Genomic DNA, 56844 nt, shown 5'->3' on the forward strand with positions numbered 1-56844 from the left:
CAAGGCCCCAAGGACGGGGCCGGAGCCCGGCAGCGATGCCGGGCTTTTTGTTGTGCCCGCGCCGCGGCAATGTCTGACGCGAAGATCAGAACGCACCGATACGAACGTGCGAACACAGGTGCAACCCTGAGCAGCCGTCCCCGCACCGGAGCGCTGCGTGCCGCGCCTCGCCACATCCCGGCGGCAAGCCGCGGGATGCGCGCCACTGCCGTCCGCCCACACCGGTTCGCGGTACGCGCGCCACGCGCCCGAGCGCACGCTGCTGTACGCGTTGGTAGAGGCGCACTACCCGGACTTCATTGCACGGATCGAAGCGGAGGGCCGCTCGCTGCCCGGGTATGTCCGCGAGGCGTTCGATGCCTACCTGCGTTGCGGCGTGCTCGAGCACGGCTTCCTGCGGGTGGTGTGCGAGCACTGCCGTGCAGAGAGGCTGGTGGCCTTCTCCTGCAAGAAGCGCGGGTTCTGCCCGAGTTGCGGCGCGCGACGCATGGCCGAGAGTGCGCGGCACCTGGTCGAGGAGGTGTTCGGCCCGCGGCCTGTGCGGCAATGGGTGCTGAGCTTTCCGTACCCCTTGCGTTTCCTGTTCGCCAGCAAGCCAGAAGCCATTGGCCCGGTGCTGGGCATCGTGCAGCGCGTGATCGCCGGCTGGTTGGCCGATCAAGCCGGCATCGACCGCGCCAGCGCCCAGTGCGGCGCGGTGACGCTGATCCAGCGTTTCGGCAGCGCGCTGAACCTGAACATCCACTTCCACATGCTGTGGCTCGACGGCGTGTACGTGGAAGCCACCGAGCTGCCGCGGCGCGAACTGCGCCTGCACCGCGCCCGTGCGCCCACCACCGCGCAGTTGACCCAGCTGGCAGCTGCCATCGCGCACCGGGTGTGTCGGCACCTGACGCGCAAAGGCTGGCTCGAAGGGGAGGGCGAATCGGCCTTCCTGGCAGACAGCGCTGCAGGCGACGACAGCATGGATGGGCTGCGGATGAGTTCGATCACCTACCGCATCGCCACCGGCCGCGACGCTGGCTGCAAGGTCGTCACGCTGCAAACGCTGCCCGGTGACGCCGGTTCGCTGGAGGGCGAAGCCGGCAAGGTCGGCGGCTTCTCACTGCATGCCGGCGTGGCGGCCGAAGCACACGAAAGCCACAAGCTGGAAAAGCTGTGCCGCTACATCACGCGCCCGGCGATCAGCGAGAAGCGGCTGTCGATAGCGCTCCAGGGCAGGGTGCGTTACCAGCTCAAGACCCCGTGGCGCAATGGCACCACGCATGTGGAATGGGATCCGGTGGATTTCATCGCCAAGCTGGCGGCGCTGGTCCCGCCACCGCGCGCCCACCTGACCCGCTTCCACGGGGTGTTTGCCCCGAACGCCGCCCTGCGCGCACAGCTGACGCCATCGGGGCGCGGCAGGCGGCATGACGCCGCTGTGGAGCCGGCGGACGCAAGCGCGAACGACGCGCCGCGCAGCCCCGAGGAGAAGCGCCGTTCGATGAGCTGGGCGCAACGCCTCAAGCGGGTCTTTTCCATCGACGTCACCGCCTGCGTCCACTGCGGTGGCACCGTGCGGATCGTCGCCAGCATCGAGGAACCGGCACTGTTGCAAATAGTCGGTGGTGATAAACTTATCATCCCCTTTTGCTGATGGAGCTGCACATGAACCCATTCAAAGGCCGGCATTTTCAGCGTGACATCATTCTGTGGGCCGTACGCTGGTACTGCAAATACGGCATCAGTTACCGTGAGCTGCAGGAGATGCTGGCTGAACGCGGAGTGAATGTCGATCACTCCACGATTTACCGCTGGGTTCAGCGTTATGCGCCTGAAATGGAAAAACGGCTGCGCTGGTACTGGCGTAACCCTTCCGATCTTTGCCCGTGGCACATGGATGAAACCTACGTGAAGGTCAATGGCCGCTGGGCGTATCTGTACCGGGCCGTCGACAGCCGGGGCCGCACTGTCGATTTTTATCTCTCCTCCCGTCGTAACAGCAAAGCTGCATACCGGTTTCTGGGTAAAATCCTCAACAACGTGAAGAAGTGGCAGATCCCGCGATTCATCAACACGGATAAAGCGCCCGCCTATGGTCGCGCGCTTGCTCTGCTCAAACGCGAAGGCCGGTGCCCGTCTGACGTTGAACACCGACAGATTAAGTACCGGAACAACGTGATTGAATGCGATCATGGCAAACTGAAACGGATAATCGGCGCCACGCTGGGATTTAAATCCATGAAGACGGCTTACGCCACCATCAAAGGTATTGAGGTGATGCGTGCACTACGCAAAGGCCAGGCCTCAGCATTTTATTATGGTGATCCCCTGGGCGAAATGCGCCTGGTAAGCAGAGTTTTTGAAATGTAAGGCCTTTGAATAAGACAAAAGGCTGCCTCATCGCTAACTTTGCAACAGTGCCAAAAATAGTCCTTCAGTGGGACGAAATGATCCGGACCGCTGGCTCCCTGAAGCTGGGCAAAGTACAGGCTTCAGTGCTGGTCCGTTCATTGCTGAAAAGTGAACGTCCTTCCGGACTGACTCAGGCAATCATTGAAGTGGGGCGCATCAACAAAACGCTGTATCTGCTTAATTATATTGATGATGAAGATTACCGCCGGCGCATTCTGACCCAGCTTAATCGGGGAGAAAGTCGCCATGCCGTTGCCAGAGCCATCTGTCACGGTCAAAAAGGTGAGATAAGAAAACGATATACCGACGGTCAGGAAGATCAACTGGGCGCACTGGGGCTGGTCACTAACGCCGTCGTGTTATGGAACACTATTTATATGCAGGCAGCCCTGGATCATCTCCGGGCGCAGGGTGAAACACTGAATGATGAAGATATCGCACGCCTCTCCCCGCTTTGCCACGGACATATCAATATGCTCGGCCATTATTCCTTCACGCTGGCAGAACTGGTGACCAAAGGACATCTGAGACCATTAAAAGAGGCGTCAGAGGCAGAAAACGTTGCTTAACGTGAGTTTTCGTTCCACTGAGCGTCAGACCCCAATACGTGCGCAACAACCGTCTTCCGGAGCCTGTCATACGCGTAAAACAGCCAGCGCTGGCGCGATTTAGCCCCGACGTATCCCCACTGTTCGTCCATTTCCGCGCAGACGATGACGTCACTGCCCGGCTGTATGCGCGAGGTTACCGACTGCGGCCTGAGTTTTTTAAATGGCGGAAAATCGTGTTGAGGCCAACGCCCATAATGCGGGCGGTTGCCCGGCATCCAACGCCATTCATGGCCATATCAATGATTTTCTGGTGCGTACCGGGTTGAGAAGCGGTGTAAGTGAACTGCAGTTGCCATGTTTTACGGCAGTGAGAGCAGAGATAGCGCTGATGTCCGGCGGTGCTTTTGCCGTTACGCACCACCCCGTCAGTAGCTGAACAGGAGGGACAGCTGATAGAAACAGAAGCCACTGGAGCACCTCAAAAACACCATCATACACTAAATCAGTAAGTTGGCAGCATCACCGGAACTTCAAAACTGCGCAAAACACGCAAATACGCACAAGAAAGTAGGGCTGCGCTTGGAATTCGGAAAATAAACCACATCAAAACTACTTTTTAGCCAAATAACGTTTGGGAATCACCAGAATGGTGGGACAACAGCGGTTTTAGTGCCCTAAATCGTACGTTTTCATCCAGTTGCCCCTCAAACCCCATGTTCAAGTCAGAATAGTGGACAGGCGGCCAAGAACTTCGTTCATGATAGTCTCCGGAACCCGTTCGAGTCGTTTTCCGCCCCGTGCTTTCATATCAATTGTCCGGGGTTGATCGCAACGTACAACACCTGTGGTACGTATGCCAACACCATCCAACGACACCGCAAAGCCGGCAGTGCGGGCAAAATTGCCTCCGCTGGTTACGGGCACAACAACAGGCAGGCGGGTCACGCGATTAAAGGCCGCCGGTGTGACAATCAGCACCGGCCGCGTTCCCTGCTGCTCATGACCTGCGGTAGGATCAAGCGAGACAAGCCAGATTTCCCCTCTTTCCATGTCAGATTTCCTCCTGACCAGTCGCCGGTGCATCCAGCCATTCTCGTTCTTCAGCTGATATTTCAGCATTCGGATCACACTGTGCCAGTAGCTCAGCCAGTGAATATTGCGGGCGTCTGTACGGCTCAACAATCAGCCGGCCATTATCAATGACCATGCCAACTTCATTATCTGTGCCCAGAGACAGCGCATTCAGCAGTGCCGGTGGGACGGTCAGCATAACTGAGCCGCCAACCCTCTTCAGTCGGGTGGTATGCATTCTTCACCTCCATAAAAGTTATATTTAAATATAACATCCACTAAAAAAACACACCAGGCTTTAACGCACAATGTTTAATAAAAATATAACTTTCAACCAAACAGTAAACCCAGCGTGGTTGCTTCCATATGCAGCAATACCGGCAGCAGCAGGCCACCACTTCTGATCCTGGCCACTGATGTAATCAACCCCACCAGGAACAGTTCTGCCAGTGTCAGCAGGTTCTGATACTGGCTGTGCGCGGCGACGAACAACAACGACGTTATCAGCGCCCCCAGCCACATCGTCCAGCAGTACCGTGAACGGAAGACGTTCAGCATAATCCCCCGGAACAGCGTTTCCTCATTCAACGGGGCAAGGATAAAGATGGTCAGCAACGTCAGGATCACGTCAGGTATGGACTTATCGGCAAAAAGTTTCGTCATAAATGGCTCAGCAGGCAGAGCCAGCGCCTTACCGAGCAGAAATACACCGACATACACCACGGCCATCGCACCGACCAGCCACGGTACGCCAACGTTGCGCAGCTGACCAACGACCGGTAGCGGAGCTATCCAACGGCGGTATACCAGGAAAACACACAGCAGGTACATCAGAACAGTACCATGACTGAAGAACAAATAGTTTTTTCCTGATCCATAAAGCAGAACGGCCTGCTCCATGACAAATCTGGCTCCCCAACTAATGCCCCATGCAGCCAGCATAACCAGCATAAACTGCAGATATTGATTACGTGTTTGAATCATTGCATCGCCTGTAAATTTTTAACTTGTCCTATTTTTGTCATTACCACGTATATACACATGTATAACAATTCAGATATCGTTACCAGGATATGCCGCATCAGCGGCATGGAAGGCGGCACTCTGTTGTTTCATATGATACAGGAGTAAAACCGCCGAAGCCCGGCGTAAGCCGGTACTGATTGATAGATTTCACCTTACCCATCCCCAGCCCTGCCAGACCATACCCGCTTTCAGCCATGAGAGAGCTTCTGTGCGCGGTCGGAGTGGTCCCGACGAGGGTTTACCCGAAGTCGGGGCGTATCTCCGCGTTAGCGGGCCGTGAGGGCCGCTTACGAGCGTGTACTGAGAACTTCCAGCGAGAAGACTGACAGCGATGAAGATGTAGTTACAACATTCATAATTAAAAGCGACTCTGTTCCGGCCCTTTGGGCCGGGGCGGGGCCGCTTTTCAGTTATGAGGGAGGGGCTTTGTGGTTTCGGTTCTGCGCTGGACCGGGGTTTTTCTGGAGGTTGTTTTTGTGTGTTGTAACTAAAGTGGCTCCGGTCGGGGCCCGCCGCTTGCGGTGGGAGGTGCATATCTGTCTGTCCACAGGACAGGCAGTGAATAGGTTTTCTTTTTAAATGAATGTAATTAAGTAGTTTAAAGGAGATATAAACAGGTGTTTAAAAGATACATTGCACCCTGTAAGACTGGCGGCTGGCGCTTTATGACATGAACGGTTGTAACCTTATGGGGAAGTCCCTTGCAGTTAAATGTGGATAAGCAAAATTCCCCGTCGCTGAGGCGTATTTTGTATTAAAAACAGGGGGAATCGGATGCTCCAGAAGGTGGATGATGAGATTGTTTTTTGCATGCGACGCTGTTTTTTTGTGCACCGGCGGGCTTCAGGCGTGCGGATGCCTCCGGCGCAGGCCGGATTATTCTGAGGAGATCACTTTCAGGGAGAAGCTGTGGCCAGCCGGCTGTAATTGCGGTTACGTGACAGAATCATGCGCTCCTTCACACGACGCTCCACTTCGCGTTTTACCGCCTCACCATTAGCAGTGAAGCGTCCTTCCGAGATTTCACGCGTCAGCTGCCGTTTCACCAGGGTGACGATATCCTGACGTTCTCTGTTCGCATCACGACGCGCACGGGCACGTTTTATTCCACGGGACTTAAGCTCTGTCTGGTAACTGCGGAAACGCTCACGCACAAAACGCCAGGCTTTCGCTATCAGTTCATCCATGCCCAGGGTATCCAGCCCCTGCTTTTTGCGTTGTTTGTTTTCCCATACCACACGGCTGCGGCGCGCGGCGGCCACTGCCTCCTCTGATACATCGAGGGCAGCAAACAGTGCAGATGTGAACGTGATATCGGTCGGAATGTAGCACCCGATAAGCGGGTCATATTCCGTCTGGTAGGTAATCAGTCCCAGCTCTGACAGGAACGTCAGGGCCCGGGTGGCACGGGTGATGGAGAGTTTTCCGGCAGCAGACTCCGTCGCCAGTCCGCACTCAATGGCCAGCGTGGTGATGGAGCACTGGACGCGGTTGGCCAGCGGGTCATAGTGGAAACACAGCCCCTGCAGGAGCGCATCAATAGCCCGTCGACGCAGCACTGGTGGCATGCGTCGACGCAGACCACGCGAACGGGCATGCGCCACATGAATGGCGAAATCAAAACGGGAAGTGAAGCCCACCGCCTTTTCCATCAGTTTTTCGCAGAACTTCAGCGTTCCTGCACCTTCACGGGGTGTAAACACCGGATTCGGGTTCTTTACCTGGCGGTAATACGTTTGGTGAAGATCAGTCACACCATCCTGCACTTACAATGCGCAGAAGGAGCGAGCACAGAAAGAAGTCTTGAACTTTTCCGGGCATATAACTATACTCCCCGCATAGCTGAATTGTTGGCTATACGGTTTAAGTGGGCCCCGGTAATCTTTTCGTACTCGCCAAAGTTGAAGAAGATTATCGGGGTTTTTGCTTTTCTGGCTCCTGTAAATCCACATCAGAACCAGTTCCTTGCCACCTTACGGCGTGGCCAGCCACAAAATTCCTTAAACGATCAGTAATCTAGCACTAATCTTCTGAACACTCAAGAATGTAAGCCCATCATCACATGCATCGTTTTTGCGCTTCACTTTTTATCAGTGCGGTCAGAACTTCAGCCTGAGTCAGACCATCTTCATGACACATTTGCATGAGCATGGCCTTATACTTTGGTTCAAGAAATACTTTTACTTCCTTGAACGAAGCTCTTTTACGGGCCACTGATAATCTTTGTTTCTCTGCATCAGAAAGCGGATTCCCCTTTCTGTATGCTCGTTTTGCGCCAGATGAGGAAGTCACTGCATTTTCTGTCTGCGACATCTCGCCTCCTCAATACTCAAACAGGGATCGTTTCGCAGAGGATACTACAGTTTTTTGAAATCAGCGACTTGAGAATTGTGACGAAGATCTGTGTTGGCGCACAAATCAACGGGGATTACTGTCGTTTAATGTGATTTAAACTGTGAAATAGTATGGTTTTCAGTTATTGAAACGCCGGGAGCGGGGAAAACTTGCTTTTTCCCGTTTCCGGGGTTGGACAACTGAGCAACGCGAAGGCGTCAGCTACGATGTTCCGGGGACTGCTGATCAGCCCCTGTTGTATTCAGCCATTCTCCGGTCATCTGCAGCAGTTTTCTGGCATCGTGGCTTCTGAGCAACGGAATACCAGCCTGCCTCAGAACCTCTTCCAGAAGAATATCCCGGCGTCTGCGTTCCGGTCGTAAATGGCTGGCATCATCCAGCTCTACTGCTGCAACAATACTGAACGAACGCCGCTCAACGATAACCACATCAACATGCCACTGAGACACCATCCTGAATAACTGCCACCACTGGCGTGATCGTGGCCGGATATTCCCGTTCAGCTGGACGATATCCGCGACCCGTACCTGCGGACACAGATACCACCGCTTCATATCCACAATTCTGAACAGTCCTTTCATAAAACTGACTTCCCTTTCTGTCAGCAGCGTCTTCTGACGTTGCCAGTATTCACCGCCGGACAGTATTCGCTCTGCATCACCGGTCCGTATACCTGCCGCATGCAATTGCATCAGCAAAGGAGAATGCTGATTTACACTTCTGAGGATAATCCGGATAAGTAACGCTGCAATAATCAGAACAATAAGAATAAAAATAATCAGCTTCATTGTTTATCTGCTCCTGGTAATTAATTATGCTGAATTATTACCTTACATATTTCCATATCTCTTTTGGTATCCTGTCATATAACTTTCCGGTGATTAATTCCGCTAACCGGTGGTCTGCTGCTGAATTAAATGATTCACGTTCACTGTTTAATAAACTGTCTCTGTTTTTATGAATAATTTTTTCCAGCGTATTGACTGATGAACATCGCCGTAACTGATACAGCCATTCCTGTTTTGTTTTCGCCATTTTTATTCCCGCTGAGAACAGATGAATGATAAGATTGCCATCGCTTTATTTACGGTGTCTCCATATCCAGGGGGGAACCGGATCAGCATCTGACCAGAGCCCACGTTTTTGTTGTCTGGCTTCGTTCTGAAGGACAGGCAGCACGGGATCTGTGTTGTACTGCTCATATACCCAGGCAGCCCCGGCCCGGACCATAAACTGATTAACATTCATTCCGTCTGGTGCATAAACCTGCCCGAGAATACGACCATAACGATCTCGCTGAAAATATGTGACGGTAACCGTTTTTCCTGCAACCAGTGATTTCATCATGTCCGTTGACCACCGGCCATAATCCTGTTTCTTTTCCGGTGCATCAATATTTATCAGCCTGATCCGCACTGCCTTCCGTGAGTCCATGACCTCGATGGTATCACCGTCCAGTACACGAACAACCCGTCCATGAATATCTGCACACAATACCGGCCATGAAAAGATAAATAATACCAGTGGAATATATTTCCTCATGTTATTCTCCATATCAGATAAATGGCACCTGTATTTCAGGTAATCCTGAATATCGCAGCACACACTGAATAACACCTTATTTTGTGAAATTAATCACAAAATATAAAATCACGACTTAATACGGAAAAAACTCTGTGCTACTCAGAACTGTCCGGTCATACTTCCCGACCGGATATTAAAAAAAGCAAATCTCATGCATTATTCAGCCTTCTGAATCCCTGGAGTAATGAAGGCTGCTTTTTCGTTACACCCTTCCCCGGCAGCGCCGGTGGCAGTGTTCAGCCCTTTTTCGGGCAAACTGCTGCCAGTCTGTCCGGGGAGCAGACTGCGCAGCCCGTAGCCATGCCTCAGCGGCTCCCGGCCAGTCCCCCCTGACTTCCAGCCGGACAGCCCGGCGTCCGACCTGCCGGTAGCGCCATACCCCGGAGTTTTGCGAATCACGCCCTGTTCCGTTCATTTTCCTTCCCCCTTTAATCCAGGCCGGTGAATGTGTTATAAATTTTTATAACCTTCTTCTGCCGGGTATGGAAGAAGGTTTCAGAGAAGCCTTATTTTTCCGCCTCCTTTAGTGTGAAGGAGGCTTTTTTATTGTTCATCAAGCACGGCCTGAAGTTCTGCCTTTATCCGGTTCTGGCGGCGGATTTTATCCAGACGCTCTGCCGCATACACTTCTTCCTCCTGAGAAATATGCTCCGTCACATACCCTTCCGTGTCATACCGGCAGGCACCGGCTTTCATGGCACACAGATAGCTTTCTGAACGGGTGATGGCCTTCAGCGCCCTGCGCAGTTTTTTATGCGAGAGCGGGATATTCCGCTGCGCCACGTCTTCCAGTAACACGTCCCGGATACCGCAGGCCAGAAGCCGGGGTGTGTCACCGTCAAATAATCCCGGCCACCAGGGTTTCAGGGTGTTCACGGCTTCATCCAGTGTGGGCAGGTTCAGATAAATGGACAGCGCCTGTCTGGCCTGCGCTTTTTTTGCTGTCAGCTCTGCTTCCCGGGCAGCCTTCTCCGCCAGTTTCTGCTTTTTCACCTTCCATTTTGGTGGCGTGGTGACATTGATGATGGTTTTCCGGCTCCGGGTCGGTGTTTCCCCTTCCGTTTTCCGTTTCAGTGTCAGTACCGGTCGTTTCTGCTCTGTCATGATTGCCCTGACCTTTGTGAAAATATGTCCTCCAGGTCGTTGAAACTACTCACTATGATATTAAGCTGACCTCAACGACCTCTGACATATTAATACCGACAATTAAAGATGTTTTTTAAACCATTGCGTCTGTACTGCCGCCACACGTTCAAAAAACGCGCCTTCATAAATATCATAATGGCATGCGTCAGCTTCCTCGTATAATTCCTTAGTACCAGAAGCAACAGCATCATATAAGGCTTTTCCCTGTTCTGGTGGATTAACACTATCCTGGCCGGCAATAACAATCAAAACTGGGCACTGTACTTTGGCTGCGCTCTCTGCCGGTTTATATTGCAACGTCTCCATAACCGTAAGGAAAGGTATTTTTATATCCATTTCAGGATACTGACCTTTTACCTTCTCGAAGAATACCTTTGATTCATTATCACTCAGTACCCGGGTAACCCCCACAAACATCTCTTTCCCGGTGTTTTTCTTCTTCTCTGCCATTTTATTCAGCGTGGACAGAAAAGACGCTCTCTCCGATTCATTCATCTCTCCGGTAACCAGAACATCACCGTCAGCAAAAGCCAGCTGGCTGACAATACATTTTACGCGTTGGTCCTGCGCAGCTGCACTGAAGACATGCCCCCCTCCCAGCGATGTTCCCCATAACCCAATACGCTGATTATCAATACATTCCTGCTTTTCTGCCCAATTGATAACTGAAATAATATCTTCGGTCTGCATTGCAGGAACCAGACGCCCTCGTTCTCCATCACTCTCACCGAATCCTCGATAATCAAAAGTAATCGTTGCGAATCCTGCTTCTGTGAAGGCATTCGCAAAGCAAGGGAGCAGAACATTCCTGATACCGCAAAACCCATGGCATAAGATAATCAAAGGATGTTTTATATTTCCTTCAGGAACACGAAATGTCAGGGCAATACCTTCAGAGAGTTTGTGATCCGTAATTTTCATAAATATCCTGTGTTATGTTGTTTATTAATAATCAGAATCAGCGTCAGTATCATACCAGTCACAACGCCAGAACGCCCAGCACAGCCAGATGACAGGCGTAGAATACCGGGAAAAAATCCCCGGGCCAGAAACGGGGTAATGATTTTCCTGCACACGACACCAGACCAACGGTCAGCACCGTCATTACAAGACCGGCCACCGCCGCTGCATCACTGGAGGCAAGGTTAAGTGCCGGAATAACGGCCAGCAGGCATGCAAGCAGCGCCAGACGTTCCGCTCTGTCTTCCGCCCGGTACAGTCGGTAACTGACCGCCAGCATCAGCAGCCCGGCAATGCCGTAACTGGTGCCGGACAAAGGCCCCCACAGGGCCATCAGAAGAATGGCCGCTGCTGTACGCCACCCACTGCGCGTTTCACACCACGTCAGCACCTGTGCCGCCACTGCAAAGGCAAACAGGATATTCCCCTCATACCAGGGAAAGCCGGCCAGATAATATGCGAACTGGGCAATAATTCCCCATCCCCACAGCCGGTTAATGGCCGGTTGCCGGATATGCGCATGACGGGACAGATTCAGCCCCCACACCAGGGCAAACAGCGGAAAGGCTCCTCGCCCGGCCAGAAACATCCATTCCTGCTTCAGCTGGAATATCAGATTGATGTGGTCCAGTACCATCAGCACCAGCGCCACCGTTTTGATGATATCCCGCTGTCCGGGTGACCAGACCAGAAACGACTGCAACCAGGTATCGGTCCGTGCAGCCAGTGAATCGTTACGTGTCGTGTTCGTGTTATCCGTTGTCATCAGCGTTTATCTTCCTGTATCAGTCTCCGCCCAGGGTTTTCTCTTTCTGCAGGTCACGAACCATATCCCGCTCTATCTGCTGCAGACGCTCCTGCAGCAGATTTTCCCGGGCAACCTCCCGGACCGCTTCCTGCTCCCGTTGTGATTCACGCAGCACACTCTCCGGCAGCGCGGCTTCCCGTTCAGTTATGTCAGCCCGGTCACGCTCCTGCCCGGCAATTTCCCTGACAGCCTGCTCTGTTTTGCCATCCGGCAGGTCAGGTTTGTTCTCTGCCATTTTACGGACAATTTCATCTGCACGGCGTTCCGTTTCACGGCGGATGGCCTCTTCAGCCTGCCGCTGTGCCAGCACCTCTGCCGTGACCGGTTCGCCATTTCCGGCTCCCGGCTGGACGCTGCTGTCCGGGATATCCCCCCACACGCGACCACCGGTGATGGCACCGGGATTCCACGGACGACCTTCACCGGCAATTCTTACCACCACACCGCTGTCAGGATTATCACGGGCAATCCGGACACCATCCTGCATATTATCAGCCAGCAGGCTCTCTCCGTTACGGCTACCCTGCAGGGCCACGAACTGCGCATCCCCGCTGCCTTTCACCCGTCCTTCACCGCTGAATCCCCGCAGCCCGTTTCCGTCATCCGTGGTCAGTGGGTTCAGCCAGATACCGGCGGACTTGCCGTTACGGTCAAACGCCGGCAGTGCCACATACGGCTGCGGATATTTACGTCCCGGTGCAATAAACCGTGCAGGGCTGTCTCCCCCGGCCAGCCCTGCCTGACGGAGAACGGCACGGCCTGCCGCCACGTCCCGCAGTTCCCGTGCCGTACTGAACAGCCGCTGCGCATTCATGACCTCCCGGTCCGGTTTCGGCTCCAGCACATCGTGGGCAGTTCCTTTCTGTACGGCATTGTTAATGGCATCCGTCCAGCCCTGACGGTTATCGGTGTACACCTGCACATGCTGCTTCATACGCGACAGGGCCACGTAGGCTGACTCAAAGCCGGCCATCAGTTTCCGGTTACCTTCCGTGCCTTCAAGCGCGATGGCAAAGGTTTCACTCGCCCCCTGCGCACCGTGGGCGGTGATGGCATAAGCCAGGTCAATATGTTGCTCTGCCCGCTCCTGGCCGGGGCGAATCACCCGGGTCTGCTGTCCGTCTGACAACGTGACACTGTCACCGGAAACCGCTGTCACCGTCCAGACGCTGTTGGCCACATAACCGCGCTCCCGGTCACTCTTCGTGAAGCGCATCCGGTCGCCGGTCCCCACCCGGATTTTGTCCGGGGTGTACAGTGTGACACCTTCAGCCACCGCCTCCCGGGGCGAAATCAGCCGCGTGTTACCTTCCGCATCCTCCAGGGTTATCAGCCCGTCATCCTTGCTGATACCGGCAATCCGGTGATACACACTATCCACCAGGGCAAGGGCATCCGGGTTATTCTCCCAGGTGGAGAGACGACGCAGCTCCCCGTCACGTATATTCGCTGTGTTCAGGACAGGCACCATGACCTGCTCTTTCCCCAGCTCACCGGCCTTTTCCCGTGCATCATGAATCATGCTGTTCAGTACGCGCCGGTCCTCATTCAGGTGCGTGACAATCAGCGTCTGCTCCCGTGCTTCCGGTGTCCTGCCGGTATAGTCGCGGACAATGGCTTCATACAGTGTCATGGGGACATCCGGAAAAGTCTCACCTTTCAGCATCGCCTTCTGCTGCGCTTCTGCCAGTTTCGCTTCCTGGCTGTGACTGAACTCCGTCACGGAGTGCTCCGGTGCCCATGCGCCCTCCTGACGGGGAACCTGAGACGGTTTCACACTCTCAAGCCCGGACAGTGCCCTTTCCACATCCCGGTTAATCAGGCTGTATACCGCCTCCCGCAGTTCCGGCGTCTGACGCACAATCTCCTTCATGATGACCACATCGGCAGCACTGCGCGTCTGCTGGAGACGGAAAGGCTGACCGGGCGCGATGGCCTGCAGCTGGTCCGTGTCACCACTGGCCACGGCACGACCGCCACCGGCCGCAATCAGGGCGTATGCCCGTGCCATGTCGGTATTGCCCACCATTGAGCTCTCATCGAGCAGGAACAGCGTGTTGCTGAAATCCGGCGTTTCTCCGCTGCGCTGCTGCAGCTGCGTGTCATGCAGAAAGGACGCCAGCGTCTGTGCATCCACGCCGGCGCTGCGCATCTCACCGACCGCACGGTGCGTGGGCCCCAGCCCCACAACTCGGGGACGCTCACTCGCCGGCAGCATGTTCACGGCTGACATCACCGCCCGGAACTGTGTGGTCTTACCCACACCGGCATAACCCTGTACCACCGTGAAACGGTCGGACGTTTCCAGTATCATACGGGTGGCGGCACGCTGTCCCGACGTTAACGTCTCCATGAGTTCGCCGGGTACTCTCTCCATCAGCGGCGTGACCGCCTCCTTACCTTCGAGAATATGGCGAAGAATACTTTTTTCTGCCTCATACGACGCACGGGAAACCAGCAGGCCTGTGCCATAGCCTTTTGCCACATCCACATACAGTAAGTCACCGCGTTTTATCTGCGCATTGATTTCCCCTCCCAGTTCAGTAAAACCGGTTCCTTCTGCAGCAAACGACTTCGCCTCTGTCAGCAGGTCCACCATGCTGAAGGCCAGGTTTTTACTTTCCAGCACAGGAAGGGCCAGATGAATGGCCTGCTGTGCCGGCGTGTGCAGCCCGGTTTTCTGCAGACTGATAGCGGTTTCCAGCGATGTCTCACCGGCCCGCGCCTTTATCTGCTCAGAAACCACCGTAAAGGAGGGATGGCGGGCAAGTTTTTCCGCAGTACGGGTTTCATCCAGTGAGGAATACAGCCGGACATCACGACCGCTGCGGGCCAGACCGTTCAGGGTGGCGTTGTCCATTGCCATCTGTGTGACGGAGGCAAACACCGTCGCACTGTCACTGACGGAATGCCCGGGCGTTTCCACCCAGCCGTTCTCCAGCTTCAGTGCCGTGAACGGTGAATCAGCCACAGGCAGGGTGGCCGGTTCAGCCCGCCCCGGCACAACAACCGTCATCGCATCTTCACTGACGGATGCCACCTGCAGGCGGTCACCGCCGGAGACGCGGAGTCCGGGAATTTTCCCTGTCACCCTCAGTCGCTCGCCGTCTGCCACCGGCATTTTTTCCGGCCGGAACAGCGACCAGCTGCTGTCCAGGGAGGAAATACGCACCACCTGCGTTTCGCCCTGCGCATCCCGCAGGGTCAGGCTGTGACTCTGCGCCGTCACCCGGTCGATAACATAGCGGTCATGACTGCGTGTCTCCGGGTTCCACTGCTCCATCACCATCCCCGGTCGGTACATATCCCGCAGATAACGGCTCCGGCTGTCCAGCCAGACCGGTGACAGGGCGGTCATGGTCACCTCCGGGTGTCCGAGCACGCCCTGTGTTTTCAGCTCACTGCGAATGGCCTGTGTCAGTATGGCCTGTTCCCGTACCCCGCTGACCTGTGCCACGCTCTCTTCTCCGGCTTTCACGCTGGCCGCAAAATCTCCGGCCAGCCGGTCATAGCGGACATTCCGGTCCGGTTCACTGATGATGGTTGCCGGTCGCTGTTCTCCGCCCTGCCAGCGATACGTGTTCACCCCGGCATCCTTCATGGCCATCAGCGCACTGCCTGTACCGGTTCGCTGCCCGCTGTCGGTTATCAGGACCTGTACGTTATGACGTGCGGCACCATCCAGCAGGGTTAACGTCTCTTTCAGGGAGAGTTTTTCGCCCTGGTCGACGATAACAGTACTGCCCGGCGTGAAGACCATGCCCTCCTGCAGCTGACGACGTCCGGTTATCAGCTCACCGGACAGCCGTTCATCCTGCTTCAGGTTCATCTGCGAGCGACGGTCAGCAGCGATAATCTGCACCTCCCGCCCCTGCTCCCGGGCCATCATGACCAGTTCAGCCACCCGCTCACGCTGCCCGGCTGCACCGCCCTGCCCGGACACAATGGCCAGCGACGGACGGTCCTGTGCCAGAACACTGACCGCATCGCTGTAACCAGCCGTCCGGGGGACACTTTTCTCCGGATGTACGGTCACCCGGTTCTGTTTCATGATGTCACGACTGAGTGCCCGGACGGACAGCTCATCGAGCACATGAATTCCTGATGTGAACAGCCCCTTCTCACGGTCGAGGGGGATAAGCTGCTCACGGCTGATGGCCTCATCGATACCGGCGCGTGCCCGTTCAATCACACCATTTTCCGGCGGCAGTATGCCGACCGTCCTGGCCAGCACGTCCGTATACGTGAACTGCACTTTTCGTTCACTTAATCCGGCAATCGCCTGTGTCACCGCCTGCTGCACATCCGGCCCGTCCTGTGAAGCAGGCCCGGGCGCCTGCGTGCGGATCTCCGCACGCTGATCCGCCGCGTCACGATATGCCCGGATGTCGAACCCGGTTTCCTTCAGCGTCTGCATCCATTCAGCCATTCTGACTTCAGGATCGACGTGCTGTTTGGATTTTCGCGTATCCAGTGCCGCCACATCCCGGGATTTCAGCGAGGCGTCTTCACCGACGGCCTCCCTGATAGCCTGTGAACGACTGGAAAAGGCCTCCACCGGTACGCCCGGCATCTCCCACATACCGTGCTTACCGACCACTTCGGTTTCATAACCCAGCGCCTCAACGCGCTGACGTAACTCACTCTGATATATTTTCCCGAACGCAATCCGGTTCGCTAGCACGTTCTCGGAAAATCCGGTTTTCCCCACTTTGTCACTGCTCAGTGTCTTCCACTCGCCGTTATGCTGCGTGACATTAGCCACCACTACATGCGTGTGTAACTGTGGGTCCTGATCGCGACTGGTGTCATGGTTAAACAGTGCCATCACCAGATTACCGGTCAGCACCGTTTCTGACTGTCCGTCCGTCATCACCCGTGTGGAAGCCAGCGCCTCCACCTGACGGACAGCAAAATCCACGGCCTGGTTATGTGCATCAATAAGACGTTTATCCCCCCCGAGCATGGCCATCATGGAGACACTTTTGGGGGCGGAGAAGGTCAGGTCGTAGCCGGGACGATGCTTATTACTGCCATCCTGCATGCGGCTTAAATCCGCCCCGTCCGGCAGCCTGCCCTCCAGAAGACGGGTAAAAACATCCTTATCGACGCTGCCCTGCAGCCCAAGCTGTTCAGCCCCCTGACCAGCCCAGCGTTCTCCCATGCTGCCCAGCACATAGTAATTATCCTTGTCGGTGTAATAGTTTCCGGCACTGCCTGCCGATTTAACAACGCTGAAACTCAACATCAGAAATCATCTCCCGGCTCAACATCCTCCCCGCGCTCCCGGTGCACATTAATGTTCACCTCTTCACGACGCTGCATATGCTGCTGGATGTCCGGATGATTTTCCTGTTGCCATGCCTCATAAGCGGCCATATCCACCACTTCACCGGATTCACTGATCCCGGGTGGCAGTTGCTGTTCCATCTCTTCTTCCGGTTTCATTTTCAGCTCCTGCTCGATCCCCCCTGCCGGAACACTCACACCTGCATCTGACTTCTTATCATTGATGACAGAAGACACTGGCTGTTGTGGCTGTTGTGGCTGTTGTGGCTGTTGTGGCTGTTGTGGCTGTTGTGGCTGTTGTGGCTGTTCAGCCTGAGTCACATCTTCTCCGGAGGCAACCTCCGGTTCAAAGAGGCTGGCCATCTGACGACCTTCTGCTTCCCTTGCGGCAAGTACGGCACTCAGACGGTTCTCCATTTCCGGGTTGATGTCACGCGGAATAAACTCCGGAGCGACCTTCGGTCGTGCCTGATATTTCAGAGAGAGTTTGACTGCCGGATACGGTCCGGGCAGAGTGACATAGCAGGTCAGATCCGGCAGAGACTGAATGTCGGAATAACTGACCAGCGTCTGACGCTCCATATCCTTACCGGTCGATACCCCGTCACGTACCGGGTCAGCACCGTAGGAATACTGCTCGCTGGCTTTCAGGTGCTCTTTCTCACCAATCTCACCGGCAGCGAACTCTGCAATCTTATGGCTCGGGGAACGGAAAAAAGCACGGGTGTTCATGACGTCAAACAGCGTGGCCGCCGCTTTCTCACCGTAGATATCTTCCAGCTGGGCATAGGACTGGATACCAAACACATAACAGCCACCGAACTTACGGGCTTCCGGCAGGATCTCCACCAGATCCGGCAGTTTGTGTAACGTGGGTAACTCATCACAGAAAAACCACACACGACGGTTACGGTTTTCTCCCATTGCCAGCAGACCACGAATGGCAATGGACAGCCACATGGAGATCACAGGCTTCAGGGAGGCATGGGTGTCGGCGTTCGACGAAATAAACAGCCAGCCGTTTTTCTGATCTTCCCGGACACCACGCATCCAGTCACGGATGGTGAAGGGATCACCGTTATGCTCAATCCCCTGCAGGTAACGGATGGCTTTCACGTAGTTGGTCAGCACAGCACGGATGGAAATCGCCGTTTTCTCAATTTTCTCTTCCACCAGGTTGGCCGCCGGTGAATTACGCAGGAAGGTACGCAGTTTTTCAATTTTGATGGAAAGCAGTGTGTCCACCAGTTTGCTGTAGCTGCGGTTGGGGTCATTACGCATCAGGTACGCCGCTTCCGCAAAAATGGTACGTCCTGAACCCTGCCAGAACGGGTCCTCTTTTGTACCCATAGGGATCAGCGTGTTCGCGGTATTATCAAAATCCGGCTGTGTCAGGCACTCCTTCCACAAATCCCATGCGGCACAGCGGGCATCCAGCGGATTCAGGATTTTATCGATGGAGGGATCATAGTAACTTTTAACAAATTCCCCTGAACGGTCATAAATCACCACCATATCACCGCGCTGACGGGCATAGTTGGCCAGACGACGGATAACCTCCGACTTACCGGCCCCGACCGTGCCGTGCAGACAGAAGTTCTGGATTTCGGAATCCCGGATAATCGGCAGGTCGCCAATCCGGATATCGGAGTCCTTGCCGTCTTTTTTCAGCATCCGGGCAACGTCTTTCGGATTGTCTGTCAGCTGACGACCACCTGTGACTTCATTTTCGCTCTGTTGTTTACCCTGACGCCCCAGAATCCAGGAGACAACAAAGAAGGTGATCAGGCAAATAACCAGGGCCACGACAGACGCCAGAACGAATGCAGACCATAGCTGCTCTCCGCACCAGATCATATATTTATCATGCAGTACCTGGGCAGCGTTCATCCGGAAGGTTTTGCCGTAATACTGGATCTCATAGACCGGCTGGGATTTTATTAAATCCCGCATGCCTTCCAGTGACGTACACCACCAGTAAATACAGCCGTTGATAAACGTCTGCCAGCTTATTTTTACCCATAAGACCAGACCAATGAGGATCCAGAAAAAAATAAACAGGCAGTAAAGCATGATATTGGCGATCTGGCTGAACATGCGGATACGCATGGACGCAATCTGACCGCCCTGGGTCATATCCTTTGCGTTAAAACTCATGATGAAACTCCGGGAAAATCTGGAACAGGGCAGAAAAGGATGATGTGGGGTTAATTCACAGAAACAGACCAGGTGTACCCTGTATGCCGGTGGTGATGCCCGCCTGCAGTCCTGCCGGAAGAGACCTTCTCTGTAACAATGTCAGTCAGGCGCAATACTTCAGACCAGTCACTCCCATGCGGAAACTGGATCTGAATAAAAAGGCGTACCCGTTCACGGTGATCCAGAACTGTGTCCGGTTCATAAAAACGGCCACTGTCAGGAGAAACACAGGACGTTTTATTGATGAGATCATACTTATCGGCAGGAGACTGCGATGAAATCGCCCAGGTGATATTCTCCGCCTGGTGGCCATCAATACGACTGCTCCCCGGCGTCCATGCAATTTCCTGCGCACTCGCCACGATGATCTCCCTGGAAACTTCAGCCAGCTTTCTGGGTGTACAGAATACCGGTGCCAGCACACACAGGGACAACAAATTACAGCTGACCGCCTCCGGTTTAAGCAAATTGCTCCCGGATTTTTCAGGAAAAGATATTTTTGTCAGTATTTCAGTTAATTCCTTATGCCTGAGAGAATTAATAAAGTACATGATAAGCATCATGAGAAACAATATAACAATAAGCCCTCCGATAACCACTAAAAGGTCAGTATCAATATTATTGCTGTACAGATAGTCTTTAGTGGTCACTGTATTATCCTGTATCACCGGGGGGTATTCAGTTACAGGCTTCTCAGTAAATTGATTATTCTCACCAACATATTCAGCGATATTGTCTGATGTCATAATGACTTTCTCCGGAAGATCCCGGCTTCGCCGGCAACACTTCACGGTCGCACAAAGAATTTGCACAACCGCTCAGTGTTTTCATATTTATTTCGGAAACGCCGGGAGGTGACAAAATTTATTTTGTTACATCCCGGGGTTGGACAACGAGCAACGCGAGGCGTCAGCAAGGAGGCCGGTCAGATCAGCCTCCTGACGAGGTTCAGAGAATATTTGCGATTGATTTGGCCAGTTGGTCTTCGAGAACAGGCTTCGCCTCTTCAAATTTCAGGTTAACCTTGTTCGCATTTGAAACCACACGGGTCTGGTATTTATGCTGGTTACCTGTTTCAGTACTGGTCTGAATTTTCGCACCTGATGTGCCCTGACGCAGGGCGGCAACATTATCCGTTGTCACCGTTGCCTTAGTACGCTCTGCAATCTGTACATCCGTGATCATGGTATAGTTCACATCTTCCACCATCGCATCTGCAGCCATACCCACCAGACCAGCAGCAAGGCCTACACCGAGTGTGGCACCGGCAGAATTTGAGTTATAGCCGGTAATACCGGCACCTAACGCTGCACCAACTGCTGCGCCTTCATAACCACGGTTCAGCCATCCCTGAGACTCCCGCAGATCCATCTTATCGGCCTTCAGCACATTCGCCTGAATCCAGTAGTAGGCTTTATCCGGAGAAGTCACCACCTGATATCCTTTTGCTTTCACAGCATCAGCAATTTTGCCCTGCAGCCCACTCATGTCTTTATCAGACGTGTTTTTGATCTGCAGAAATACCGTGCGTTCGCTGGCGGGTTCAAGCCAGATGGTCTCACTCATCTGAGTCTTCACCTCAAGGTTACGCTTCTTGATTGCTGTGCTCATCGCACCACACCCTGAAAGGGCCAGAGTGGAACTGACCAGTGCAACCATCATCAATTTTTTCATTTTCATCAATGTTCCTTCATATTGAATAAAACGTCATAATATACAAATTAAGATTCACTCATCATATCGTTTTGAACTATAACCATATGAATTACCACCGATATCCACACCAATACCTGACATAGGTAACCCTGTTGCAGGATTAGTACGATGAAAATCCATATTATCAAAATCCAGATGCAAATCTTCATTAGTTTGTTCATTTACCTGAGATTGCATCCATTCTCTTACGCTTACACAACCACTAACTCGCCTTAATTCGTATAGTGTACCAATGATAAAAACCATCAGGCTTAATAATGGAGAGAGTAAGGAAGATACTGGCATCGTTATATACCAAACGCCTTTACTAAACTTAAACTCATCCGACACATTCCGTTTTTTTCGTATTTGAGAGAACAACCATATAAACAGTCCCTGCCATAGTACTATGAAGAACAGCATAAAAATTGTTTCGGCATTCCCCCAACTAGCCAGATAACAGGCGATAAACTGTATCACCGTTACCAGAGTAATATGGGTTAAACATCTCATTATCATCTCCCAAAAACAGCATTATTGCTTATACTTATCCTGATATTCCTTTGCCCTTTTCATCAGTTCCTGTGGACTGTCAGCCCCGGGCATTCTTTCCTGAGCCGACTTTTCTTCATTATATTTATTATTCTGAGATAATGCCTCTGTTTTATGGTGATTCTGCAGTTCAGAATACTGTCCTCTTACAATATTTTCCTCGCCACGTACGCTGTTCTGAGTATCACCTATATTCCCTTTATATTCTGTGACCATATTATCAACCTGATGTTTTACATCATTACGGATATTACTGTCCTGCGTTCTTTGATCAATAATGGCCTGATGCCCCTGATGGTCAGCAATAATATCCTGACTGCCACCACCCGAAGGTACGCTCTCCATTCCTTTACCAATATCACCACGGGATTCCCGCCAGGCATTATCAACACCAGGCTGTACCTGTTCCTGCACAAAAGACCAGGCCATCGCCCGACGACGTTCTGCAATCTCCGGTGAACTGGTGTTTGTCAGAATAGCTTCTGCATCCTGTGGCGCGTGTTTCATTACATACTGTGCAAACTGTTGCGACAGGTCTTCACTCATCTGCCCACTCATGCTTTCAGTACGGGATGCCATTTCAGCATATTCATGGCTGCGGGTCATATTCGTCGTGTACTGGTCGTAACTCTGCTTCGCTGAATTCAGGGCTGCAGACAACTGATCCACACGGGAATCAGCATTATTGTCCGTATGGCTGCCGGACTCACTGACCTTGCGACTGGTAAAATAATCGCTGGCCTCTTTAAAGTCTTGTGTAGCTCTGGCATCGATATCATGACGAGCATTATGGCTCGACTGAGTATTACTACTTGCCGTATGCGCATCATTATCTTCCCAATCAATACCAGCCCGACCACCACCTCTAACGCCTAATCCTCCACCAACACCAAGAATTTTAGGTTTAACCCCCCATTCAGCATGAGCATCTCCATACATCCCGGCAGAAGCTCTCGTACTTCTGGATGCCAGTTCCTGAGTCGCCTGCTCATTACTGATATTATGCGCCTTCGCATAGCTTTCCACTGCACTGCGCATACGGCTGGCCATCATGGAGTCCTGTGCGCTCATCGTGCTGTCAGCACCACCTGTGACAGAATCACTGCTCCCCCGGTTAGAACCAAACTGGCTGAGCGAGTTCCAGGCACTGGCAATACTGCTGCTGAACCCATGCAGGGCGCTTTCTGCTCTGTTCGACGCCTCCCGGGCCATTTCCTGTTGTGCCGCTGCAATCTGACGCGTTGCATTGATACCGACCGGTAACCGGGACATCGCCCCGCTCGCATCCATCACCATATTACCGTCACGGGTCTGTGTGGCAGTTGCGCCACTGCCGGTCTGGTACATCATCTGACCAAACGACGTGGTGCTGTTGGTGCTCCAGCTGAAGCCGTTCACGTTTTCCGTCTGCATGTTGCCGTAGGAGTAATTACCGTCAACCACACTACCTGCCGCACTGGCAGTCGGGCTGATAGCAGAGGAAGCGAAATGGCTGTACACGCTGGAAAAACCTGCGCCAAGGCCTTTTACCATCATCCATGACAACGGGGGTATCATGACAGATATATATCCGGCAGTGGACGCCAGGTCGGAGTATTTCAGCTGTATCTGAGAGAGTTCAGAGAGCACGACCGGTGCACCATTCTGCTTTGCATAGAATGTCATGGCACTGTTCAGAATGGCATACAGCAACGGCCAGGTCTGGAACCACATCAGAGCAAACACATAGCCTCTCAGAACAGACAGCGTCAGTCTGTTGAAGACAGCCGCCAGTACCAGGAGCGGGAAGATACCAATGGTAATGCCCACCAGAATGGTCTGCACCATCGGCAGGTTTCGCATCAGCACATGACCAATGGAGACATGTGCCAGACGCTGTTTCTCCATCGACGAAGTCGTGGCCAGACTGACCAGGCTGGCGGTATCACCGTTACGGGCTGCATTACTGGTGATACCCTCTTTCAGGGCATTCATGGTGACGTTCTGGCGCATAATATGACTGGCAGACTGGCTGGAGCCGTAGAAATAACTGTAACTGTCACTCACCAGTTGCCTGAATAACAGGTCCGGGTCCGGTCTGCCGCCAAATATCTGCTGCACATAATAATGCCAGGTCTTGCCTCCCGTCTTTGTATCGAGATTCAGCCTGTCTTTCAGCGTGACCGACGCATCTTTACAGGTTATGAAATTATTATTGCTGTCATAAACGCCCCGTAGCGGGCTGGGCCGGGAAAAAATCAGCGTGTAGGGGTCAGCGGAGGCCATCAGGTCTTCCAGCGTGTATTTGTGGTTCAGGTAAATATCCCCCAGCACGCAGTTCTGGACGTAGTCCTGAAACAGATTGATGATTTCCGGATTCCGGGACAGAAAATCGGTGCTTTTCACAATCAGGTTCGCCCCGAACAGCATGCCTGTCTTGCTGTAGGTGGCGCTGTCAGGCTGGGTGAATATCATCTCGTAACTGGCCACCATTGCATGCCCGATACGGGTCGTCAGTGAAAGTGGCATCGCCAGTCCGACAGGCACATTATCCACCCGGTGAACCTGGACCAGGTCACTGTTATCAATAATCTGCACCGATGTACGGACATTAACCAGCAGGCTGATAAGCACAAACACGGCCACCCAGCCCAGCAAATCCATCACGTTGTGCCGCTGTACCCACATCACGGCCACCGCGAGAACAGACAATGTGAGCGCAATTTTTTCGATGGAATCCCACGTCCGGGTCCCCATAAAGGCGGCAATGGCGTTCAGGTTATTGCGTAACCACTCACCACCGGCAATCACATAGACTTCATTCACAGCGTGCTCCCTCCGAAGTGATAGTTGTTCTGGTAACGGCTGAGCATGCGGGCGGAAAGCTGCTGGCGCATATAGCTCATCTGACGGTCAACAACCAGCAATGCATCCTGCTGGACCTTTACCTGCCCCTGGAAAACCGCAATCTGTTGCTGTGCCTGATTCAGATTCTCCAGCACACTGTCCAGCACGGTCTGTGGATAGTTCCCGGTGGCAATCATGGCCCGGGCCTGCTGAAGCAGTTCCTGAATGTACTGGAGCATGATGTCGTAGCCGATATAGTCCGTCAGCTGGTAAACCACGCTGCTGGATACACCGAGCATCTGCGGGTCAATAAGATATTTAAAGACGGGGACGGTGGTGCTGGAAATGAAGCCTTTTTCCCTGTCATCCAGTGGAGTATCACTCACCGCTTTATTCTGAATACTGGTGAGCAGTTTTGTAATCTGTGATTTCAGGGCTTTATCCCGGGCGATGGTCACATTTGCATCCGCCACCACCTTCAGACACTTGTCCGAATCGTTGCAGTGATAAACTTTTGCCGTTCCCCCCTCCATAATCGCCCGGAGGATATCGCGGTCAGTGGTACGCGCCGGCAGGGGGGTAATCTCGCTGTCTTCCCCAAAAATCAGCGTACCGGTGAGCGTCATAATAAATTCTTTCAGTTCTTTGTTACCATCAAGCATCCTGTTTTTGGACAGCGAGTCCCAGATGATATTGATGTTCTTCAGCACCCGTTCCTTATCTTTGTCACTGGCCTTGTCACGAACAGACGATGACTGTCCTCCGACCGTGCAGCCCTGACGGGACGCGGCCCAGTCAGCAAAAATATTGCTCTCACCGGCAATGTCCTGACAGACCTTCTGCTGTGACACCTGAGTCTGAGGAAATAATCCTCCGACAATCCCCTGCGCCACCTGACAGGAGCTGAGGTTCATACTGTTAATGTCGCTTGCCATTTTCTGCAGGAAGTCTTTTGCGGTTTTGATTTCCGGCACCGTTGCCTGCAGGGCAAGGTCAAAAAAGTAACCGGCAGCGTTGCTCATAATCTGCTTAACAAAACGCTGCAACTGATCGCCATTAATAAAACTGAACGAGCCGAGATAGGCGTCGATGCCGCCACATCCGGCATTGATATCCGGCAGCGTCATGGAAATCAGCTGGATATTTTTGACCTGGGTGCGGGCATACAGGGAGCCACCATAGGCATACCCGGCGGCCTGCCCCTGCCAGACGCCCGGTTGTGTGGTATTGGAAGCAAATCCCAGCTTATTAAAGAACTGATTCATGTCGCTGTTCACATCCGCTGACGCTGCGGGTGTGACCGTCAGTAAAGCGGCACAAAGAACCAGAAGAGGTTTAATGCGAAGCATTATTGCCACCCTCCCTTAATTTCTTCTCCCGGCGCATACGGCGTTTCAGCCGGAATATTCTGATCCCCCCGTTTATTAATTCATTTAAAGGGTTCCTGACGTATACGATAAGAAATCCACCTGCAAACGCCCATAACGTATACGGAATGACATACATCAGGATGTTCCACATATAACGAAAATTATTTAATTCCGGGTCAGCTTTCCACGAATCAATACAGGCATCAAAAATACTATGCATAATCACCCATAAAAAAGTTCCGGCAGCAACGAACACAAAAAACAGATCAAAATATATATCAGAAACCCTGCGTTCATAATCATAATCCCGTTTAGTTTTTCTGTTTTTTAGTTCCGCATCATTTCTTTTTTCTTTCATTATAAGTTTCCTCTGATATTTCCGATGATTCATTCAGACCGTTCATGCGGCTGTAATATATTTCAGACACCGAAATCCATCCCACAATTGCCCCCACAAAAAACACAACAGAAACAGAAAAGGTAAGACACAGCGAAACGACAATTTCCACAGGGCTGGCGGGATAAAAAAGCCCCTGACGGATAAAGGGGATATTCAGGCTGACGATTATTCCCGTCGCGATGCCGGATATTCCGGCAATGAGTAACACCACCTGCTTATTTCGTACCTTTTTCCTCTCCGTACATCTGCAGAACGGTATCCATCCGCGCCATAAAACTGGCGGCATCCGTTGCCCCCTGCAAAAGCGGTAATGCCTCAAGTGTGTTGACGTTGACCAGGAAGGTAGTCGGTGTGGCCACCGGGATATTCGGGAAGAAGGTCTGCATCACGTCCGGTGGCACCGGTAATGCTTCCGGAAAGGCGGTATCCCCCTGACCATCCAGGGTGTAGGGAAAAACGGAAAAGCCGTACTGCTGTGCCAGCTGTTTCAGTACCGGGTCAAACTGGTGACAGTAAGGGCAATGCCCCTGCATAAACAGCACCACCTTCCAGTCGGCCAGGTTAACCTGCCTGCCGTTGCTGAGGCGGAACCAGCGGGGAGCCGGCTTTTCTGTTCTGGCTGATGTGTCTGCTGCCGGTTGTGCAGGCTGCACGGCCATACCCTGCGGATTCCAGAGTCGTTCAATTTCATCCCGGGTGGAGGCCTGCACACCTGTGGCCATCATCAACAAAATGACCGGCAGTAATTTAGTGAGAGACATGTCCGCCCTCCTGCTGCCCTTCCATCATGGCCTGTTGCCTGGCTTCCAGTGCCTCACGCTCTTCCAGGCTGACACGTGCAATCCATGCATCCAGCACCTGGTATGCGCCGAACAGCACAAGGATGGCCGCAATCAACTCCGCCAGAAAAAAAGCCATCCAGGGTTTGCTGTAAACAAGACGGGCGACGATATGAAACCAGACACCCAGGGAAAATACCCACATTCCCGTAATATCAAGCCGGGGTAAAGAGAATCTGTATTTACTTATCATGTTAAACTCCGGTTATTATTTACATGAGAGTATTCATGTCTGTAATATTCGCGTTTGTGTGATATTAATCAGATCAACCTCATTATTTTGTATGGTTTTTATTACCGTTTTATATGACTTAGCCTGTCATAAGCCCCCTTATAAAAAACCACATCACTCCGGACCATGCTGATGACAACATAATACAAACAAACATCCTTCTGAAACTGTCAAACTTCGTGATAACCGGTATGGTACTGACTGCCATTGAAACAACCGGTACGGCACACTGATTCATAACCGCACCACAAAGAAACAAGAAATTATCTGGCAGCATACATACACTTATGACATTTACTACAAAGAAGACAAACGAGCTCAGCAGATAAACTCCTTTATTATTTGGTCCTGTAAAGAAATAACCAACAACCCCCACGATAAACAGGCTGGCACCTGTAAAAAAACACAAATCCCCTGTATGCATATATAACCTTTGGTTAAAAATTCGGTTTAAAATCTTCAGAAACGTTCAGGAACTGTTTTGCCAGGTCGTCCTGTGAAATAAAGCCGTATGATAACGGGCGAACACTGCCCTGTTTCGGGTCAACCAGCATCATGGCCGGGAAATATTTCACACCGAGGCGCTGCGCCTGCCCCTGGTCAGTCCGGGAATCCGGCAACAGCGGATTAATCACGCCATCCACGGAAACGGGAATAACACTCAGACCATAGGTATCCCTGAAGCCATTAATGACCTGCGCCAGTTGCCCGTCGATGGGGTCCTGCCCCCGGTAAAAGAACATGATGCCGTAGTGTTCAGCCAGTTTCGCAATGGCCTGTCGCTGCTGCGCCTGGTCTGCCGCCAGCTGGTTCCGTACCGTGCCGTTGTAATGGCTGTACTGCAGGTTATAGTCCAGTTCGGGATGTGCCAGCATGGCCTTTTTAGCACTCATGGTGAAAAGCCCGGCCTGCTGAGTCCAGTAATTCTGCAGCCGGAAATATTTAACAAAATTATCCACGCCGGGATACAGAATGGCTTCGTACAGCGCCCGCTTTGTTGCCGTCTGCAGCGCGGCCAGTTTCTGCATAATATCCGGCTCCTGACGGGGGGCTGCAGGTACAGGTTTATTTTCTTTTTCCTTCGGATTTATTTTCTCGTTATACCACTGCCAGCCTGCATCTTTCCCTGACGCCGGAAAAATAAAGCAGCAGAGTAACAGTGGCAGTAATGCTTTATTCATCTTCATTCCTTTCATCATTTTTTCTTTCATCATCTTTCTGCAGGCCAGTCAGGGCAGAAAAACAAAAATACAGAATAAACAGGAGCACACCGGAGTAAAGGATAACGAAAGCAGCGGCAAGCATCCCGTCTGCCGTGGTTTCTTTTACCGTATCCCACGACCAGATAATTACCGGGGAAATGACAATCGCTGTAATCGAAAGCCGGATAAGAAAATCAACAAGACGATTAGAAGTGAATATAACTTTCATCATTTCCCCCGGTTATTTTCCATACCTTACTGTCCTGCCTGTTTCAGCTGGTCAGCAATCTGCTCTTTCACTTTCTGCGTCAGAACGCCACTGTCCGGGATTTTCTGGTTATTCATCAGGTCTTCGTAGAAGTTAGTGAAATCCAGTCTGTCGAACTGAATTTTCTGCAGCTCATCAACCGTAATCCCCCGACAGTCAGGATGCTTCGCACTGCCAAACCCGATACGCAACTGCCCGTTACGCCCCTGCTGCTGGACTATCTGCGCCAGCTTCGAATCAAACTGGCAGTAGCTGCGCTTTTTCTGCAGACAGACACCCAGCACTTTCTTCGAACAGAACTCTCCGACACTGACGGTCAGTTTGTTGTCCTTTGCCTTTCCCAGCGCCTTTTCTTCGCTGTTGCACTTCGCCAGACCCACATCCTGACCCCAGCCACCATCCTTACAGCAGTTACTGAAGCCGGCTGCGGCCTTACGGCAGAATTTCGCCTCACCCGTGAAAGCCCTGACATCCACACCATTCAGGGCGGCAACATCCTTACCTGCGGCGGCAAGCGCAGCCAGCTGTGATACTGCTTCACCAAAATCACTGCTTTTTCCGCTCTGTGCCTTATCGCATTCACCGTCAAGGCAGAAGACATCACCACCACAGACCATCACTTTTCCTGATGTTCTGGACTCGCAGGAGTACGTGGCGTACTCATGCAGACAGGTTCCCTCATCGGAATAAAACGCGCACTGACGTGAGGCCAGCGTACAGGCCGGATTATCGACATATTTCTGACAGGTGCCGTTATCTGCGGACTGAGTGACATATTTATCCCGGTATGCCCAGCATGCCTGTGTGATGTTCCAGGGTTTACCTTCCATCACTCCGGTTTTCGTACCACCCGGCTCTGAACACTCAGTGCCTGTCAGCACGCCATCCGCTTTATTAAACGGACAACTCTCCACCCACTCCACCCGGGGAACCCATTCTTTATCACGGACCTTCATCCTGAGTTTCAGCGTAAAGGTGGAAGCACCACTGACAAGCGATTCATAGACTTTCCTGTCACCATTCCCGTGCGGGAGGCAATTACCGTTAGCAGTACAGCCACTACCGGTCAGAACCTGCCCCTGTGTCACCTGCAAACCTGTCGCCCCGGACAGGGGGTAAGTATCCGACTGCCCGTTTGCCAGGCCGACATTAAAGGTTGTATTCATGAAGGTATAACGGGAGTTCAGGAAGAAAAAAGCGGCGTATACAGACAATGATGCACTTTCCACTGTACCGGTTACCGGAGCCGTGACACTGAACACCAGTTTCAGCCCGTTCATACTGAACCGGAACTGTGAGTGCGGTATCGTCACTTCACGATATTCATCCGTGTATTTCCAGTCCCCGGTGATACTGGCAGTCCGTGTGCAGTACTCCTCCACCATCGTGTCCCGCTCACAGGTATAGTTTGTGAATTCACTGCGGTTTATCTCCTGCGCACTGCACTGCTGTCCGGTATTTCCCACAATGCTGTCAGCCCGGTTCACCACATCCCTGCCGGTCTGAATGAACGGTGCATCCGGTGACAGAATGTCTTTCGGCTTGTTCATGAAGGACTCTGTGATGGTTTTTCCGGTTTCACCGGTCGCCCATTCCGTGGTGCCGTCATTTTTCAGGCCGCCATCCCCGCCGGCAGTCACGCCACCGTAATATTTTGTCTCGTCCGGATTCGCGTTATAGCTGGGGATACTCTCCTGTGGCTTAAAGCCCTGAATACTGCCTGTACCCTGCCCCTGAATCTGACGGGCAAAATCAGAACCGGCCCGGTAATCACTGTTGCTGTCAGCCTGTGCCATGCCGGCAACCAGAGCCAGTATCAGAGGTAAAATACGTTTCATTTCCCGGAATCTCCTTTCCCTGCCAGTAAATCATGAGCCACCTGCCGGCAGTCACCCGTGGCGGCCACTTTCTCCAGCGCCTGGCCGACCCGCAGGTTTCCCCGGATGATGTCGTATCCCTGACTGCAGAACACCACCAGTGCCGGTACACTGCGAATGCCGTACTGTGAAAACAGCGTCGGGTCGATCTGAACACCATCAGTCGCGCCGTCTTTCACCAGGGACAGCACGGCTTCAGCGGTGGTCTTCAGGTCATTGTTCACCATGCCCCGCAGTGTGGCGGGTATACCGTAGTGCCGGGTTTCGCCCAGCATCCGTTTCAGCCCCTCTTCGGGAATGGAAAACGACACAAAATACAGGGCACCCTGCCGGGGTTTCCCGTCCTGCGAAGCCTGCTGTTTACGAACCAGCTCATCCAGAAAATGGTTATCTGAACGCTGAAGGGGGTTTTCCAGCACCTGTTTCTCCGCCCAGGCTTTCAGCTGATGGTCAGGTTTCTCTCGCAGTTGTCTGCTTAAATTTTCCTGCTGCTTCAGGAACTGGCGGTTTTCAGTTGTGTTCACATTTTCTGAAGCATGAACAGCAAGATGCATCCCTGCTGTCAGAGCAAAAAGTGCAAATATTTTCCGGTTCATGATATTTCTCACTTTCTGCTATTTACAGGCATGAACTCATCAGAAAAAAGATAATTGAGAAAAACAGCCACAAACGCACATGTAAATGTCACCTTCAGATATAATCTGACAAGTGTCACTTGTTCTGATATATCTGCGTTCTTCCATTCATGAATAATTTCAGCGAGAAAACTGTCAGGTGCAAAATAAAATAATATAACGGGCACTATTACAAGACCAAAAGGAAATAATTTTAATGTTCTGCTTATCAGCCTGAGCAGTACAGCACTTATTTTCCTGAGGTGCTGAATATATTTACTGTCCATTGTTGCCATTTTCATTTCCTCTTATTCATTAAAATGATTTACAGGAATACACAGTTACGTTTACGCCACATCAGGTAGCCGAAGTTTTTCTTTGTGTTGGGCGGATTTTTTCCCGTCTCCCAGCGCATCACACTGCGCCCGAACGGATGGCACTGTCCGCTGTCCGGATACATATTCACCATCTGATAACGCCAGCGTTCTTTAGGCAGGATTGGGGACGGATATTCATTACAGACGGCGTTATTTTTCCCGATGGTTTCCATAATCATGCCCTGACGGTGTAGTTTGAACGCCATGCGTTCACTGACCAGCAGGGAGGACTGCAACGGACTGGACTCATTACTCACCCAGCCATTGAACGGGTACATACTGCCCTGCGAACCGGCACACCAGAACAGAACATCGAGAGGCATATTAAAGGCGCTGGCAATGGCATCTGCTGCACAGGCCCCCTGTGCTATCGGATTGGCAAAGATGACAGCTTCCGGATTGAGAATGGTGGTCAGGCTGCTGTCCGTCCAGGTGGGGTCAATTTCAGAAAGATAAGCGATATCCAGGTCACCACCTTCCAGACAGCCCAGCGATGTGATGATGTTAAGCCAGTACGTCAGCGGGTATTTGTACCAGTGAACGTGATAGAACGCCCCGTTCACCTGCTTCTCATCCTTTTTCGCCGTTCCCTGTGCCGTTTTACCAAAAGCCGGCAGGCTGAAGCCCAGGTTCACCATGCATCCCGGTGACCGGGTGACGTCCGTCAGCGCCATCGGCTCCCAGTAACCAATGGCCAGCCCGATACGCCTGAACAGCGGCGGCGGTGCCGGACAAATCTGAATGGGCATCGACGGGTTCGCCGTGTCGGGGACCTTACCCTGACTGACTTTGATACTGCCCAGCGAGAGCGGGAAAATACAGCTCCAGCAGATATCCGTGATCGGGTTTACAAAACGCCCCTCACAGGCAGAATCCGCAGATGCCGCAGGGACATGACCGGCGAGAAGGAATAACATCAGCAGCCACAGGCTTCGCTTCATTTTCTGCCCTCCTCTGCCGGAATAAATTCCACCTTCAGGAAGCGATCGCCGGGAACGGCGCTCACCCGTGCCGGGACCTGATCAATGCCGAGGCGCTGGCAGAGCACACCGTTCTGGTCAAAGTAAACACGGCTGTCCAGAGACTTCTGCATCTCCGGGATACTGCCCTGCACGAGGATAATTTTGCTCTCCAGTGTGGGCGGCGTCTGGCGTTTCATCCAGGCCACCTGCGCCGGATCATCGCCATTGATGAAATACAGCGTCTGGTTAAAAGGCACATACTGCAGCGGATTCATCACTTCACCCTGACGGGCAAACACCCGCCCTTCGTTATCCCGGATATCCGCAGCCAGTCTGACGGACGGGTCAAACAACCGGCTGCTGTATTTCTCCGTGCGTCCGATACCGGGCACGGCAGGGGGCCGCAGACTGTTGCGGATCACCCGCTCCTTAAAGGCATCCATTTTCCGGCCCATCTCACCGGACTGCTCCAGTGCCGTCAGGCGCTGCATGATCACCGTCAGCATGTCCGGCTCCTTTACCGGCCACAGATCGCCCCAGGTGCCAAGATCGGCGGCGGCCACACTCTGCCCCCATATCAGCAGGGCAATCAGCCCCCGGCATCTCATGGTTCCGCTCTCATTCGCCGGGCAATATCCTGCTGGATTTCCCGGGTGATATCCGGAGCCCCCTGTACCACGGCAGGCGACACCAGGATGACCGCGTGGTGTTTCTGCTGCCACGCCTGCAGGCTGGCTTCCAGTGCCGTGTTAAAACGCGCTGAAAGGGCTTTTGACTGTGCTTCTGACAGTTGTTTCTGACTGGCGCTGTCAAAAAACGCATCCACGGTCTGTTTCATGTTGAAGGCGGCAGTCACCGGTGCGTTCAGTCTGACAATGCCGTAACTGACGGCTGCGTTCAGTAACACCATTGCCAGGCATCCCGGCACCGTCCACCACCAGTGGCTGCGTCGGGGGGCTGTAACATCCGTCGTTTTTTGCGTTGTGGTCATGCAACACTCCTGTATTTCTCATGTTCTTCCAGCCAGGCTTCCAGCGAAGCCATCTCCGGCCCTGACTTCTTCCACGCCAGCTGCCACACCGCCTCATGAATACTCAGCCCCTCTTTACGTTTCTGCTGCACAAACTCAAAATCCGGGCCGTCAGAGCTGTACATGGCGCGGCTTAACGGGTCCACAAACAGGCGGTGCCAGGAGGAATGGTTTTCCACCTGCAGCAGGAAGGAACTGAACCACTGGTCTTTGGCCGCACCAAACTTACCAATCATGTCGCGCTGCAGTGGCTGGAACTGGTCCGGATACAGCTGGTTGTATTTTGCGAACTCCTTCGCACTCTGTTTGAGGATAATTTTGTAGGAGGAGTTACCCCATGCCGCACGGGCCGCACTGGAGGCCTTGTCAGAGTCAAAGTCGACGATGTTCTGTGTGATGGTGATATAGGCACCGGTATGACGGCGGGCGGTACGGTAACCTTTCTCAATAAACTCACCGACCTTGCGATTTTTGAAGTCCAGCAGACGCCAGCCTTCATCAATAACGTTCAGTTTCTTGAGGTTACGCGGCGTGCGGTACATCCTGTTCTCGATGTAGATAATCAGGGAGAACATCACCGCAACCAGCAGTGACGGACGGTCTTCCAGTCCGCCCAGCTCCAGCACCACCATTTTCGCATCATCCCGCAGGGACGGCTCATCGGAGTTAAAATACTGGCCGTAAGTGCCGTTGGCAGTGTACTGGTCAAGCAGCACAATCATTTCGTCCAGACGGCTGCGGATGGTCGGTGACCCGGCATACTGCTCGCTGTCACTGGCGTTTTTCAGGAAATCCACCACGTCATCAATACGTGCCCTGTTCTCTTTGGCCAGCCAGGAGGCCCTGACCGCCTGCAGCAGCAGACCTTCATGCACTTCATCCAGGTTACCGTTGGGGCTGGCCATCACTGACAACTGGTCACGGACACGCTCCGCTGACTGGTCAATATCGGTGATGTTCGCAAACGGGTTAAAACGCAGGGTTTCACCGTCCAGATATACGCCACCCATGTTCTCACACAGGGACTTGTAGCCATCCCCCATGTCGAACACCACGGCAAAGCCCCCGGAGTCCAGCACGCTGCGGATAAGTGGCTGTATCAGCCCGGTTTTACCGGCCCCGGAGGTGCCACAGACCGCCATGTTGTAGTTGGTGTTATTCATCCCCCGGAAGAAAATATCGATAAACGCCAGCTGGTTACGGTAGGTGGGTGCCAGCAGACCTGCCGGTGTCAGGGGGTTATCCGCCACTAACGGCATCAGGTTGGCAACATTAAAGCTCTCTGCGCGCTGAACCACTCCGGCCTCTTTCAGCTGTTTAAACAACCCTTTCCCGGCCATAAAGGGCAGACAGGTCAGGAAATTGCGCATGTGGTTAAAGCGCGGTGAAATCAGCTCAAAACCGTTTTTACGGAAGCTGTTCAGGATGTCCTGCTCCACTTCCAGCGCCGTTTCATTGTTGTCCTTGCAGAATGCTGTGATGTTGAGGAAGTAGGACACGACAGAAGACTGACCGGAGCCCAGACGCTGACGCAGTTCCCCCCACTCCTTCGCCTCTTTCTCCACGGACGGAAACCATTTGGCATAGGAGGTCTTCGACTTTTTCTCCAGGTCCATGTACTTCAGGTTGGCTTCGCTGTGGGTTTTCACCTGGTCTTCCACCACCAGAGTCAGCGTCAGGATGAACGGACAGGAGATGGACAGTTCCGGGTTCAGCAGGTTGCTGTAGTTGTCGGCCATATTCCACAGGAAGGCGATTTCCGGGTTACGGGCCAGATGGAAATTCAGGATACGGGCCGTGCTGTTCCTGCCGTTCTCACGCAGGCCCAGCGTCAGGTAATCAGCCCGGACATTCAGGTCAAAACTGTCCTCCACACACTGATAATTCAGATCAGAATACGGGTCCAGCTGACGTCTTTTCGGGTACAGGGAGTCCGGGTTATGGTTAATCATCTCCCCGACAATATCGATAAAGGCCTGTGCATCCACCGTCTGTGTGGCGATACTGGCCCCCTGTAACGACGCCCGGATGATTTTCACCAGGTTTTCCATTTCCAGAATGTCAGCCCGGCTTTTTTTCTTCGAGGGAGAACAGTACGAGATAAATACCCGGTAATGGCGCAGGGTCAGGGGCAGATTCATCCCCTCCGGCAGCGGAAACTGTGTCGCTGCCGCTTTCATATAATAGGCCCGGGTAATGGCGTTAAACCGTTCAGCCTGTTCACCTGACCAGGAGAACTCACGCAGCCCGTACTCAATCCTGTCACCAACCAGCTGACTGGACATCAGATGGATACACAACGGAATACCGCGCGGCAGTTTGGTGCGCAGCATGTGATCGAGTGCCTCCACAATGGACTTATTCGCCCCATTGATGGGAATGGCTTCCAGCATAAAGCCCATCGTGGTGTCATTCATGAACAGACCGGATTCCTGGTTGTAATCACGGTACGGCAGCAGACGGCTGAACTGCGGGAAGCTCATTTCGCCCAGAACTTCATTGGCCTTTGCGGATTCGTCAGGCAGTTTCAGTGCTGTGACGAGGGAGTTAACCGCCTGAGTGACGGCCTCAAGTGGGTTATTACTCATATGAGTATTCCTTAGTGCGTTTAAAAAAGGAAAATATCAGTCTGTGGCCGTGGATATATCACGCAGTGCCATTCCTGAAACCACAGCACAAATAAGAGATGGAGGCTTTTAACAGGAAACCAGGATTAACGTTCCTTTACTGAATGAGCATCATTTAATGCCTGAATTTGTTTTTCGCGAATCTTATTGCGCTCATTTTCTCTTACACGTTTCACCTCTGCCATTTCGTTTCTTTTTCTGCATTCTGATGCGATTTTATTTGCCTTACCAAGTGTTAAAGGTTCAGACTGATAATTAAGTGTCTCCTGAAATGCTTCTGCTGCACAGGGAGTTTCCTGTAAAATCTCTGTCAGTTGTTCTGGTGTTGCAGGTTGTTGCGCAAGGTAAACGATGTAAAAAGGAATACATACAATCATAGCCATAACGCCAACAAATATAAAAGCCAGAACAGATTTTAAATATATCGACTTCATTTCATTTTCCTTCGAAGCAGTAAGCACTCATTGCCCACCACCATTTAGTGTTTCCATCACGCTGTTCAAAGGTTCATTTGTTTTAACTTCAATACACTCCCCTGTATTTCCAAAGCCCCTGCCGCCATGTGCTTCGATTGTCCGAAGAACCTGCACGCATACGTCCGTATTTGGCATGGGTGTAATATTCCAGCTTCCGCCACCGTTAATATTTTTTATCAGCACAAGAAAAATAAAGGTATGCATTCTTTATTATCTCCGCTTGTATATTAATCACTGAATATCCCTTCAGTTAACTTATGAGGTCATAAAACACTGCAGATTCTCATTCGGATTTATTCCCTTCAGTAAACTTCCGAATAGTATCCTGTTCACGCTGACGGGTGGCAGACTCCTGCATTGCATCCACTTTCTCCTGCCAGAGACGCCGGATATCCTGTTCATCCCGACCAGTCAGTTTTTTACCGGACAACAAACGGTTAAGCAGTTCCTGTCTCACATCTGGTACGTCTTCAGTCAGACGCATAAGCCGGAGTAATTCCTGACGACTGAGTACCATGCGTGATTCCTCCGGTACGCTGTAATAATTAAAAATACGACTGAATACCCCACAACAGCAGGCAACGGACAGGCACAGGGATTTCAGATACAGGCCAGAAACACAGAATGTGGCAACACCACAAAGAATAGCTATAACTAAAAATCCCTTACCCAGTGCCATACACAAAGAACCCTGTTTTCTGGATATCCGCTCATGCTCATCCAGAATAAAATCTATTTTTTCATTTTCTGATTTATGCATAGTGTTTCCTCTGCCTTTCCTGATACGCCTGACATTCAACGCACAACGTCACACCGGGAAATATTTTCCGCCGGGCTTCCGGAATAGGATTTCCGCATGCTTCACAGAGATAAACAGGAATACCATGAACATTTATTTCCTGGCGTATCCGGTTTATTCCTGTCATGGTCAGTTGTTCTGTCACTGAATATGCTTCATCGGCTTCATCACTCACGGAATATTCCTCCCGACATGTTCTGACACGCTACCGCCCATCCCTTTTCACGCACAGGGCACTCGTTTTACAGGCGGATTTTGAATACAGAAAGCCCGCCGGCATTGCCGGCTGATATACAACTTCAGGGCCAGTTAATTAATACGTGGTTTTCCCCACGCAGACGGTTTAATAACAAAAAACACGCTGGATGGCTGATGATAAACATCCTGGTTATCAATATAAGGCGCTATCCATAATGCTGCCGTCTGCTCACCCGTTCTTAGCGGACGAGGAGGTGTTACCGGCGTAACTGAACTGACCGGAACAACCGTTTTCACTTCCCGGGCAGCGGTAAACAGCGGGCGTGGTGCCAGCAGTTTCTGCTCCGGATGTGCTGTCACCGCAGGTCTGCTGCCGGACGGAGTGGTCGCGGTGACGGTCTGCACCGGCATTGTCCGGAAGTTCCCTTCAGCCAGGCGCGGCAGTGATGCCGCAACCGGCTTTGCTTCTGAGGACTGCTCCAGTTTTTTGGCCTTCTCATTGGCCTGCTCCATCGTCATACAGGTATCGGATGTGGTGGCGTTACACTCAAATTCCGTATTTGTTCCTGCGCAGCCGGAAAGTAATAAGGTTCCCAGCAGAGGAATAAATAAAGAAATCTGTTTCATTGCCCTTCTCCTTTTTTATTACTCCCCACAACAGCAGAAATTAACTCTGCTGTCAGATTTGTTTTCCCTGCACAGGGATGTCCGGAGACCACTGTATTTCCCGGAGAAGAAAATAAGCTCATCGACATTCCCTTCTTCATCACACCGACAGCAGCCATATTAAAATTGTGCGGCAATGATTCAGAACTGAACACCTTCGGAGCAGGAAGAACTATTTTTGTGGTGCAGTTACTGAGAACAGCATGCATAAAATCATCTGATACGTTTTTATCCGGCACAACGCGGGCTGTAATAACATTAATATTACGCATGTTCATTTTTATCTCCGTTGCTTCTGTTTGTTCGGTCATCAGGGAAATAAACATGGCATTTCCTGATTTTTCCCGGCAGGGAAGCGTCTTCCGTATAAACGTCCTTCAGATATTCATCTGCGGTTACCACCCGGATACATTTCATTTTTCCGGGCAGCACCGGATATTTCCCGGTGCCTGCCGCAAACGACATATACATCAGTGCCAGCGTTGCCCAGAATGCGGTGACCAGTTGCATCAGTGACCGGTCAGTCTCCCTGACATAATCTGCAGCATCAGCCGCGCGGTAATGGCAGATATCCTGTATTTCTGATCTGCCTGAAGAATCAGAGGAAGAAAACCAGCATTCACTGACCGGGAACTGTCCGGCAGGTGCTGTTTGTCTTACGAAGTTAATCTCCTTAACCAGTAATTTCCCCGGCGTGGTGTTGTCCTTCCATAAAACAAACAGAGCCATCAGGGCCATTGTGGCCAGCGGCCAGATAACCACAAACCTGACGACCCACAGCAGCCAGCGAACGACAAACGCCACACGGAATGTCAGTGCATCACCCGCCATTTCCGCCCTCCTTGCCGGCATCCCCGCCCAGCGGGTTCTTGTCTCCGGACATAAACTGCTGCGGATTCAGATTGCCCAGCTGTTTCAGCATCTGGTCGGTGTTAAAACCGTTCAGGTGGCTTTCTGCCGAGGGAGGATTCGGCACCGGGCTTTCCGGGTTACCCTCTTCCGCTGTACTCTGTGACTGCTCCAGTGCCATTTCCTCCACGGTTTTCAGCTGGAAGCCGTCCTGGAACACCACGGTCACTTCGTTGCCCGCACCAATCGGTATCACCGGGTGATACTGTTCGGCACGTTTGATGTAGTAGTCACTGAGCGTCTGTGCGGCTTTCGATGCGCCGCCACCGATACCCATTTTCAGGACATCACCAGCCCCGTAAGCGGCTGTGGCACCCAGCCCGACAGCCGGTTGGGAGGCGCGCTCCATTCCCTGACCGATACCGTCAACAAATCCCGCGCCCCATGCCCAGCCGAGGATTTTGCCGTTACGCATCACCACTTCGCCCTTGATACCGTTTTTACCCCGGAAGCTGACATGCCCCTTAATCGGCATATCAATAGTTTTGCCGTCCTTCAGGCAACTGATATTGCGGGTGCGTACAATGGCACGTTCACTGGACACATCCCCCCAGGCTTCCAGCCCCACAAAACATCCCGTTGCGTCATACGTCTTGCTGTTCGGCATTTCCACCAGGCCGGTGATACGCAACTGCATCGGCACCGTGGATTCATTACCGGTGACTGAGGCATTGGCATCCGCCCCTTCAATCAGCATGGCTTTCGCAAAACTTCCTGACGGAATGTACGGCAGCGATGGTCCCTGTTTTCCCTCATTACGGGTAAACACCTTACGCTGTATCCGGTTAGGCACCGGCACAGACTGGTACGTCACCTGTGGTGGTGGCGTGACACCATTCCCGGGATAAAACGCCGTCGGCGGTGGAACAGCAACGCTGCCCTGCGGCGGGAAGGATACGGGGGTGTTTCCTGGCTGTGGTTCGCCTTCCGGGCCGGGCGGTGGGGCAGGCATCTGCGGTACAGGCTCACCGGTCGCCGTGACGGGATTAGCACCCAGGGCTTTTACCTGCTCTGCCAGGGCGGCATTGTCCTGTCCCAGCTTTTCAATACGACGCTGGTCATCACCGCGCTGTTTGTTCAGAACATCCAGCTCACGACGGATTTCCTCATACTGCTTCTGCATCTGCGCTGCCGTCACCTGCATCTCTGTGGTGGCATGCTGACGCACCTTGTCATCAAAGGTCGTATCCACCACACCGGTCATATCCGGCACAGGCTCCTGTTCAGCCACGGTTTCACCGTTACCGGACATGTCCACATCAGACAGATACAGTGCCCCACCAATCGCGGAGGCTGTACCGACAACCACAATCCCCAGCCACAGGTACTGCTTGCGTTTCACAATGGTATTGATACTGGCCATCAGTTGCCCTCCCCGTCACGGATGACATACACATCCATGCGCGCACCTGCCAGTAACTGGCTGGCAGGCTGGCTGAACATCACGGCACGGGTTCCCGGCTGCCAGAAATCACTTTCCCGGATATTCAGGGCAGACAGCGTTTTATTTTCCACGACAAAGCGGACCATCTTCAGGTGATTCCCCGTCCATACGGAATCTGCCACTGAAGACAGCCCCGCCGGGGCCTGCAGGGTTTCCTTTGTCACAGGAACCTGATACCAGCCTGCAGGTAATTTTCCGCCACGGACAGCCTGGCTGATGGTCACAAGCAGGGATTCGTAAGGCGTGGACGTTTCCCACGCTCCGGCTTCTTCTCCGGTTCCGCGCAGGTCACTGACCAGCTGAATGGTACGCCCCGCGCCTTCACGGGGAACAGCCTGAATGGAAAGGTTCAGACCACGCTCTGTTTCCAGAATGAACGTAAAGGGCTTTTTGTTGACGGTGGCCACCACCACACCGCCGGAGGCGGTCTGCTCATTATTGGTCAGGGCACCATCCAGACTGTTCACGGCGATAATCCGGTCACCGGGAACGGTAAACAGATTCGGGCTGGTATTGCTGATGGCAATACTGGCCTGACCACCGTTCACCATTGGCACCACAGTGGGGGCCAGCGTACCGTTTGCGGCCATCACGCTGCAGGAAAAAAACAGGCCGCCGAATATTATTGCCGTATTATTTTTTCTCATCGTCTGTTTCCCCGAAATTATCCAGCCAGGTCACCCCGTTTTCCCGCTTCAGAATAAGGATGTAATGTTTGATATCAGTAAAAGGTTCGGAGTTACCAATCCATGTTTTCCGAATTCCACGGATTTCCACACGACCATACTGAGGCCAGACACGGACACTGGTCTGGAAAAAAGCAGAATTCACGTTATCTTTTTTAATGAGTTTCGCTTCTTCAGCCAGAATAACTTTCATCTGGTTCTGTGCACCCGGGCGGATATATTGCAGAAGCGCCTGATGTGAAGCATCGACGATTTCCGGTGAGACATTCAGACGGAGGGCAATAAATGACAGCGCCATCTGCTGCAAATAAGAGGCATCGGCACTGTTCTGTGACACGGCAAAGGGCACATTAAATCCCATTGGGGTCACGGCAGTGCGTTGCTCATTCTGAAGACGGTAGTTATTCACCCCCTGAATGAGGTTAACAGAGAGGCTGAGAACAATAAGCACTGACATAAATATAAAGGCGATGGCCATTACACGACTGGTACTTAAACGGGCACCGTGTTCCATATAACAATCCTGGTATCAGTTCTATTTAATCCACTGCCGGAAACACGAATCGGGAACATTATGAAAAATACCGCGCAGCAGGGCTGTTGGCATATACCAGTAAATCAGGTCACGTAACCAGGAACTGCCCCGCCCTTTTTTCAGTTTTTTAATCCCGAAATAAACCAGAACCGCTGCACCAATACCGAACAGATATTTCGATGTTGTGATACCCCAGCCAACACAGATTGCTGCGGGGATCAGTTCATCCAGTGGCAGGCCAAACCAGCGGCTCTGGTTGGTCAGTGTTTCCGGGAAACGATATTTCTTAAGTTTATTCTCGTCTCCCGACATCGTTTTATTTCCTGTCAGAGGCCAACGACGCTCATACCCACAGCAATAAATACAGAGATGATGGCAAAGCCGACCAGGAACTTGACGTTTTTGGTCATCATGTACATGACCGCACCGACCAGCACCTCAGCCAGAACAACCCATTTAACGATACTGGAGTCCTTACCGAAGGTCGCCTTAACCGTATCGTTACCTTTAGCCATCAGGTCGCCTTTACCAGCAGCCATAGCTAACTCAGGGAACAACATCATCAGAACAGCAACCGGGATCACTGCACGAACCAGGCGAAGCATATTCAGACGAGTGAATTTAGAAAAAAACGATTTCTTTTCAACGGGCGCAGAAGCACCCTGAACACTTAAAACAGTATTCATAAGTTACCTCTATTGTGGATAGATTAATAAACCTAAAGATCTTTAATTATCGAATCAGTTTCCTCTGCTCCCTCCTTTATTGCATCCAGATTATAAAAGTCAGGAAAACGGTTCAGATGATCACGTAACCTGACTAGCACCTCATTAGTTTTTGTTCTCCCACTACGTTCCCGGGCACCTAAGAGCTTGTGATTAGTAGCATCGTCCAATACCAGTAAAACTTTATTGCCCGGAGCAGGCCTTATTATATTTCTGCTCAAGTCTCCTCCTCAGCCACTTAGATAATTAAATATAATTATACGAATCCATAAAAATAGAAACGAAAATAGAGTAAATTACATTAACAAAACAAGGTGACATAATGTCACCTTGTTTTTAACAAAAACGAAACATCAACTATTCAGCACATTTTAAAATAAAAAACAATTCATCAAAGAATAAACTATGCATCCTGCTTGTATGAAAAATCATTAACAAATCATGTTTTGAATGTATACCGAAAAACTTATACACTTCTGAAATTGCATTCCGGGAAGAACCATTAGTAATAGACAAAAGAGATGCTATCGATTCATGACAAAAACCAAATGAATAAAGAATAAAAACTTTCCATTGGATTTCCGTTGATTTGTTTTTAAATTCAAGCATTCTGTCATTTGTTATATTTGTACGTAATCCTCTACAATAATCCACTATCACATTAGAATTTTTGCAGAAAAAAAGCCATAAAACATTAACCACCTCCCCATATATTAATGGTATAAATTGTACCAGCCAGAGTTTATCACCTATAGCCACGCTCTGTATTTTATTCATGGACGAAGGCAAAGACATAGCATCCAGTTCTTCTCTTAAGAACGATGTAGCTACTTGTACAGGAAGGGAGTAAAACCACTCTTTGATATCAAGACTACCTATAAATTCTTTAGAGAATTTTTCATTGTAGCCGATAAAATCTCCATTAGTATTTCGAACACAAGCAGGGATTGAAAAAACATCGACAAAAAACTGTTTATCCAAATATATTTGACGTTCAGTATTAAGTTGTCTAGGATCCGTCGGATACATAGGAACCTCCTCTCAAAGGATTCTATGGACAGTCGATGCGGGGAGGTCGCTCTCCCTGCATCGGCGATTTTTAATATCTGTTTTAACGTGGCATTAACCACATAATTAATATAACCTTTATGTGGTTAATTGTCATCAAATTGAACCAGATCAAAATCCTGTTATTTGAAGTAAATCAACTTTTAATTCTTTTTTATTCCTCATCATTTTTTGGAAAAAATCGTTCCATCTCAGATGACACCTTCTCACGAATATCTTCAACCATATTGGCATATTCAAACTTTGGATTCCCGGAGACATGGGGACTTAGAGACTCAATACCCAAAATTTTCGCTACTGATGACTGTGTTTTTACAACACATTCAAGAAGAAGTTTATTAAACTCTGTCTGATTAAACGCAGACTCTTTACGCTCCATCTGAGCCTCATATACACGAAGCCCCAGTTCAAGAAGCATTGAAGCTGTTCCCGAAACACTTATATCTTTATCTCTTGCCCCCTCCTGACGACGCTGTTCAACTATCGCATTTACTTTATCATAGACATCATTACTGATATACAAAATTACTCTGGCCATAAGATAAAACCTTTCATTATTAAGCAATGAACTTTTCACTATAAATATGCATATAGTGTTTACAAGTAAGAAAGACACTCCTAGCAGCGCCTCTAGGATCATCCTATAAAAAAATGCGATCCGGCGCTAGGGGCGTCCCTAATATATATCAATGTTTTTCATGAAAATTGTCAGTACTGATCCTAATAAGAGTCGCTATAGGGTCGTAACAGGATCGCCAACGACTCTCTATTTAATAATTCAGAATTATTAAATATAAATAGCGTTTGTTAATTACATGATTTAAAACGTAAATCAGCAAAAACTTGTTTTTGCGTAGTGTGTGGTGCTTTTGGTGGTGAGAACCACCAACCTGTTGAGCCTTTTTGTGGAGTGGGTTAAATTATTTACGGATAAAGTCACCAGAGGTGGAAAAATGAAAAAATGGATGTTAGCAATCTGCCTGATGTTTATAAATGGGATCTGCGAAGCCGCCGATTGCTTTGATCTTGCAGGTCGGGATTACAAAATAGACCCGGATTTACTGAGAGCGATATCATGGAAAGAATCCCGTTACCGGGTTAATGCCATCGGTATTAATCCGGTAACGGGATATGGCAGCGGACTGATGCAGGTAGATTCCCAGCATTTTAACGAACTGGCCCGCTATGGAATTAAGCCGGAACATCTGACAACAGATCCCTGTATGAACATTTATACCGGTGCTTATTATCTGGCAATAGCCTTTAAAAAATGGGGCGTCTCCTGGGAGGCCGTTGGTGCATACAATGCCGGATTCAGGAAGACCGAACGCCAGAACCAGAGACGTCTTGCCTACGCATCAGAGGTTTACCGGATTTATACCTGGATAAAGAGCAGTAAAGGCATCCGGGTTCCGACCACGAAGAAATCACTTTCCCAAATTAACAGTGTGCAGAAAAATTAATATTGTATACATTGTCAAATACCGGTTATGCCGCGACAGCGGCATGGAAGGCCACACACAAAAATATCATATGAGTGATAATGCTGACTGGCCGAAGCCCCGCAAAGCGGGATCCCATCTTATATATATCCGGTAACTGCGCAGCCTCCTGCCAGACCATTTTTCGCGGGCACAATATTTACAGACTACCGAAAAGCCAGTTGATGAAATTGAGGCATATCAGACGACACAGCAATGCCGCAGGATGATAATATAAGTAAAGCCCCGAAAAATTTTTCGGGGCTTTACTTATATTATCATGACTTCCACTCCCTGAACTGTTCGGCAATCATCCATAATGCTTTGTTGATTCGGATATCACCGTCAATGCCTGTAATGGCTCTTGTTCTGGTATTTTTACCGGAGGCACTTCGCCCCGATAATCCACCTTTTATCATATTCTCCTGAACCCGCTGCCAGGTTGTCCAGAGATCGTTCTGTTTATCCTCCCAACGGCGGGGAGTAATTATTTGTTCTGGCGTCACTGGCGTTTTATTTTCATCTTCGTACCTGGCCATCAATGCAGCTCTGCCAAATAAATGTTGTTCGTCACTGTTAAGATGTATCTCTTTCATTGTCTCCATATTTTCAGTGACTTTATCAAAGACACCGAGCACTTCATACGCTCCCTCAATAACCTGCCCGACAATATCACCTTTATGTGGAACGCGGATTTCGCCAAAATTATTCCCACACACCAGGCCATTTGTGCAGACAAAACGAAAAATTCCTGGGATCATCTGATAACTGGATGAACCATCATGTGAATTAAGCAGGATAATTTCAGGAACTTCTTTCCCGTTAATATGCCCTTCCCTGCGAAGACGTAACATATGTTTACTGTATTCGCGGCGTCCCAAATCACGAACCCGACTCTGACAGGCAAAGAATGGCTGGAAACCTTCATCACGTAACTTATTGATGATATTGATGGTTGGGATATATGTATAACGCTCACTCCGGGATTCATGTTTATCACCAGAAAAGACAGATGGAACAAACTGCATTAATTCGTCATCCGTTAACGGGCGCTCACGGCGAATAGAATTATATCGACCAAAACGGGAAGCTAATCGCATAACAGTAACTCCTTTATGAAGGCATAAAATTAATAAAAGTTTTTTCGCTTAATATCATCCCCCCTCGGTTATCGTTAACAAAAAGACAACAATTCCGAGGGGAAGGACCATCAAATCAGGTCAGTTCGGGACTGACCAACCTGCCGAGTGAAAAGCAGTAACAGCGCGATCAACTCATCAGCGTTTTTTCTGACAAGAGGAGTATGATTCTCCAGGCTATCCAGTAAGTCATGCAGCTCATTATTGACCTGGTGGAGCACCTTAAAGAGTGCACCAGAATCCCGGCAGCTCTGATATGCAAGATTTGCCTGAACAGCACGATTCTGCATGATCCCGATTTGTGCGATTGCGTCTTTCTGCTGATCGCCTGTTGGCTGATAAGTGGTGTTAAAAGAAAATGCGCTCATAATTCCTCCTGTATCTGATGTTTTCAGCCCCCATCATCTGTTGAGTTTCGGGAGCCGCGGTTTTGACGTTTTGCGGGGACCTGCCTTTTGTTCCCTCCGGTATTCACCATCACCTGTTTGAGAACCTTCGCCGCAAGGGGCATCACTGCCACGGCCTGACGCACCTGTCCTGGGCAGAACGCAAAATTTTTTACCGGGTTTTGGGTAAAAAATTTTGTGGGCTGTTCATTTACCCTGGACAGTCAGTGCGGCAGGTTGTGGCTGTCTATGCCCCCGGCGACAGGGGCTTAAACAGGTGAATGGCACCGGACAGAACAACGGGCAGGGACCCGCCGCAACGACGTGAAGCGCGGTTTGCGAAACGGCGTTGCTCCTTACATCCCGGCGTCTTTTGCCGGGATGCCGGGAGCGCAGGCCACGGCGCGACAAGGGTGGCGCGACCGTTCCGGTCGCTGCAAACCCGGGTTTTTGCGTCAGGGATGGAAGCCCGCCAGGGCGGAGACAGCTTCGCTGGCTCCGTTCACGACAGCCCGCCCCGCCAGGGGGACGCCCGGAAAAGGCATAAGCAGGAGAACAACAAAACAGACAATAATCAGGGCAGCAGTAATCAGAGTCAGAGCAGTAATCAGAGTCAGAGCAGGAGGAAAAAGAGAATAATCAAAGGGAAGGTGATGTGATTTCTGGTAAGTCATAAACAGAGAAGGCGGGGGAAAAGAACGGGCGCCGCAGGCGCACGTTCATCCCCGTTCCCGGAGGGAAACGGCCTTCCTGGCAGTCTGGTTGTTCATGCCCGTACAATGCCAGCAAGGAGAAAGGGGCCACCGGCGAACCAGCAGCCCCTTTATAAAGGCGCTTCAGTGCAGTCAGACCAGCATCAGCCCTGAAAAGGCGGGCCTGCGCCCGCCTCCAGGTTGCTACTTACCGGATTCGTAAGCCATGAAAGCCGCCACCTCCCTGTGTCCGTCTCTGTAACGAATCTCGCACAGCGATTTTCGTGTCAGATAAGTGAATATCAACAGTGTGAGACACACGATCAACACACACCAGACAAGGGAACTTCGTGGTAGTTTCATGGCCTTCTTCTCCTTGCGCAAAGCGCGGTAAGAGGCTATCCTGATGTGGACTAGACATAGGGATGCCTCGTGGTGGTTAATGAAAATTAACTTACTACGGGGCTATCTTCTTTCTGCCACACAACACGGTAACAAACCACCTTCACGTCATGAGGCAGAAAGCCTCAAGCGCCGGGCACATCATAGCCCATATACCTGCACGCTGACCACACTCACTTTTCCTGAAAATAACCCGCTCATTCAGGCTGTTTACGGGTAATCTGTGTGATTGTTGCCGCATCACGCCGCCTCCCGGAGTTTGTTCGGCACCATCCACCGCTCCATCTCACGGACAGCGTGACCGGCCTCTCTTGCTGCAAGACTGGCTTCCGCAATAACCTGCCAGAACGGCATATCCTGCCACTGCCAGCGTTCCATTCCGGCCAGTGACGGAAAACGCTCACCCCACTGCCAGAACAGGGTTTCCAGGTCATGCTCTGCCACCCGGTCACTCCAGCGTGCATGCCAGCTTCCGACTGTTTCCGGCGAATGGAATGCCAGTTCGATTTCAGCCTGAGCGACCAGCGCCTGGTACGCACGGGCTTTCTGCTCTGCCTCCCTCGCCTGCTGGCGGCTGTACTTTTGCATGACCAGTGCGGATTTGTGGCGACTGCGCTCCCTGACACGGAACCGCACCGACGGGAACAGCCGCTCTGCTGCATCGCCGGGAAGGGGAAGAAGGCAGACCTCGCCCTGAGTTTCAATCAGCACATCGACGGCATACAGCCACTGAGAACGGTTGCCGCGCAGTTCTTCTGCGGTCAGGGACGGCATGAAAAATCGCAGGTCAGACAGCGATATCCTGCGGCTTCCGTTCAGACAGCGGAAAAACGCCCCCGCATACGGATATTCCGCCAGCGTGTTTCCCTGGTGGCGGCGTTTTTCTGTCTCCGCCACCGCCCGCCATGCGGCCTGTTGCTCTGCGCTGAGGGGAACCAGTGCCTGTGAACGTGCGCTCATGCCTGACCTCCTTCCGCCATCAGGATATGGATGATGTCACTGACGCTGTACCCCTGCGCGTCCAGTGACGCCGCCAGTGCCAGTGAATGGCTGACGGCTTCCGGTGCAAACCGCCGCTGTACCTGAACCACCGCAAACGGCTCACCACCGGCATTCACCAGAACCAGCACCCAGACCTGAGAGACATCGCCCGGTGAACATAACGCCAGGTGAAAACGTTCGTGGGCAGGCGTGAAACGGACCTGGACGGGGAAAAAGCCGCCGAACTCGCTGCCATACTCGCCGTTCATCGTCCAGTTATCCGGCGCATCCAGCTCCCGCATCACGGCATGTGTGAGTTCACGACGTTCATCACTTCCGGCAGCCCGGATATCTTCATATTCCTGTGCGCTCATGGTCTGTAATACATTCAGGGTCAGTTCAGTTTTCATCACGGTATCTCCCTTGCTGCCGCCCCGTCTCCGGCAGGGCGGCGTGATAAATGGTTTATGACTGGCGGTCAGGCGGCTTCTGCCTGGTCGTCACGGTACTCCGTGGTTTCCGTCTCTGCCTGTGGACGTGGTGTACACATCCAGCCAGGCACCCAGCGGTTGTCTTTCATGTGGAACTCTGCATGTTCAGCGGCATCGCCTTTCTTCATTTTCTCCGCGTCCCGCGCAGCACCGGACAGTCCGGCATCATTCAGGGCATCGATAATCTGCGGCTTTTGCAGGTGTCCGAAGAAGTTTGCTTTCGTCGGCTGCCACCAGTCGCGCATGTGGAATCCGATAGCGCTCTCCAGCGAGTCCAGCGGACTGCGTGACGTGTGACCATGCTCGCGGGTCTGAACGCCGTGGATGCTGCACGCGGTGCAGAAACTGAGCAGGGATAACAGTACCTCCTGGCTGAGTGACAGGAATGTCGTCATATCCCGTGACCATCCCTCCGGTAACAGGGCTGCAAGACGGGCTTTTTCTGCCATCAGCGCCAGGAATGCGGCACCGTCCTTCCCCGATGGCGCATCGCTGGTCAGCGAATAATGTTTACATTCCAGGCTGATTTGTGCTGGTTTACTGTACGCTCCGCTGCCAAACACATTCAGGCAGAGCGCTGATGAATCCCCTAATGATTTTGGTAAAAATCATTAGGGGATTCATCAGGGCAGAGCGTCCATGCCAGCAGTGCCAGAGATTTGTCCGGTTGCTGCATCAGTGCTGCCTGGACTGCCAGCGTGCGTTCGGAAGACATTTTCGTCAGCAGTGGCAGACTGATTTCCTCCACGGGCGCTTTCTCCTGCACCTGTTCCGTGCGGTCAGCGTCGTCAGCCGCATCATCCTCGCTGCGCAACTGCACACCACGCTGGACACACACGTTGCCATAACGCCAGGACACCACCACACCGCTTCCGGCACGCATCTCCGGCGTCCACGCCCTGACCTTCGCCATGCAGCGCATCAGCTTCATTTCTGCTTCCAGCAGGTCAGATTCCTCACACTGGTTTTCCAGCGCGTCGTAACGCGTCATCAGTTCGTTCAGACGTTCTTCTTCCGCCTCCGTCAGCACCGCTTCCGGCTCCGGCAGACAGCGGTATGTTCCGGCATCCTCACGGCACTCACCGACAGGCTCCATGCGTCCGGCGCACCATCCCCAGCCTTCGGCTTCCCGAAGGTGTTCAGCAACAGCCTGGAGTTTTTCCAGCAGGGCGGCATCGAGCGCCACGCAGTCCACATAGCCACCCTCGTCGTCGCTGAACAGGTCAGTGCGCAGTTCATCTGGCGAGAAGGCATCAGCCCCCACGAAGCGGAATTTACTGTTCCCTGCCACCGCCACTTCACTTTCGGTCACCAGACGACGAATGGTCTGTACTTCCGGTTTACCGCCCCATCCCGACTGACAGGCGGCTTCAAACACCTGCACCTGACGCGCGGTGTCGTTCTCCAGCGCCAGCGCCTGACAGTGCTCGGTGGTGATGAGGTCTTCTGCCAGCGCATCGAGGATGACAGGCGCAAGGTCAGCCAGTTTCAGCATTCGCTGAACGTGGCGGGGTGAATAGCCCAGCAAATCACCGATTTGTGCAGGTGTTTTGCCTTCCTGCGCCATTGCACAGAATCCGGCAATCTGTTCGGCTGGGTGCATATCCCGACGATGACCGTTCTCGGTCATCGATGCGGCCGTCGCCAGTTCCTGCGAAATAATTTTCACGCGGACAGGCCAGTCAGCCGGAATGATGCCACGCTCTGCCAGCATGTTGAGTGCTGCCAGTCGGCGACCACCTGCGGCGACACCGTGGCGGTCACCTGGCAGGGCATGAACAACCAGATTCTGCAGCAGGCCGACCCCCTTAATGGAATCAGCCAGTTCGCTGACGGACTCCGCAGAATACGGCACCGTGCGCACATTCAGTGGTGACTTAATCAGCGAGGCCAGCGGCACGCTCACTTCCTCCGTCTGCGCCAGCAGGGCAGACAGGACAGTTTCCTGCGTTTTTGCAGGTTTACGGCTTGCTTTACGGGTAGATTTTGGTTCAGACTTTGTTACTGACATGACTATCCCCTTATTGTGTAGTTAATGTCTGCCGGACGTGATCCCCGTCCGGCACCTCTCTTACTTAAGGATCCCGAAATCACGGATGACATGGTTCATCCAGTACCCGGCACCGTCCTCAAAATTCCAGGTACGCCAGACCATTGTTCCGTTATTACGGACAACCAGGCGAAACTGTTCGCCGTGGTCATCCTCGATAAAGACGTTCCGGTACTGTGCGGCAACGGCTTCGGCCTGTTTGCGGGTAAAAGGACCGTCAGGCAGTCCCTGAAGTATTCTGAAATATTCGCTCATCCTCATATCTCCGGTGATGCCCCGCGCAGGACGGGGCGGTTATCACAGTCAGGCCAGTCAGAACGGGATATCGTCTGAAAACCCGTAATCCTCCCCCTCCGGTGGTTGCGGCTGAGGCTCCGGCTGCGCAGCCTTACGTCCACGGCCTTTCGTTTTCGCGCTCCCTTTTTTCGTCGCGTCAGCACTCTGTGACTGACCATTCTGCTGAGGCTGCGGTTGCACCTGAGCGTTCTGCTGTGGTGCACTCCCCAGCATCTGCATGGTGCCCGTGGTTTTAACAAGGATTTCGGTGACGTAACGGGTAATACCGTTATCTTCCCAGCTACGGGTGCGAAGCTGGCCTTCAATGTAGACCTGCGCCCCCTTACGCAGATATTCACCTGCCACTTCCGCGAGCTTGCCGAACAGCACCACGCGGTGCCATTCCGTCTGCTCCTTCATTTCCCCCGTCTGTTTGTCGCGCCAGGTTTCTGACGTGGCCACCTGCAGGTTTGCCACTGCGCCCCCGTTGGGGATGTAACGGACTTCCGGATCTTTTCCCAGACGACCGACAAGAATGACCTTGTTAATGCCACGAACTGCCATGATGTGTCTCCTTCTGTTGATGTTTTCAGCCCCCATCATCTGTTGAGTTTCGGGAGCCGCGGTTTTGACGTTTTGCGGGGACCTGCCTTTTGTTCCCTCCGGTATTCACCATCACCTGTTTGAGAACCTTCGCCGCAAGGGGCATCACTGCCACGGCCTGACGCACCTGTCCTGGGCAGAACGCAAAATTTTTTACCGGGTTTTGGGTAAAAAATTTTGTGGGCTGTTCATTTACCCTGGACAGTCAGTGCGGCAGGTTGTGGCTGTCTATGCCCCCGGCGACAGGGGCTTAAACAGGTGAATGGCACCGGACAGAACAACGGGCAGGGACCCGCCGCAACGACGTGAAGCGCGGTTTGCGAAACGGCGTTGCTCCTTACATCCCGGCGTCTTTTGCCGGGATGCCGGGAGCGCAGGCCACGGCGCGACAAGGGTGGCGCGACCGTTCCGGTCGCTGCAAACCCGGGTTTTTGCGTCAGGGATGGAAGCCCGCCAGGGCGGAGACAGCTTCGCTGGCTCCGTTCACGACAGCCCGCCCCGCCAGGGGGACGCCCGGAAAAGGCATAAGCAGGAGAACAACAAAACAGACAATAATCAGGGCAGTAGAAAAAAGAAGAACAGTAGCAGTAGCAGTAGCAGTAGCAGTAGCAGTAGCAGTAGCAGTAGCAGGAACAACAACATCATCAGTAACAGACAAATGACAGGTCTGAAAAGACAGAAGCCCCCATCAGAACGTCCGCGTAATGAAAGGGGCGGCGCGTGAGCGCGGCCCCTTTCAGCGCCACCGGCGCGCGGTTTTTTCCCGGCGCGGACAGACGGGCATTTATCCTCCCGCCAGCCCTGTGTCATCAGGCACGCAAACGAATAATCATCGTCGGGACATCGGTATAAGCAAACGTGCCGCGCGGCAGCTCCTCGCGGACGTCAGAAAACGGTAACAGCTTCTCCTGCTGGCGTGGCCCGTTGAGACAGACGGCAACCAGAACGCCCCCCGGACGCAACAGGGAAAAAGCCCGCAGGATATGCCGGATATCCTGCCCGTGACTGAACGGCGGATTCATAATGATCCGGCTGTAATACTGCACCGACTGCCATTCCATGAAGTCGCCACACTGTACCCTGACACCGTTAAAATTTTCCCGCAGATACCGGACCAGCCCGCTGTTAATCTCCACCGCATCACACATGGCCTCCGGCGCGGTATCCCGAATCGCCCGCAGTATGGCCCCGGTGCCGGCAGAGGGTTCCAGAATGTGATCACGGTTGCTGATTTCCGCCAGCGTCACCAGGCGATCACAGATCGGGGCAGGACTCACAAAAAGCTGAGATTCAGCCCGGATTTCAGCAACCGGCGCGGCGTTATCCAGCCTTGCGCGCATCAGCCGGATACGTTCTCTTAACTGACTGTGCATATCATTATCTCCGTCATCCCCCGGGGATTTCCCGGGGGGATATACCTTATTTCTGTGGGATTTCCGTGATTTTCATGTCGGTGATATACACATTCACCAGACGGAAATTATTGTCCATTGTGCGGCGGTAGCGGTATGCCCCGTGGTCTTCTGCTTCTTCCACACTGCGCACGGCCTTACAGTCCCGGGGCAGGGCGGCCCACTGCGCCTTTGTCATTTCCCGGAAACCTTCCCCCGGATAGTTGACTACCGGCGGACGCTTCGCGGCCTGACTGGCGACGGCAGCCTCTTCTGCCGATGGTGCTTTGTAGTCCGTGATGCGATCGGGCGTCACTTTCATCGTGCCGCTGTACCCGAGAAAACTGTAATTTGGCGTTGTGACTGAACTCACCGCCCCGTTGCTTTTGTTCACGCGGATGATAGTCAGCCACTCGCCCCGGCTGAAAACCTGTCCGCCCGGCTCAAAATCCTGTGTCCGGGTAACCACGCCGCCGCTTTCGTCCAGCATGGCACGCTCATAGATCAGGCGGTTCTGATAGTGGTTAACCCAGCGTTGCTGATGCTGAATCTGCCGTTCATGACAGCGGATCGCAATTTCGCGGGCCTGCTCCGTGGTGATGATGTCATCATCCAGGGCCGACCATAACGACCGGCTCCCTTCATACTGGCTTTTTTCTGCCGGGCGCGGATACGTATCCAGCGGGAAACAGGCGCTGATATGGTCATGACTGCTGATGAGTTTTGCCATATTCAGATCCAGCGATTCAGCCCGCCACATCGTCAGATATTTCTGCGACTGTGCGATGGTCTTTTCAGCCTTGCGCAAATCAGCTTCGATTTTTTTGATACGACGCCAGCGAACGTCCGGGCGTTCTTTATACTTCGCGTGAAGCAGTGCCGACCGCGCCCGTTCTTCCCAGTATTCCGCACGTTCAAAGAGCATCACGGCACGTTTCATGCCGTTTTCAATACGCTGCGCATCACGACGGGCGCGGCGTTCGCTGTGATGCCCCACAAGAATGGGCTGACCGGGCGGGATCATCGCGGCCAGTCTTTCCACTTCATCAAGTGCCTGTGCGGATTCACTGGCCCGCTTTCCGCTGTATCCGGTAAACCGCTCCGCCCGTGCTTCCTGACGTTCAGCGAGCGTGCTGTCTTCATCCTCAATCTCTCCGGCAAGTGAGAGGAGCACGTCTTCCCGGCCCGGTGTCCAGGCTGGCGCGACAAACAGCGCCTGTCTGGGTGCCCAGCGGAAACCGGCATCATGCACTTTTTTATACGTCTCCGGGTCAAGACGTGACGCGGCATACAGGCGCAGTTTGTTGTCATCCGGTGAGTAGGTCGCGCGGTACATCTGCACAGGGCTGGCGGCTTCCGGGGCGGTCATGGTGATTGCAGCTAATGTCATAAAATGTTCTCCTTCCGTCTGTTGCCGCCCCTCGCGGGGCGGCTCACCTCATCAGTTAAAAGCGCGTTTCAGTTCGAGTGTGCGGAGCACCTGCCCGAAAGCCGTATTTTTCATGGCGGGGATGTGTACACCACGTCCCCGGTGAAAACTCCGGGCAATGTGTCGCCCGAAGGCTTTCAGCACGGGGTCAATTTCCGGCGCGGGGATGTCTTCGCGTCTGAAACGGGGATGACGGCGGGGCTTTACAGCCGCTGCGGAAGGTGAAACAATACTTACCGTCATAAATGAAACTCCTTATGACTGTTGAATGGAACCGCAGAAACTGCTCGAACAGTTTTTGCGGTGTGGATTAAGCAGGTCCTCCCCGGCCTGCTTTTTTCATATCTGCGTCTGACGTTCTCCGGTGTTTTCCTCCTTCTGTTCCTGCGTTCTCATTACCTGCCAGCCGGATGACTGACAGAACAAATAAATGCGTATTGCCGGAGCCTGAAATAAATCCTGATTTTTAAAGAACATCACCCGTTGAGTTTCGGGAGCCGCGGTTTTGACGTTTCGCGGGAACCTGCTGCTGTATTCCCTGTGGTATGAACTTCACCCGTTTGAGAACCTTCGCCGCAAGGGGCATCACTGCCACGGCCTGACGCACCTGTCCTGGGCAGAACGCAAAATTTTTTACCGGTTTTTGGGTAAAAAATTTTGTGGGCTGTTCATTTACCCTGGACAGTCAGTGCGGCAGGTTGTGGCTGTCTATGCCCCCGGCGACAGGGACTCATACGGGTGTGTGGCACCCGGCAGGCAATGAGCAGGGGCCCGCCGCAACGACGGAGAGCGCGTGCGCGAAACGGCGTTGCCCCTTACATCCCGGCGGCCTTTTGCCGGGATGCCGGGAGCGCAGGCCACGGCGCGACAGAGGCGGCGCGACCGGAACGGTCGCTGCAAGCCAGGGGTTTTCACGCATCGGACCGTAGCGGCAGCCCGAAACCGCGCCAGCGGGTTCGGCGGAGACTGGCAGGTGCGCCAGCAGCTGCCTGTCGGAGTCGGGCCTGACGACCGGATGCCGCCAGGCAGCCGGGAGCCGAAGGTGCGCGTGCGACAGGAAGTCGCTTAACGTATTGTTTTACATTGATAAAACCAGCTATCCCATTAGCTGTAGCCTACCGGGACAGGCGCTGCCGGCAACGGCGGGGTCTGAAGCTCCCGGGACAACGAGAGCCGGGCGTCAGCCCGGGTAAAGCCCCGTGAGGGGCTTTACCTTGCTGCAAGCATCATGTGGCAGGAGAGCAAGGCTGGTCAGAAGGGTTAACACATGTGAACTGTTGATAAACACCGTTATCGGCAACAGGCCAAAGATGCTGACAGGCCTGAACCAAAAGGTACGGGGTCCGGTTGCTACCTCGCGCACAGGGAGCACATGGGCGCAGAGACCCCCGGTGAAGAGACAGAACCCGCCCTGACCCTCTGTATGTTAAGCGGAACCTGGTAAACCCGTATCGCTGCCTTACAGGCAGGTGAACCGTAAGGAACACTGTAGGCGGTGCGGGCAGAGGAGGACGGAAAAAGCAAATGCCCGGTTGTAATGACCGGGATACGGGGCAGGTTCCCCGACGCGAAAGCGGGCAGACTTCCGTCTGGTCTTTAATTGCATGAAAAGCTGTAAAGCAGTCAAAAGGATATCAGCGAGATGAATACACACATCAGTGTGTCCACGATACCCCACCCGACAGGCTGGCACACCATAGACTGGAAAGCATGCCATGCCCGGGTGCGAAAGCTACAGTTACGGATTGCAAAGGCAACCC

At 52.5% G+C, this 56844-nt stretch carries 63 protein-coding genes and 9 pseudogenes (1 of these 72 only partly in view); 8 read left to right on the plus strand and 64 right to left on the minus strand.

Features of this window, described 5'->3' with window-relative positions; genetic code table 11:
• The first annotated feature begins 205 nt into the window (after positions 1–205).
• The 3 genes and pseudogenes from ACQG19_RS26440 to ACQG19_RS26450 form a co-directional block, all read left to right on the plus strand.
• Positions 206–1639, plus strand: coding sequence for an IS91 family transposase (locus ACQG19_RS26440; protein ID WP_044816577.1), 1434 nt, complete (start codon positions 206–208; stop codon positions 1637–1639).
• Between the two features lie 11 nt (positions 1640–1650).
• Positions 1651–2355, plus strand: coding sequence for an IS6-like element IS26 family transposase (locus ACQG19_RS26445; protein ID WP_001067855.1), 705 nt, complete (start codon positions 1651–1653; stop codon positions 2353–2355).
• 59 nt (positions 2356–2414) lie between these two features.
• Positions 2415–2933: pseudogene (locus ACQG19_RS26450) on the plus strand (Tn3 family transposase); the annotation flags it as partial.
• Between the two features lie 62 nt (positions 2934–2995).
• Here the strand turns inward: ACQG19_RS26450 and ACQG19_RS26455 are convergent.
• The 50 genes and pseudogenes from ACQG19_RS26455 to traM form a co-directional block, all read right to left on the minus strand.
• Positions 2996–3417: pseudogene (locus ACQG19_RS26455) on the minus strand (IS1 family transposase); the annotation flags it as partial.
• Between the two features lie 248 nt (positions 3418–3665).
• Complete coding sequence (pemK-mt, locus tag ACQG19_RS26460) at positions 3666–3998, minus strand: type II toxin-antitoxin system toxin endoribonuclease PemK-mt (protein WP_000439434.1); 333 nt, start codon at positions 3996–3998, stop codon at positions 3666–3668.
• A 1-nt stretch (position 3999) separates the two neighbouring features.
• A complete protein-coding gene (pemI, locus tag ACQG19_RS26465) occupies positions 4000–4257 on the minus strand; it encodes a type II toxin-antitoxin system antitoxin PemI (protein WP_000557619.1) in 258 nt (85 codons plus the stop codon).
• A 92-nt stretch (positions 4258–4349) separates the two neighbouring features.
• Entirely contained in the window at positions 4350–5003 is a 654-nt protein-coding gene (locus ACQG19_RS26470; protein WP_000616807.1) for a CPBP family intramembrane glutamic endopeptidase, read from the minus strand.
• 938 nt (positions 5004–5941) lie between these two features.
• Positions 5942–6799: an incFII family plasmid replication initiator RepA gene (repA, locus tag ACQG19_RS26475; protein ID WP_060591631.1), complete on the minus strand. Its 858-nt coding sequence runs from the start codon at positions 6797–6799 to the stop codon at positions 5942–5944.
• Positions 6792–6866, minus strand: a complete 75-nt coding sequence (tap, locus tag ACQG19_RS26480) for a RepA leader peptide Tap (RefSeq protein WP_001365705.1) — start codon at positions 6864–6866, stop codon at positions 6792–6794. The genes repA and tap overlap by 8 nt, the downstream gene beginning before the upstream one ends.
• A 237-nt stretch (positions 6867–7103) precedes the next feature.
• The gene (locus ACQG19_RS26485; protein WP_000083830.1) at positions 7104–7358 is read right to left on the minus strand and encodes a replication regulatory protein RepA; all 255 of its coding nucleotides are present in this window, start codon (positions 7356–7358) and stop codon (positions 7104–7106) included.
• Between the two features lie 239 nt (positions 7359–7597).
• The gene (locus ACQG19_RS26490; RefSeq protein WP_000766807.1) at positions 7598–8188 is read right to left on the minus strand and encodes a DUF2726 domain-containing protein; all 591 of its coding nucleotides are present in this window, start codon (positions 8186–8188) and stop codon (positions 7598–7600) included.
• Between the two features lie 37 nt (positions 8189–8225).
• Positions 8226–8435 (minus strand): hemolysin expression modulator Hha, encoded by a 210-nt coding sequence (gene hha / locus ACQG19_RS26495; protein WP_001298565.1) that lies wholly within the window; start codon positions 8433–8435, stop codon positions 8226–8228.
• Positions 8436–8480: 45 nt separating this feature from the next.
• Complete coding sequence (locus ACQG19_RS26500; protein ID WP_001233838.1) at positions 8481–8942, minus strand: thermonuclease family protein; 462 nt, start codon at positions 8940–8942, stop codon at positions 8481–8483.
• A 244-nt stretch (positions 8943–9186) separates the two neighbouring features.
• On the minus strand, positions 9187–9399 hold the full coding sequence (locus tag ACQG19_RS26505) for an ANR family transcriptional regulator (RefSeq protein WP_001309245.1): 213 nt from the start codon (positions 9397–9399) through the stop codon (positions 9187–9189).
• Positions 9400–9527: 128 nt separating this feature from the next.
• Entirely contained in the window at positions 9528–10088 is a 561-nt protein-coding gene (locus ACQG19_RS26510; RefSeq protein WP_000139323.1) for a fertility inhibition protein FinO, read from the minus strand.
• 102 nt (positions 10089–10190) lie between these two features.
• Complete coding sequence (gene uilS / locus ACQG19_RS26515; RefSeq protein ID WP_000704523.1) at positions 10191–11051, minus strand: UilS family quorum-quenching N-acyl-homoserine lactonase; 861 nt, start codon at positions 11049–11051, stop codon at positions 10191–10193.
• Positions 11052–11109: 58 nt separating this feature from the next.
• Positions 11110–11856, minus strand: a complete 747-nt coding sequence (gene traX / locus ACQG19_RS26520) for a conjugal transfer pilus acetylase TraX (RefSeq protein WP_000205725.1) — start codon at positions 11854–11856, stop codon at positions 11110–11112.
• Between the two features lie 19 nt (positions 11857–11875).
• Positions 11876–17146 (minus strand): conjugative transfer relaxase/helicase TraI, encoded by a 5271-nt coding sequence (gene traI, locus ACQG19_RS26525; RefSeq protein ID WP_000948354.1) that lies wholly within the window; start codon positions 17144–17146, stop codon positions 11876–11878.
• A complete protein-coding gene (gene traD, locus ACQG19_RS26530) occupies positions 17146–19344 on the minus strand; it encodes a type IV conjugative transfer system coupling protein TraD (RefSeq protein ID WP_000009332.1) in 2199 nt (732 codons plus the stop codon). The genes traI and traD overlap by 1 nt, the downstream gene beginning before the upstream one ends.
• A gap of 50 nt (positions 19345–19394) precedes the next feature.
• Complete coding sequence (locus ACQG19_RS26535; protein ID WP_000199905.1) at positions 19395–20132, minus strand: hypothetical protein; 738 nt, start codon at positions 20130–20132, stop codon at positions 19395–19397.
• A gap of 202 nt (positions 20133–20334) precedes the next feature.
• Positions 20335–21066, minus strand: coding sequence for a conjugal transfer complement resistance protein TraT (gene traT, locus ACQG19_RS26540; protein ID WP_000782451.1), 732 nt, complete (start codon positions 21064–21066; stop codon positions 20335–20337).
• Positions 21067–21114: 48 nt separating this feature from the next.
• On the minus strand, positions 21115–21594 hold the full coding sequence (locus tag ACQG19_RS26545; RefSeq protein ID WP_001405921.1) for a hypothetical protein: 480 nt from the start codon (positions 21592–21594) through the stop codon (positions 21115–21117).
• Positions 21595–21615: 21 nt separating this feature from the next.
• Positions 21616–24438, minus strand: a complete 2823-nt coding sequence (gene traG / locus ACQG19_RS26550) for a conjugal transfer mating-pair stabilization protein TraG (RefSeq protein ID WP_001007039.1) — start codon at positions 24436–24438, stop codon at positions 21616–21618.
• Positions 24435–25808: a conjugal transfer pilus assembly protein TraH gene (traH, locus tag ACQG19_RS26555; RefSeq protein WP_000944331.1), complete on the minus strand. Its 1374-nt coding sequence runs from the start codon at positions 25806–25808 to the stop codon at positions 24435–24437. The genes traG and traH overlap by 4 nt, the downstream gene beginning before the upstream one ends.
• Positions 25795–26187 (minus strand): F-type conjugal transfer protein TrbF, encoded by a 393-nt coding sequence (gene trbF, locus ACQG19_RS26560; protein ID WP_000660699.1) that lies wholly within the window; start codon positions 26185–26187, stop codon positions 25795–25797. Before trbF ends, traH begins: the two co-directional genes overlap by 14 nt.
• Positions 26168–26515 carry a P-type conjugative transfer protein TrbJ gene (gene trbJ, locus ACQG19_RS26565; protein ID WP_001309242.1) on the minus strand — a complete coding sequence of 116 codons (348 nt, stop codon included), beginning with the start codon at positions 26513–26515 and terminating at the stop codon, positions 26168–26170. The genes trbF and trbJ overlap by 20 nt, the downstream gene beginning before the upstream one ends.
• On the minus strand, positions 26445–26990 hold the full coding sequence (gene trbB / locus ACQG19_RS26570) for a type-F conjugative transfer system pilin assembly thiol-disulfide isomerase TrbB (RefSeq protein ID WP_000059831.1): 546 nt from the start codon (positions 26988–26990) through the stop codon (positions 26445–26447). The genes trbJ and trbB overlap by 71 nt, the downstream gene beginning before the upstream one ends.
• Complete coding sequence (gene traQ, locus ACQG19_RS26575; RefSeq protein ID WP_000624194.1) at positions 26977–27261, minus strand: type-F conjugative transfer system pilin chaperone TraQ; 285 nt, start codon at positions 27259–27261, stop codon at positions 26977–26979. Before traQ ends, trbB begins: the two co-directional genes overlap by 14 nt.
• Before the next feature lie 118 nt (positions 27262–27379).
• Entirely contained in the window at positions 27380–27724 is a 345-nt protein-coding gene (trbA, locus tag ACQG19_RS26580) for a conjugal transfer protein TrbA (protein ID WP_000556796.1), read from the minus strand.
• A gap of 13 nt (positions 27725–27737) precedes the next feature.
• A complete protein-coding gene (traF, locus tag ACQG19_RS26585; RefSeq protein WP_001030371.1) occupies positions 27738–28481 on the minus strand; it encodes a type-F conjugative transfer system pilin assembly protein TraF in 744 nt (247 codons plus the stop codon).
• Positions 28474–28731: a conjugal transfer protein TrbE gene (locus tag ACQG19_RS26590; protein ID WP_000864353.1), complete on the minus strand. Its 258-nt coding sequence runs from the start codon at positions 28729–28731 to the stop codon at positions 28474–28476. The genes traF and ACQG19_RS26590 overlap by 8 nt, the downstream gene beginning before the upstream one ends.
• Positions 28732–28757: 26 nt before the next feature.
• Positions 28758–30608 (minus strand): type-F conjugative transfer system mating-pair stabilization protein TraN, encoded by a 1851-nt coding sequence (traN, locus tag ACQG19_RS26595; RefSeq protein ID WP_000821856.1) that lies wholly within the window; start codon positions 30606–30608, stop codon positions 28758–28760.
• Positions 30605–31243, minus strand: a complete 639-nt coding sequence (gene trbC, locus ACQG19_RS26600; protein WP_001080256.1) for a type-F conjugative transfer system pilin assembly protein TrbC — start codon at positions 31241–31243, stop codon at positions 30605–30607. The genes traN and trbC overlap by 4 nt, the downstream gene beginning before the upstream one ends.
• Before the next feature lie 8 nt (positions 31244–31251).
• Entirely contained in the window at positions 31252–31557 is a 306-nt protein-coding gene (locus ACQG19_RS26605) for a hypothetical protein (protein ID WP_000224416.1), read from the minus strand.
• Between the two features lie 29 nt (positions 31558–31586).
• On the minus strand, positions 31587–32579 hold the full coding sequence (gene traU / locus ACQG19_RS26610; RefSeq protein WP_000830838.1) for a conjugal transfer pilus assembly protein TraU: 993 nt from the start codon (positions 32577–32579) through the stop codon (positions 31587–31589).
• Positions 32576–33208, minus strand: coding sequence for a type-F conjugative transfer system protein TraW (gene traW, locus ACQG19_RS26615; protein ID WP_001203728.1), 633 nt, complete (start codon positions 33206–33208; stop codon positions 32576–32578). Before traW ends, traU begins: the two co-directional genes overlap by 4 nt.
• Positions 33205–33591, minus strand: a complete 387-nt coding sequence (trbI, locus tag ACQG19_RS26620; RefSeq protein ID WP_000214084.1) for a type-F conjugative transfer system protein TrbI — start codon at positions 33589–33591, stop codon at positions 33205–33207. Before trbI ends, traW begins: the two co-directional genes overlap by 4 nt.
• Positions 33588–36218 carry a type IV secretion system protein TraC gene (gene traC / locus ACQG19_RS26625; protein ID WP_000069777.1) on the minus strand — a complete coding sequence of 877 codons (2631 nt, stop codon included), beginning with the start codon at positions 36216–36218 and terminating at the stop codon, positions 33588–33590. The genes trbI and traC overlap by 4 nt, the downstream gene beginning before the upstream one ends.
• Positions 36219–36343: 125 nt before the next feature.
• Positions 36344–36691: a hypothetical protein gene (locus ACQG19_RS26630; RefSeq protein WP_000836682.1), complete on the minus strand. Its 348-nt coding sequence runs from the start codon at positions 36689–36691 to the stop codon at positions 36344–36346.
• A 27-nt stretch (positions 36692–36718) separates the two neighbouring features.
• The gene (locus ACQG19_RS26635) at positions 36719–36937 is read right to left on the minus strand and encodes a hypothetical protein (protein ID WP_000556745.1); all 219 of its coding nucleotides are present in this window, start codon (positions 36935–36937) and stop codon (positions 36719–36721) included.
• A gap of 79 nt (positions 36938–37016) precedes the next feature.
• Positions 37017–37493, minus strand: coding sequence for a hypothetical protein (locus ACQG19_RS26640; protein ID WP_000549587.1), 477 nt, complete (start codon positions 37491–37493; stop codon positions 37017–37019).
• Complete coding sequence (gene traR, locus ACQG19_RS26645) at positions 37486–37707, minus strand: conjugal transfer protein TraR (RefSeq protein WP_001278683.1); 222 nt, start codon at positions 37705–37707, stop codon at positions 37486–37488. The genes ACQG19_RS26640 and traR overlap by 8 nt, the downstream gene beginning before the upstream one ends.
• Before the next feature lie 134 nt (positions 37708–37841).
• The gene (traV, locus tag ACQG19_RS26650; protein ID WP_000809881.1) at positions 37842–38357 is read right to left on the minus strand and encodes a type IV conjugative transfer system lipoprotein TraV; all 516 of its coding nucleotides are present in this window, start codon (positions 38355–38357) and stop codon (positions 37842–37844) included.
• Entirely contained in the window at positions 38354–38674 is a 321-nt protein-coding gene (locus ACQG19_RS26655) for a conjugal transfer protein TrbD (protein ID WP_001057307.1), read from the minus strand. Before ACQG19_RS26655 ends, traV begins: the two co-directional genes overlap by 4 nt.
• Positions 38661–39227, minus strand: a complete 567-nt coding sequence (gene traP / locus ACQG19_RS26660) for a conjugal transfer pilus-stabilizing protein TraP (protein WP_000896599.1) — start codon at positions 39225–39227, stop codon at positions 38661–38663. The genes ACQG19_RS26655 and traP overlap by 14 nt, the downstream gene beginning before the upstream one ends.
• Positions 39217–40668, minus strand: coding sequence for an F-type conjugal transfer pilus assembly protein TraB (traB, locus tag ACQG19_RS26665; protein WP_000146675.1), 1452 nt, complete (start codon positions 40666–40668; stop codon positions 39217–39219). Before traB ends, traP begins: the two co-directional genes overlap by 11 nt.
• Positions 40668–41396: a type-F conjugative transfer system secretin TraK gene (traK, locus tag ACQG19_RS26670; protein ID WP_001230772.1), complete on the minus strand. Its 729-nt coding sequence runs from the start codon at positions 41394–41396 to the stop codon at positions 40668–40670. Before traK ends, traB begins: the two co-directional genes overlap by 1 nt.
• Positions 41383–41949, minus strand: a complete 567-nt coding sequence (gene traE / locus ACQG19_RS26675) for a type IV conjugative transfer system protein TraE (protein ID WP_000399780.1) — start codon at positions 41947–41949, stop codon at positions 41383–41385. The genes traK and traE overlap by 14 nt, the downstream gene beginning before the upstream one ends.
• Before the next feature lie 21 nt (positions 41950–41970).
• Positions 41971–42282 carry a type IV conjugative transfer system protein TraL gene (gene traL, locus ACQG19_RS26680; protein ID WP_000012113.1) on the minus strand — a complete coding sequence of 104 codons (312 nt, stop codon included), beginning with the start codon at positions 42280–42282 and terminating at the stop codon, positions 41971–41973.
• 14 nt (positions 42283–42296) lie between these two features.
• Positions 42297–42656, minus strand: coding sequence for a type IV conjugative transfer system pilin TraA (gene traA / locus ACQG19_RS26685; RefSeq protein ID WP_001098992.1), 360 nt, complete (start codon positions 42654–42656; stop codon positions 42297–42299).
• Between the two features lie 32 nt (positions 42657–42688).
• Complete coding sequence (gene traY, locus ACQG19_RS26690) at positions 42689–42916, minus strand: conjugal transfer relaxosome protein TraY (protein ID WP_000089263.1); 228 nt, start codon at positions 42914–42916, stop codon at positions 42689–42691.
• Between the two features lie 136 nt (positions 42917–43052).
• Positions 43053–43724 (minus strand): conjugal transfer transcriptional regulator TraJ, encoded by a 672-nt coding sequence (gene traJ / locus ACQG19_RS26695; RefSeq protein WP_000283561.1) that lies wholly within the window; start codon positions 43722–43724, stop codon positions 43053–43055.
• 193 nt (positions 43725–43917) lie between these two features.
• Positions 43918–44301 (minus strand): conjugal transfer relaxosome DNA-binding protein TraM, encoded by a 384-nt coding sequence (traM, locus tag ACQG19_RS26700; protein WP_001354030.1) that lies wholly within the window; start codon positions 44299–44301, stop codon positions 43918–43920.
• A 322-nt stretch (positions 44302–44623) separates the two neighbouring features.
• Between traM and ACQG19_RS26705 the strand changes: the two genes are divergently transcribed.
• On the plus strand, positions 44624–45226 hold the full coding sequence (locus tag ACQG19_RS26705) for a transglycosylase SLT domain-containing protein (protein WP_000243713.1): 603 nt from the start codon (positions 44624–44626) through the stop codon (positions 45224–45226).
• A gap of 296 nt (positions 45227–45522) precedes the next feature.
• Here the strand turns inward: ACQG19_RS26705 and ACQG19_RS26710 are convergent, their stop codons facing one another.
• From ACQG19_RS26710 to ACQG19_RS26720, 3 genes and pseudogenes are all read right to left on the minus strand, one after another.
• Positions 45523–46344: a DUF932 domain-containing protein gene (locus ACQG19_RS26710; RefSeq protein ID WP_001234445.1), complete on the minus strand. Its 822-nt coding sequence runs from the start codon at positions 46342–46344 to the stop codon at positions 45523–45525.
• A 110-nt stretch (positions 46345–46454) separates the two neighbouring features.
• Positions 46455–46751 (minus strand): hypothetical protein, encoded by a 297-nt coding sequence (locus ACQG19_RS26715; protein ID WP_001272251.1) that lies wholly within the window; start codon positions 46749–46751, stop codon positions 46455–46457.
• Positions 46752–46774: 23 nt separating this feature from the next.
• A pseudogene (locus ACQG19_RS26720) lies at positions 46775–46980 on the minus strand (single-stranded DNA-binding protein).
• Positions 46981–47050: 70 nt separating this feature from the next.
• On the opposite strand from ACQG19_RS26720, the pseudogene ACQG19_RS26725 reads away from it, so the two are divergent.
• A pseudogene (locus tag ACQG19_RS26725) lies at positions 47051–47428 on the plus strand (hypothetical protein).
• A gap of 237 nt (positions 47429–47665) precedes the next feature.
• On the opposite strand, the gene ACQG19_RS26730 reads toward ACQG19_RS26725, so the two are convergent.
• The 8 genes and pseudogenes from ACQG19_RS26730 to ACQG19_RS26765 all read right to left on the minus strand — a co-directional run bounded on the left by ACQG19_RS26730 (position 47666) and on the right by ACQG19_RS26765 (position 52456).
• Positions 47666–47791: a type I toxin-antitoxin system Hok family toxin gene (locus ACQG19_RS26730; RefSeq protein ID WP_001372321.1), complete on the minus strand. Its 126-nt coding sequence runs from the start codon at positions 47789–47791 to the stop codon at positions 47666–47668.
• Positions 47733–47882, minus strand: a pseudogene (gene mok / locus ACQG19_RS26735) (plasmid maintenance protein Mok); the annotation flags it as partial. The pseudogene mok and the gene ACQG19_RS26730, both read right to left, overlap by 59 nt.
• 221 nt (positions 47883–48103) lie before the next feature.
• On the minus strand, positions 48104–48823 hold the full coding sequence (locus tag ACQG19_RS26740) for a plasmid SOS inhibition protein A (protein WP_001276217.1): 720 nt from the start codon (positions 48821–48823) through the stop codon (positions 48104–48106).
• Positions 48820–49254, minus strand: coding sequence for a conjugation system SOS inhibitor PsiB (gene psiB / locus ACQG19_RS26745; RefSeq protein ID WP_000845953.1), 435 nt, complete (start codon positions 49252–49254; stop codon positions 48820–48822). Before psiB ends, ACQG19_RS26740 begins: the two co-directional genes overlap by 4 nt.
• 68 nt (positions 49255–49322) lie before the next feature.
• Positions 49323–51346 (minus strand): annotated as a pseudogene (locus tag ACQG19_RS26750) (ParB/RepB/Spo0J family partition protein).
• A 60-nt stretch (positions 51347–51406) separates the two neighbouring features.
• Positions 51407–51640, minus strand: a complete 234-nt coding sequence (locus ACQG19_RS26755) for a DUF905 family protein (protein ID WP_000006003.1) — start codon at positions 51638–51640, stop codon at positions 51407–51409.
• A 57-nt stretch (positions 51641–51697) separates the two neighbouring features.
• A complete protein-coding gene (locus ACQG19_RS26760) occupies positions 51698–52225 on the minus strand; it encodes a single-stranded DNA-binding protein (RefSeq protein WP_000290834.1) in 528 nt (175 codons plus the stop codon).
• Positions 52226–52250: 25 nt separating this feature from the next.
• Positions 52251–52456 (minus strand): annotated as a pseudogene (locus ACQG19_RS26765) (single-stranded DNA-binding protein).
• A gap of 70 nt (positions 52457–52526) precedes the next feature.
• On the opposite strand from ACQG19_RS26765, the pseudogene ACQG19_RS26770 reads away from it, so the two are divergent.
• Positions 52527–52988, plus strand: a pseudogene (locus ACQG19_RS26770) (hypothetical protein).
• Between the two features lie 85 nt (positions 52989–53073).
• Here ACQG19_RS26770 and ACQG19_RS26775 read toward each other — a convergent pair.
• From ACQG19_RS26775 to ACQG19_RS26785, 3 genes are read right to left on the minus strand one after another with little or no spacing between them, the layout of a single operon-like run.
• Positions 53074–53637: a methyltransferase gene (locus ACQG19_RS26775; RefSeq protein ID WP_001298559.1), complete on the minus strand. Its 564-nt coding sequence runs from the start codon at positions 53635–53637 to the stop codon at positions 53074–53076.
• Between the two features lie 46 nt (positions 53638–53683).
• Positions 53684–55045, minus strand: a complete 1362-nt coding sequence (locus ACQG19_RS26780; protein ID WP_000170695.1) for a DUF3560 domain-containing protein — start codon at positions 55043–55045, stop codon at positions 53684–53686.
• Positions 55046–55096: 51 nt separating this feature from the next.
• Positions 55097–55327: a hypothetical protein gene (locus ACQG19_RS26785; RefSeq protein ID WP_000218642.1), complete on the minus strand. Its 231-nt coding sequence runs from the start codon at positions 55325–55327 to the stop codon at positions 55097–55099.
• 516 nt (positions 55328–55843) lie between these two features.
• On the opposite strand from ACQG19_RS26785, the pseudogene ACQG19_RS26790 reads away from it, so the two are divergent.
• Positions 55844–55998, plus strand: a pseudogene (locus ACQG19_RS26790) (hypothetical protein); the annotation flags it as partial.
• A 728-nt stretch (positions 55999–56726) separates the two neighbouring features.
• Positions 56727–56844 carry the 5' portion of a group II intron reverse transcriptase/maturase gene (ltrA, locus tag ACQG19_RS26795; protein WP_012372796.1) on the plus strand. Its footprint extends 1550 nt past the window's final position, so only the first 118 of its 1668 coding nucleotides appear in the window; the start codon lies at positions 56727–56729; the stop codon falls past the right edge of the window.

Source organism: Enterobacter cloacae complex sp. 277I4, from assembly GCF_050031465.1.
Taxonomy (GTDB): domain Bacteria; phylum Pseudomonadota; class Gammaproteobacteria; order Enterobacterales; family Enterobacteriaceae; genus Enterobacter; species Enterobacter cloacae.

Bases quoted from the DNA above. Each gene is read 5' to 3' on its own strand.
- ACQG19_RS26445 (WP_001067855.1), top strand. From the start codon at position 1,651: ATGAACCCATTCAAAGGCCGGCATTTTCAGCGTGACATCATTCTGTGG.
- pemK-mt (WP_000439434.1), bottom strand. From the start codon at position 3,998: ATGGAAAGAGGGGAAATCTGGCTTGTCTCGCTTGATCCTACCGCAGGT.
- pemI (WP_000557619.1), bottom strand. From the start codon at position 4,257: ATGCATACCACCCGACTGAAGAGGGTTGGCGGCTCAGTTATGCTGACC.
- ACQG19_RS26470 (WP_000616807.1), bottom strand. From the start codon at position 5,003: ATGATTCAAACACGTAATCAATATCTGCAGTTTATGCTGGTTATGCTG.
- ACQG19_RS26485 (WP_000083830.1), bottom strand. From the start codon at position 7,358: ATGTCGCAGACAGAAAATGCAGTGACTTCCTCATCTGGCGCAAAACGA.
- ACQG19_RS26490 (WP_000766807.1), bottom strand. From the start codon at position 8,188: ATGAAGCTGATTATTTTTATTCTTATTGTTCTGATTATTGCAGCGTTA.
- hha (WP_001298565.1), bottom strand. From the start codon at position 8,435: ATGGCGAAAACAAAACAGGAATGGCTGTATCAGTTACGGCGATGTTCA.
- ACQG19_RS26500 (WP_001233838.1), bottom strand. From the start codon at position 8,942: ATGAGGAAATATATTCCACTGGTATTATTTATCTTTTCATGGCCGGTA.
- ACQG19_RS26505 (WP_001309245.1), bottom strand. From the start codon at position 9,399: ATGAACGGAACAGGGCGTGATTCGCAAAACTCCGGGGTATGGCGCTAC.
- ACQG19_RS26510 (WP_000139323.1), bottom strand. From the start codon at position 10,088: ATGACAGAGCAGAAACGACCGGTACTGACACTGAAACGGAAAACGGAA.
- uilS (WP_000704523.1), bottom strand. From the start codon at position 11,051: ATGAAAATTACGGATCACAAACTCTCTGAAGGTATTGCCCTGACATTT.
- traX (WP_000205725.1), bottom strand. From the start codon at position 11,856: ATGACAACGGATAACACGAACACGACACGTAACGATTCACTGGCTGCA.
- traI (WP_000948354.1), bottom strand. From the start codon at position 17,146: ATGTTGAGTTTCAGCGTTGTTAAATCGGCAGGCAGTGCCGGAAACTAT.
- traD (WP_000009332.1), bottom strand. From the start codon at position 19,344: ATGAGTTTTAACGCAAAGGATATGACCCAGGGCGGTCAGATTGCGTCC.
- ACQG19_RS26535 (WP_000199905.1), bottom strand. From the start codon at position 20,132: ATGACATCAGACAATATCGCTGAATATGTTGGTGAGAATAATCAATTT.
- traT (WP_000782451.1), bottom strand. From the start codon at position 21,066: ATGAAAATGAAAAAATTGATGATGGTTGCACTGGTCAGTTCCACTCTG.
- ACQG19_RS26545 (WP_001405921.1), bottom strand. From the start codon at position 21,594: ATGAGATGTTTAACCCATATTACTCTGGTAACGGTGATACAGTTTATC.
- traH (WP_000944331.1), bottom strand. From the start codon at position 25,808: ATGCTTCGCATTAAACCTCTTCTGGTTCTTTGTGCCGCTTTACTGACG.
- trbF (WP_000660699.1), bottom strand. From the start codon at position 26,187: ATGAAAGAAAAAAGAAATGATGCGGAACTAAAAAACAGAAAAACTAAA.
- trbJ (WP_001309242.1), bottom strand. From the start codon at position 26,515: ATGCCGCCAGTTTTATGGCGCGGATGGATACCGTTCTGCAGATGTACG.
- trbB (WP_000059831.1), bottom strand. From the start codon at position 26,990: ATGTCTCTCACTAAATTACTGCCGGTCATTTTGTTGATGATGGCCACA.
- traQ (WP_000624194.1), bottom strand. From the start codon at position 27,261: ATGATAAGTAAATACAGATTCTCTTTACCCCGGCTTGATATTACGGGA.
- trbA (WP_000556796.1), bottom strand. From the start codon at position 27,724: ATGCATACAGGGGATTTGTGTTTTTTTACAGGTGCCAGCCTGTTTATC.
- traF (WP_001030371.1), bottom strand. From the start codon at position 28,481: ATGAATAAAGCATTACTGCCACTGTTACTCTGCTGCTTTATTTTTCCG.
- ACQG19_RS26590 (WP_000864353.1), bottom strand. From the start codon at position 28,731: ATGAAAGTTATATTCACTTCTAATCGTCTTGTTGATTTTCTTATCCGG.
- traN (WP_000821856.1), bottom strand. From the start codon at position 30,608: ATGAAACGTATTTTACCTCTGATACTGGCTCTGGTTGCCGGCATGGCA.
- trbC (WP_001080256.1), bottom strand. From the start codon at position 31,243: ATGAACCGGAAAATATTTGCACTTTTTGCTCTGACAGCAGGGATGCAT.
- ACQG19_RS26605 (WP_000224416.1), bottom strand. From the start codon at position 31,557: ATGGCAACAATGGACAGTAAATATATTCAGCACCTCAGGAAAATAAGT.
- traU (WP_000830838.1), bottom strand. From the start codon at position 32,579: ATGAAGCGAAGCCTGTGGCTGCTGATGTTATTCCTTCTCGCCGGTCAT.
- traW (WP_001203728.1), bottom strand. From the start codon at position 33,208: ATGAGATGCCGGGGGCTGATTGCCCTGCTGATATGGGGGCAGAGTGTG.
- trbI (WP_000214084.1), bottom strand. From the start codon at position 33,591: ATGACCACAACGCAAAAAACGACGGATGTTACAGCCCCCCGACGCAGC.
- traC (WP_000069777.1), bottom strand. From the start codon at position 36,218: ATGAGTAATAACCCACTTGAGGCCGTCACTCAGGCGGTTAACTCCCTC.
- ACQG19_RS26630 (WP_000836682.1), bottom strand. From the start codon at position 36,691: ATGAAGTCGATATATTTAAAATCTGTTCTGGCTTTTATATTTGTTGGC.
- ACQG19_RS26635 (WP_000556745.1), bottom strand. From the start codon at position 36,937: ATGCATACCTTTATTTTTCTTGTGCTGATAAAAAATATTAACGGTGGC.
- ACQG19_RS26640 (WP_000549587.1), bottom strand. From the start codon at position 37,493: ATGCATAAATCAGAAAATGAAAAAATAGATTTTATTCTGGATGAGCAT.
- traV (WP_000809881.1), bottom strand. From the start codon at position 38,357: ATGAAACAGATTTCTTTATTTATTCCTCTGCTGGGAACCTTATTACTT.
- ACQG19_RS26655 (WP_001057307.1), bottom strand. From the start codon at position 38,674: ATGAACATGCGTAATATTAATGTTATTACAGCCCGCGTTGTGCCGGAT.
- traP (WP_000896599.1), bottom strand. From the start codon at position 39,227: ATGGCGGGTGATGCACTGACATTCCGTGTGGCGTTTGTCGTTCGCTGG.
- traB (WP_000146675.1), bottom strand. From the start codon at position 40,668: ATGGCCAGTATCAATACCATTGTGAAACGCAAGCAGTACCTGTGGCTG.
- traK (WP_001230772.1), bottom strand. From the start codon at position 41,396: ATGAGAAAAAATAATACGGCAATAATATTCGGCGGCCTGTTTTTTTCC.
- traE (WP_000399780.1), bottom strand. From the start codon at position 41,949: ATGGAACACGGTGCCCGTTTAAGTACCAGTCGTGTAATGGCCATCGCC.
- traL (WP_000012113.1), bottom strand. From the start codon at position 42,282: ATGTCGGGAGACGAGAATAAACTTAAGAAATATCGTTTCCCGGAAACA.
- traA (WP_001098992.1), bottom strand. From the start codon at position 42,656: ATGAATACTGTTTTAAGTGTTCAGGGTGCTTCTGCGCCCGTTGAAAAG.
- traJ (WP_000283561.1), bottom strand. From the start codon at position 43,724: ATGTATCCGACGGATCCTAGACAACTTAATACTGAACGTCAAATATAT.
- traM (WP_001354030.1), bottom strand. From the start codon at position 44,301: ATGGCCAGAGTAATTTTGTATATCAGTAATGATGTCTATGATAAAGTA.
- ACQG19_RS26710 (WP_001234445.1), bottom strand. From the start codon at position 46,344: ATGCGATTAGCTTCCCGTTTTGGTCGATATAATTCTATTCGCCGTGAG.
- ACQG19_RS26715 (WP_001272251.1), bottom strand. From the start codon at position 46,751: ATGAGCGCATTTTCTTTTAACACCACTTATCAGCCAACAGGCGATCAG.
- ACQG19_RS26740 (WP_001276217.1), bottom strand. From the start codon at position 48,823: ATGAGCGCACGTTCACAGGCACTGGTTCCCCTCAGCGCAGAGCAACAG.
- psiB (WP_000845953.1), bottom strand. From the start codon at position 49,254: ATGAAAACTGAACTGACCCTGAATGTATTACAGACCATGAGCGCACAG.
- ACQG19_RS26755 (WP_000006003.1), bottom strand. From the start codon at position 51,640: ATGAGCGAATATTTCAGAATACTTCAGGGACTGCCTGACGGTCCTTTT.
- ACQG19_RS26760 (WP_000290834.1), bottom strand. From the start codon at position 52,225: ATGGCAGTTCGTGGCATTAACAAGGTCATTCTTGTCGGTCGTCTGGGA.
- ACQG19_RS26775 (WP_001298559.1), bottom strand. From the start codon at position 53,637: ATGCACAGTCAGTTAAGAGAACGTATCCGGCTGATGCGCGCAAGGCTG.
- ACQG19_RS26780 (WP_000170695.1), bottom strand. From the start codon at position 55,045: ATGACATTAGCTGCAATCACCATGACCGCCCCGGAAGCCGCCAGCCCT.
- ACQG19_RS26785 (WP_000218642.1), bottom strand. From the start codon at position 55,327: ATGACGGTAAGTATTGTTTCACCTTCCGCAGCGGCTGTAAAGCCCCGC.